This window comes from Marinobacter sp. AL4B, from assembly GCF_019916045.1.
GTDB lineage: Bacteria > Pseudomonadota > Gammaproteobacteria > Pseudomonadales > Oleiphilaceae > Marinobacter.
Genome location: NZ_JAILWZ010000011.1, coordinates 230,687 through 288,357 on the forward strand (window position 1 = coordinate 230,687; position 57,671 = coordinate 288,357).

Annotated in this window: 48 protein-coding genes (2 of these 48 running past the window's edge); 14 read left to right on the forward strand and 34 right to left on the reverse strand. The window is 52.3% G+C overall.

Translation table 11 applies throughout. The annotated features are described in order from the left end of the window. A protein-coding gene (nfuA, locus tag K5L82_RS05265; RefSeq protein WP_223133440.1) for a Fe-S biogenesis protein NfuA crosses the window boundary here: on the reverse strand, positions 1-307 show its 5' portion. The gene continues 281 nt to the left of window position 1, outside the view; only the first 307 of its 588 coding nucleotides appear in the window; it begins with the start codon at positions 305-307; the stop codon falls past the left edge of the window. A gap of 241 nt (positions 308-548) precedes the next feature. Here nfuA and metH point away from each other — a divergent pair, with 241 nt between their 5' ends. The 4 genes from metH (at position 549) to K5L82_RS05285 (ending at position 6,998) form a co-directional block, all read left to right on the forward strand. After that, positions 549-4,247, forward strand: coding sequence for a methionine synthase (metH, locus tag K5L82_RS05270; protein ID WP_223133441.1), 3,699 nt, complete (start codon positions 549-551; stop codon positions 4,245-4,247). Positions 4,248-4,261: 14 nt separating this feature from the next. After that, positions 4,262-4,498: a DUF2970 domain-containing protein gene (locus K5L82_RS05275; RefSeq protein WP_223133442.1), complete on the forward strand. Its 237-nt coding sequence runs from the start codon at positions 4,262-4,264 to the stop codon at positions 4,496-4,498. 348 nt (positions 4,499-4,846) lie between these two features. Further along, positions 4,847-6,499, forward strand: a complete 1,653-nt coding sequence (locus tag K5L82_RS05280; RefSeq protein WP_223133443.1) for a nitrite/sulfite reductase — start codon at positions 4,847-4,849, stop codon at positions 6,497-6,499. Continuing rightward, complete coding sequence (locus K5L82_RS05285) at positions 6,492-6,998, forward strand: DUF934 domain-containing protein (protein WP_223133444.1); 507 nt, start codon at positions 6,492-6,494, stop codon at positions 6,996-6,998. The genes K5L82_RS05280 and K5L82_RS05285 overlap by 8 nt, the downstream gene beginning before the upstream one ends. Positions 6,999-7,053: 55 nt before the next feature. On the opposite strand, the gene sohB is transcribed toward K5L82_RS05285, so the two are convergent. Next, positions 7,054-8,106, reverse strand: a complete 1,053-nt coding sequence (gene sohB, locus K5L82_RS05290; RefSeq protein ID WP_223133445.1) for a protease SohB — start codon at positions 8,104-8,106, stop codon at positions 7,054-7,056. A 231-nt stretch (positions 8,107-8,337) separates the two neighbouring features. Here sohB and K5L82_RS05295 point away from each other — a divergent pair, with 231 nt between their 5' ends. Further along, positions 8,338-8,652 carry an SCP2 sterol-binding domain-containing protein gene (locus K5L82_RS05295; protein WP_133005615.1) on the forward strand — a complete coding sequence of 105 codons (315 nt, stop codon included), beginning with the start codon at positions 8,338-8,340 and terminating at the stop codon, positions 8,650-8,652. 76 nt (positions 8,653-8,728) lie between these two features. Here K5L82_RS05295 and K5L82_RS05300 read toward each other — a convergent pair whose 3' ends face one another. The 4 genes from K5L82_RS05300 to K5L82_RS05315 form a co-directional block, all read right to left on the reverse strand. Beyond that, positions 8,729-10,435, reverse strand: coding sequence for a chemotaxis protein (locus K5L82_RS05300; protein WP_223133446.1), 1,707 nt, complete (start codon positions 10,433-10,435; stop codon positions 8,729-8,731). 154 nt (positions 10,436-10,589) lie between these two features. Continuing rightward, on the reverse strand, positions 10,590-11,300 hold the full coding sequence (gene dnaQ / locus K5L82_RS05305) for a DNA polymerase III subunit epsilon (RefSeq protein ID WP_223133447.1): 711 nt from the start codon (positions 11,298-11,300) through the stop codon (positions 10,590-10,592). A 39-nt stretch (positions 11,301-11,339) separates the two neighbouring features. Further along, a complete protein-coding gene (rnhA, locus tag K5L82_RS05310; protein WP_133005618.1) occupies positions 11,340-11,783 on the reverse strand; it encodes a ribonuclease HI in 444 nt (147 codons plus the stop codon). After that, a complete protein-coding gene (locus tag K5L82_RS05315; protein ID WP_223133448.1) occupies positions 11,783-12,583 on the reverse strand; it encodes a class I SAM-dependent methyltransferase in 801 nt (266 codons plus the stop codon). The genes rnhA and K5L82_RS05315 overlap by 1 nt, the downstream gene beginning before the upstream one ends. Before the next feature lie 102 nt (positions 12,584-12,685). Between K5L82_RS05315 and gloB the strand changes: the two genes are divergently transcribed. The 7 genes from gloB to K5L82_RS05350 all read left to right on the forward strand — a co-directional run bounded on the left by gloB (position 12,686) and on the right by K5L82_RS05350 (position 21,801). Continuing rightward, positions 12,686-13,480, forward strand: coding sequence for a hydroxyacylglutathione hydrolase (gene gloB / locus K5L82_RS05320; RefSeq protein ID WP_223133996.1), 795 nt, complete (start codon positions 12,686-12,688; stop codon positions 13,478-13,480). A gap of 175 nt (positions 13,481-13,655) precedes the next feature. Then, positions 13,656-15,350 carry a LysM peptidoglycan-binding domain-containing protein gene (locus K5L82_RS05325; protein WP_223133449.1) on the forward strand — a complete coding sequence of 565 codons (1,695 nt, stop codon included), beginning with the start codon at positions 13,656-13,658 and terminating at the stop codon, positions 15,348-15,350. Between the two features lie 12 nt (positions 15,351-15,362). Then, on the forward strand, positions 15,363-17,192 hold the full coding sequence (locus tag K5L82_RS05330) for an extracellular solute-binding protein (protein ID WP_223133450.1): 1,830 nt from the start codon (positions 15,363-15,365) through the stop codon (positions 17,190-17,192). 45 nt (positions 17,193-17,237) lie between these two features. Then, positions 17,238-18,323 (forward strand): microcin C ABC transporter permease YejB, encoded by a 1,086-nt coding sequence (locus tag K5L82_RS05335; protein ID WP_223133451.1) that lies wholly within the window; start codon positions 17,238-17,240, stop codon positions 18,321-18,323. A 2-nt stretch (positions 18,324-18,325) separates the two neighbouring features. Then, positions 18,326-19,348 (forward strand): ABC transporter permease, encoded by a 1,023-nt coding sequence (locus K5L82_RS05340; RefSeq protein ID WP_223133452.1) that lies wholly within the window; start codon positions 18,326-18,328, stop codon positions 19,346-19,348. A gap of 1 nt (position 19,349) precedes the next feature. Then, the gene (locus tag K5L82_RS05345; protein ID WP_223133453.1) at positions 19,350-20,948 is read left to right on the forward strand and encodes an ABC transporter ATP-binding protein; all 1,599 of its coding nucleotides are present in this window, start codon (positions 19,350-19,352) and stop codon (positions 20,946-20,948) included. 67 nt (positions 20,949-21,015) lie between these two features. After that, the gene (locus tag K5L82_RS05350) at positions 21,016-21,801 is read left to right on the forward strand and encodes an enoyl-ACP reductase (protein ID WP_133005625.1); all 786 of its coding nucleotides are present in this window, start codon (positions 21,016-21,018) and stop codon (positions 21,799-21,801) included. A gap of 54 nt (positions 21,802-21,855) precedes the next feature. Here the strand turns inward: K5L82_RS05350 and K5L82_RS05355 are convergent, their stop codons facing one another. Together K5L82_RS05355 and K5L82_RS05360 are read right to left on the reverse strand one after the other, a co-directional pair. Further along, positions 21,856-22,269 (reverse strand): PilZ domain-containing protein, encoded by a 414-nt coding sequence (locus K5L82_RS05355; RefSeq protein WP_228259052.1) that lies wholly within the window; start codon positions 22,267-22,269, stop codon positions 21,856-21,858. Next, entirely contained in the window at positions 22,269-24,107 is a 1,839-nt protein-coding gene (locus K5L82_RS05360) for a DUF1631 family protein (protein WP_223133454.1), read from the reverse strand. The genes K5L82_RS05355 and K5L82_RS05360 overlap by 1 nt, the downstream gene beginning before the upstream one ends. Before the next feature lie 178 nt (positions 24,108-24,285). Between K5L82_RS05360 and K5L82_RS05365 the strand changes: the two genes are divergently transcribed. After that, positions 24,286-25,359: a 3-deoxy-7-phosphoheptulonate synthase gene (locus K5L82_RS05365; protein ID WP_223133455.1), complete on the forward strand. Its 1,074-nt coding sequence runs from the start codon at positions 24,286-24,288 to the stop codon at positions 25,357-25,359. A 62-nt stretch (positions 25,360-25,421) separates the two neighbouring features. On the opposite strand, the gene cobA is transcribed toward K5L82_RS05365, so the two are convergent. The 20 genes from cobA to leuC form a co-directional block, all read right to left on the reverse strand. After that, positions 25,422-26,270 (reverse strand): uroporphyrinogen-III C-methyltransferase, encoded by an 849-nt coding sequence (cobA, locus tag K5L82_RS05370; RefSeq protein WP_223133456.1) that lies wholly within the window; start codon positions 26,268-26,270, stop codon positions 25,422-25,424. After that, positions 26,267-27,541 carry a serine--tRNA ligase gene (gene serS / locus K5L82_RS05375; protein WP_133005630.1) on the reverse strand — a complete coding sequence of 425 codons (1,275 nt, stop codon included), beginning with the start codon at positions 27,539-27,541 and terminating at the stop codon, positions 26,267-26,269. The genes cobA and serS overlap by 4 nt, the downstream gene beginning before the upstream one ends. Before the next feature lie 113 nt (positions 27,542-27,654). Beyond that, complete coding sequence (locus tag K5L82_RS05380) at positions 27,655-28,989, reverse strand: replication-associated recombination protein A (protein ID WP_223133457.1); 1,335 nt, start codon at positions 28,987-28,989, stop codon at positions 27,655-27,657. Further along, on the reverse strand, positions 28,989-29,603 hold the full coding sequence (lolA, locus tag K5L82_RS05385) for an outer membrane lipoprotein chaperone LolA (RefSeq protein ID WP_228259089.1): 615 nt from the start codon (positions 29,601-29,603) through the stop codon (positions 28,989-28,991). Before lolA ends, K5L82_RS05380 begins: the two co-directional genes overlap by 1 nt. A gap of 43 nt (positions 29,604-29,646) precedes the next feature. Next, the gene (locus tag K5L82_RS05390) at positions 29,647-32,229 is read right to left on the reverse strand and encodes a DNA translocase FtsK (protein WP_223133458.1); all 2,583 of its coding nucleotides are present in this window, start codon (positions 32,227-32,229) and stop codon (positions 29,647-29,649) included. 23 nt (positions 32,230-32,252) lie between these two features. Next, the gene (locus K5L82_RS05395) at positions 32,253-33,476 is read right to left on the reverse strand and encodes an O-succinylhomoserine sulfhydrylase (RefSeq protein ID WP_133005634.1); all 1,224 of its coding nucleotides are present in this window, start codon (positions 33,474-33,476) and stop codon (positions 32,253-32,255) included. A gap of 27 nt (positions 33,477-33,503) precedes the next feature. Next, on the reverse strand, positions 33,504-35,057 hold the full coding sequence (gene purF / locus K5L82_RS05400; RefSeq protein WP_133005635.1) for an amidophosphoribosyltransferase: 1,554 nt from the start codon (positions 35,055-35,057) through the stop codon (positions 33,504-33,506). Between the two features lie 34 nt (positions 35,058-35,091). Further along, positions 35,092-35,661 carry a CvpA family protein gene (locus K5L82_RS05405; protein WP_223133459.1) on the reverse strand — a complete coding sequence of 190 codons (570 nt, stop codon included), beginning with the start codon at positions 35,659-35,661 and terminating at the stop codon, positions 35,092-35,094. 93 nt (positions 35,662-35,754) lie between these two features. Beyond that, a complete protein-coding gene (locus tag K5L82_RS05410) occupies positions 35,755-36,429 on the reverse strand; it encodes an SPOR domain-containing protein (protein ID WP_223133460.1) in 675 nt (224 codons plus the stop codon). Positions 36,430-36,519: 90 nt separating this feature from the next. Continuing rightward, a complete protein-coding gene (locus K5L82_RS05415) occupies positions 36,520-37,824 on the reverse strand; it encodes a bifunctional folylpolyglutamate synthase/dihydrofolate synthase (RefSeq protein WP_223133997.1) in 1,305 nt (434 codons plus the stop codon). Further along, positions 37,808-38,734, reverse strand: coding sequence for an acetyl-CoA carboxylase, carboxyltransferase subunit beta (gene accD, locus K5L82_RS05420; RefSeq protein ID WP_133005638.1), 927 nt, complete (start codon positions 38,732-38,734; stop codon positions 37,808-37,810). The genes K5L82_RS05415 and accD overlap by 17 nt, the downstream gene beginning before the upstream one ends. 38 nt (positions 38,735-38,772) lie before the next feature. Further along, the gene (gene trpA / locus K5L82_RS05425) at positions 38,773-39,582 is read right to left on the reverse strand and encodes a tryptophan synthase subunit alpha (RefSeq protein ID WP_223133461.1); all 810 of its coding nucleotides are present in this window, start codon (positions 39,580-39,582) and stop codon (positions 38,773-38,775) included. A 17-nt stretch (positions 39,583-39,599) separates the two neighbouring features. Beyond that, positions 39,600-40,808: a tryptophan synthase subunit beta gene (gene trpB / locus K5L82_RS05430; RefSeq protein WP_262492582.1), complete on the reverse strand. Its 1,209-nt coding sequence runs from the start codon at positions 40,806-40,808 to the stop codon at positions 39,600-39,602. Beyond that, positions 40,801-41,430 (reverse strand): phosphoribosylanthranilate isomerase, encoded by a 630-nt coding sequence (locus K5L82_RS05435; RefSeq protein WP_133005641.1) that lies wholly within the window; start codon positions 41,428-41,430, stop codon positions 40,801-40,803. Before K5L82_RS05435 ends, trpB begins: the two co-directional genes overlap by 8 nt. Beyond that, the gene (gene truA, locus K5L82_RS05440) at positions 41,427-42,335 is read right to left on the reverse strand and encodes a tRNA pseudouridine(38-40) synthase TruA (protein WP_133005642.1); all 909 of its coding nucleotides are present in this window, start codon (positions 42,333-42,335) and stop codon (positions 41,427-41,429) included. The genes K5L82_RS05435 and truA overlap by 4 nt, the downstream gene beginning before the upstream one ends. 86 nt (positions 42,336-42,421) lie before the next feature. Further along, positions 42,422-45,559: a FimV/HubP family polar landmark protein gene (locus K5L82_RS05445; RefSeq protein WP_223133462.1), complete on the reverse strand. Its 3,138-nt coding sequence runs from the start codon at positions 45,557-45,559 to the stop codon at positions 42,422-42,424. Positions 45,560-45,841: 282 nt separating this feature from the next. After that, a complete protein-coding gene (gene asd / locus K5L82_RS05450; protein ID WP_223133463.1) occupies positions 45,842-46,957 on the reverse strand; it encodes an aspartate-semialdehyde dehydrogenase in 1,116 nt (371 codons plus the stop codon). A gap of 121 nt (positions 46,958-47,078) precedes the next feature. Then, positions 47,079-48,152, reverse strand: coding sequence for a 3-isopropylmalate dehydrogenase (gene leuB, locus K5L82_RS05455; RefSeq protein ID WP_223133464.1), 1,074 nt, complete (start codon positions 48,150-48,152; stop codon positions 47,079-47,081). A 16-nt stretch (positions 48,153-48,168) separates the two neighbouring features. Continuing rightward, entirely contained in the window at positions 48,169-48,816 is a 648-nt protein-coding gene (gene leuD, locus K5L82_RS05460; RefSeq protein ID WP_223133465.1) for a 3-isopropylmalate dehydratase small subunit, read from the reverse strand. 17 nt (positions 48,817-48,833) lie between these two features. Beyond that, the gene (leuC, locus tag K5L82_RS05465) at positions 48,834-50,252 is read right to left on the reverse strand and encodes a 3-isopropylmalate dehydratase large subunit (protein WP_133005647.1); all 1,419 of its coding nucleotides are present in this window, start codon (positions 50,250-50,252) and stop codon (positions 48,834-48,836) included. A 280-nt stretch (positions 50,253-50,532) separates the two neighbouring features. Between leuC and K5L82_RS05470 the strand changes: the two genes are divergently transcribed. After that, on the forward strand, positions 50,533-51,426 hold the full coding sequence (locus K5L82_RS05470) for a LysR family transcriptional regulator (RefSeq protein ID WP_223133466.1): 894 nt from the start codon (positions 50,533-50,535) through the stop codon (positions 51,424-51,426). Positions 51,427-51,435: 9 nt separating this feature from the next. Here K5L82_RS05470 and K5L82_RS05475 read toward each other — a convergent pair whose 3' ends face one another. From K5L82_RS05475 to K5L82_RS05500, 6 genes are all read right to left on the reverse strand, one after another. Beyond that, positions 51,436-52,578 carry an MFS transporter gene (locus tag K5L82_RS05475; protein ID WP_223133998.1) on the reverse strand — a complete coding sequence of 381 codons (1,143 nt, stop codon included), beginning with the start codon at positions 52,576-52,578 and terminating at the stop codon, positions 51,436-51,438. Between the two features lie 18 nt (positions 52,579-52,596). Further along, complete coding sequence (gene aroC / locus K5L82_RS05480; protein ID WP_133005650.1) at positions 52,597-53,691, reverse strand: chorismate synthase; 1,095 nt, start codon at positions 53,689-53,691, stop codon at positions 52,597-52,599. 36 nt (positions 53,692-53,727) lie between these two features. Then, complete coding sequence (gene prmB, locus K5L82_RS05485; RefSeq protein ID WP_223133467.1) at positions 53,728-54,633, reverse strand: 50S ribosomal protein L3 N(5)-glutamine methyltransferase; 906 nt, start codon at positions 54,631-54,633, stop codon at positions 53,728-53,730. 77 nt (positions 54,634-54,710) lie between these two features. Continuing rightward, positions 54,711-55,931 carry a patatin-like phospholipase family protein gene (locus K5L82_RS05490; protein ID WP_133005652.1) on the reverse strand — a complete coding sequence of 407 codons (1,221 nt, stop codon included), beginning with the start codon at positions 55,929-55,931 and terminating at the stop codon, positions 54,711-54,713. 2 nt (positions 55,932-55,933) lie between these two features. Beyond that, the gene (locus tag K5L82_RS05495; protein WP_223133468.1) at positions 55,934-56,848 is read right to left on the reverse strand and encodes a DUF4892 domain-containing protein; all 915 of its coding nucleotides are present in this window, start codon (positions 56,846-56,848) and stop codon (positions 55,934-55,936) included. Further along, positions 56,841-57,671, reverse strand: the 3' portion of a protein-coding gene (locus K5L82_RS05500; RefSeq protein ID WP_223133469.1) for an alpha/beta fold hydrolase. 90 nt of this gene lie beyond the right edge of the window; only the last 831 of its 921 coding nucleotides appear in the window; the start codon falls outside the window, past its right edge — the gene reads right to left on this strand; its stop codon occupies positions 56,841-56,843. Before K5L82_RS05500 ends, K5L82_RS05495 begins: the two co-directional genes overlap by 8 nt.

The following is a 57,671-nucleotide window of genomic DNA, read 5'->3' on the forward strand; positions in this document are numbered from 1 at the left end:
GCGGAACTTTCGCGTTCGGTGCTTTGATGGTCAGCTGGCCACCCATCTGGTCTTTGGAATAATCCACGAACGCGTCTTCCAGAAACGGCACGGAGTTATGATCCAGATACAACATGAACTTTTCCAGATCTTTCGCTTCATCCGTCGGCACCACTTCGTTCGGCGGACAATAAGCCAGACACGTTTCCGCATTTCGTGTACCCGGCTGGGTTACGAAAATCCGAACCCCCATGCCTTCAACATCCTGCTTCTCTATCAAGCTTGCGAGATAATCTCGTGCGGAATCAGTCACAGTTACCACGGCCATGCTTCCTACCTGTTTTCAAATGTAGCTTCCATTTTAAGAGACTTGGATGAAAGTTGAAAGACCAAGTAAAACGGTCAGGCATTCTGAAGGTAACTAATTTCCCGTATTGCCGACTTTGGCGGTCCTAATTTCCAGTCACTTGATAATGATCATATGTACTAAGACCTTCTGTTGCATTTTTGCTATGATCCCGCGGCACTCCGCTTATTAGACGCTATTCATAACACCGGAAGATTTACCTATGACCGATCGCAGCAGCCGCCTGGAACAGATCCATCTCGCCCTTAAAGAACGTATTCTGGTTCTCGATGGCGCCATGGGTACTATGATCCAGAACCAGAAACTGGACGAAGCGGACTTTCGAGGCGATCGGTTCAAAGACTTTGCCCACGATGTACAAGGTAACAACGACTTACTGAACCTGACCCAGCCCGCACTGCTCCGTAATATCCACGCGGAATATCTGGATGCGGGCGCAGACATCATTGAGACAAACACGTTCAACTCGACGCAATTATCTCAAGCGGATTATGGCATGGAGTCGCTGGCTCGTGAGCTGAATGTCGAATCGGCAAAAATTGCGCGCCAGATCGCCGACGAATACACGAAGAAGACTCCGAACAAACCTCGATTTGTCGCCGGTGCGGTAGGCCCAACGTCCCGCACAGCATCTTTGTCGCCAGACGTGAACAATCCCGGCTTCCGTAACGTCGACTTCCAGACCCTGGTTGATAATTATTACGAAGCGGTGTCCGGTCTGGTTGAAGGCGGTTCCGACATTATTCTGATCGAAACAATCTTCGACACACTGAACGCTAAGGCCGCCATTTACGCCACCCAACAGTTCTTCGAAGACAGCGGCATCGAACTACCGATCATGATCTCCGGAACAATTACCGATGCCTCTGGCCGAACCCTGTCCGGCCAGACCACCGAGGCATTTTATAACTCGATTGCGCACGCCAAACCGATTTCCGTCGGTCTTAACTGTGCTCTGGGTGCAGACGCATTGCGACCTTATGTCGAAGAGTTGGCCAACAAGGCCGAAACTTATGTGTCAGCCCACCCGAACGCAGGTCTGCCGAACGAGTTTGGCGAATACGACCAAACGCCGGAAGAGATGGCTGACATCATTGAAGGCTTCGCACGTGACGGCTTCCTTAACATCATAGGTGGTTGCTGTGGTTCCAGCCCCGAACACATCGAAGCTATTGTAAACGCGGTCGCTAAATACCCGGCCCGCAGAATACCTGATCGACCGAAATCCCTTCGCCTGTCCGGTCTGGAGCCGTTCACCGGTGACGAGAACACCCTGTTCATCAACGTGGGTGAACGCACCAACGTAACCGGCTCGAAGCGCTTCCTGCGCCTGATCAAAGAAGAGCAGTACGAAGAGGCTTTGAGCGTTGCCCGTGATCAAGTTGAAAATGGTGCTCAGATCATCGACATCAACATGGATGAAGGCATGTTGGATTCGAAGGATGTGATGGTCACTTTCCTGAATCTGGTTGCATCGGAGCCCGACATCTCTCGCGTACCCATTATGATCGACTCCTCTAAATGGGAGGTGATTGAAGCGGGTTTGCGCTGCATTCAGGGCAAGGCGGTGGTCAACTCCATCAGCCTTAAAGAAGGTGAAGAGAACTTTATCAAGCAAGCACGTGCTTGCATGCGTTATGGCGCTGCGGTCGTCGTCATGGCCTTTGACGAGGATGGGCAAGCCGATACCTTCGAGCGTAAAACTGAGATCTGTAAGCGCTCCTACGACACCTTGGTCGGCATTGGCTTCAAGCCGGGCGACATCATCTTCGACCCCAACATCTTTGCGATCGCGACCGGCATCGAAGAACACAATAACTACGCGGTGGACTTCATCAATGCCTCCCGTTGGATTCGGGAACACCTACCCCACGCTTCCATTTCCGGAGGCGTAAGTAACGTTTCGTTCTCTTTCCGCGGTAACGATGCGGTGCGTGAAGCCATCCACTCTGTGTTCCTGTACCACGCGATCAAGGCTGGCCTGAACATGGGCATCGTGAACCCCGGCCAGCTGGTCATTTACGATGAAATCGAGCCAGACCTGAAGGAGCTGGTTGAGGACGTCGTTCTTAACCGTCGCGATGATTCCACTGACCGCCTACTGGAGGCCGCCGAGAAATTCAAAGGCAAAGGCGGCAAGGCTCAGGAAGAAGACCTTTCTTGGCGGGAACTGCCTGTCCAGAAGCGCCTCGAACACGCGCTAGTCAAAGGCATTACGAGCCACATTCTCGAGGACACGGAAGCCTGCCGACTTGAAGCCGATCGCCCAATTCATGTCATCGAAGGTCCGCTTATGGACGGCATGAACGTGGTGGGCGACCTGTTTGGCGACGGAAAAATGTTTCTTCCGCAAGTGGTTAAAAGCGCGCGGGTAATGAAGCAAGCCGTCGCTCACCTGATTCCCTTTATCGAAGCGGAGAAGGACGAAAACCAAAAGGCCAAAGGCAAGATCCTTATGGCGACGGTGAAAGGCGATGTTCACGATATTGGTAAGAATATCGTCGGCGTCGTTTTGCAGTGCAACAATTACGAAGTCATCGACATGGGCGTAATGGTGCCCTGCGAAAAGATTCTGGAAACCGCTAAGAAAGAAAACGTCGATATTATCGGTTTGAGCGGGTTGATTACGCCGTCTCTCGACGAGATGGTCCACGTCGCTCGCGAAATGCAGCGTTTGGATTTCCATTTGCCGTTGATGATTGGTGGTGCTACCACGTCGAAAGCCCACACTGCGGTGAAGATTGAGCCGCACTATAAAAACGACATTGCTTTGTACGTTTCTGACGCCTCTCGCTGCGTGAATGTCGCCTCTCAACTGCTCAGCAAGACCGCCAAGCCCGGCCTTGTCGAAGCGGCCCGCAAGGAATACGAGGAAGTCCGTGAGCGTCGCAAAAACCGTGGTGACCGCACCAAACTTGTCACATTGAAAGAAGCACGCGATCGCGCACCAGAAATCGACTTCGAGAACTATGAGCCTCCCCGCCCGAAGTTCACTGGAGTTCGCGTTTTTGACAATTACGATTTGGCCGAGCTGGTGGACTATATCGATTGGACACCTTTCTTTATTGCATGGGACATCTCCGGAAAATACCCCGCAATTTTCGATGACCCGAAGCGTGGTGAAGCCGCCCAAACACTGTTTGACGATGCCCAGGTAATCCTCAAACAGATGATTGAACAGAAACGAGTAACTGCACGGGCCGTGGTTGGCTTCTGGCCCGCAAGTCGTCGCGGAGACGACGTTGTTCTGTATACCGATGAATCGCGTACAGAAGAACTAACCACACTGCATCACTTGCGCCAGCAAGATGACAAGGCACCCGGAAAACCGATGATGGCGCTTTCAGACTTTGTTGCACCGGAAGAATCCCACAAAGAGGATTATGTCGGAGGCTTTGCGGTAACGACCGGTATCGGCGCTAATGATTTCTCACTGGAATTCAAAGACAAGAACGACGACTACAACGCGATTATGGTGCAAGCACTGGCCGACCGCTTGGCCGAAGCCTTTGCCGAACGGATGCACGAACGTGTTCGTAAAGAGTTCTGGGGCTACGCCAACGAAGAACAAATGGTAAACGAAGACCTGATAAAAGAACGCTATCGTGGTATCCGCCCTGCCCCTGGATATCCCGCCTGCCCGGACCACACCGAGAAAGCGACACTGTTTAAGTTGCTGGAAGCGACTGAAAATATTGAACTGGAGTTGACCGAACACTTCGCCATGTTCCCAACCGCTGCAGTCTCGGGCTGGTACTTTGCTCACCCCGAGTCGAAGTATTTCCCGGTTGGCAAAATTGGCGTTGATCAGCTTGAAGACTATGCTGAACGTAAAGGTCTTTCAAAAGCGGAAGCGGAACGCTGGCTGATGCCCAGCTTAGCGTACGATCCTGCGGAATAGTTCAGGAATCTCTCATGACCAATGCAGCTAACAATAACAATAACGAAATCGAAAAACCCCGGGGACCCGGGGTTTTAAAAATAACACAGAGCATTCTAGCCGGAGCGTTTGGGGTTCAATCAAGCAAAAACCGGCAAGAAGACTTTTCCAGCCATAGTCCTGCGCCTTACATCATTGCAGGCCTGATCTTTACCGGGCTTTTTGTGGGCGGTCTGATCTTGGTTGTCAATCTAGTGTTGTCGGGCCAATAACGACTTACTGGCCCGACACCCACAGCACTGCAAACCCCACCACCAAAACAACCAAGGCTATTGCGGCCACGGAATCTACAACGCTGTCGGAACTTGCTGACTGCTTCATGCGGACCTCTCTCATATAACGTCATTGTTTTTTATCAGTTTGATGATGAAATTAAAGCAGATAACTGACATTCGTCCAGTTCATCCGTCGTCCTTATCGCCTGAATCGATAAAGATATTTTAAAATAATCGTTTTGAGAATAAAAACCCACTGGTATCCTTCACATCAGGAATAAGGCGCAATGGACAATTGACGCCATAACTATTAGCTTCTGATGTTAGCAGGCAGGACGTTCCACTATGTACGTTTACGATGAACACGACCGACAAATTGCCGCAGAGCGCGTCGCCCAATTCCGCGACCAGACAGAACGCGCCTTGGCGGGTGAACTTTCCGAAGAGGAGTTTCTGCCTCTTCGCTTGCAGAACGGTCTTTATGTTCAGCGCGTTGCACCGATGCTGCGAATTTGTGTGCCTTATGGCATGCTCCGTTCAGAGCAATTACGCCGTCTAGCCCGTATTACTCGCGACTACGACAAAGGCTATGCTCATGTCACAACGCGCACCAACATTCAGTTAAATTGGCCGCGCATTGAGGACGTTCCCGACATTCTTTCCGAGCTGGCCGAAGTTGAAATGCACGCGAACCAGACCAGCGGCAACTGCATTCGCAACACCACAACGGATCAATTCTCAGGCGTACAAAAAGACGAACTTATTGATCCGCGTCCTTACTGCGAGATCATTCGTCAGTGGTCCACATTCCATCCAGAATTCGCGTTCCTGCCCCGTAAGTTCAAAATCGCGGTCAATGCCTCCGAGCACACCGATCGAGCGGCGATCCAGGTTCACGATATTGGCCTGCAGATGGTTCGTAACGATCAGGGCGAGTTGGGTTTCAGGGTCCATGTGGGCGGTGGCCTGGGACGCACGCCTATGGTTGGTCCCACCATTCGTGAATTCTTGCCAGAGCTGGACCTTCTCACTTACCTGGAAGCTGCTGTACGTGTGTATAACCGATACGGCCGTCGCGATAACAAGTTTAAAGCGCGCATCAAGATTCTGGTCAAAGCGTTGAGCCCGGCAACTTTCGCTGAAAAGGTAGAAGCGGAGTGGGAACAAATAAAAGACTCCCCTACGCGTCTGACCCATGAAGAAATTAATCGGGTTAAAGCATACTTCACGGAACCGGCATACAACGCCCTGAAAGATGCGACAAACCTTTTGGGCCAACAACGTTTTGAGAACAAAGAATTTGATCGCTGGCTAACATACAACGTAGCCGAACATAAGAAACCCGGCTACGCCATCGTGACACTCACTCTGAAGAAAACCGGCACACCGCCTGGCGATGTAACGGACCGTCAACTTGAGCAGATCGCCGATCTGGCCGACGAGTATAGCTTCGGTGAGGCGCGCGCTACCCATGAGCAGAACATGGTGTTGGCCGATGTGCGCCAAGATCGCCTATTCGAGCTTTGGGAAGCCATTACCAGCATGGGCTTTGCCACCGCCAACCTGAACATGTTGACCGACATGATTTGCTGTCCTGGTGGCGACTACTGCGCACTTGCAAATGCAAAATCGCTTCCGGTTGCTGATGCGATTCAGCGTCAGTTCGATGATTTGGATTATCTCTACGATCTAGGCCCCATCGACTTGAACATCTCTGGCTGCATGAATGCGTGTGGCCATCACCACGTGGGCCATATCGGCATTTTGGGTGTCGATAAAAAAGGCGCCGAGTTCTACCAGGTTAGTTTGGGCGGGTCGTCCCAGCATGATGCTAATATCGGCAAGATTCTGGGGCCGTCATTTGCCCGGGAAGACATGCCTGCCGTGGTTTCCAAGATCATTGATGTGTACGTCGAGAACCGAACTGAAGAAGAGGCTTTCCTGGACACGTATCGCCGGGTTGGTTTGAGTCCATTTAAGGAGCGGGTTTATGCCTGATGTAATTGCCGCTGACGGCACGATTCGTAACGACAATTGGGTAGTAGTTGCTCGCCCGGCCGAGGGAGACTCTCTCGATATACCGGAAGGTCAGCCCGCTCTGATCCCCGCGGATCTTTGGTTAGCAGGTTATGAGCATTTCACGGGTCGCACTGACATCGGCGTCTGGTTCGACAGCCATGACGAACCTGAACTCCTCGAAGGTAAGGTAAACGAGTTGCCATTGATTGCCGTGAACTTTCCTCGCTTTGTGGATGGTCGCGGTTACAGCATTGGCCGCTTGCTTCGCGAGAGGTTTGGTTACACGGGTGAACTGCGAGCTATCGGTGATGTGTTATTGGATCAACTTCAGTTCATGAAACGCTGCGGATTTGACTCGTACGTGCTTCGAGCTGACAAAGATATTACCAAAGCCGCCCGTTGCCTGAATTTCTTCTCTGAGACATATCAGGCCGCCGTGGATAACGATGTACCATTGTTCCGCCGCCGCGCGTCTTAATCGATAAAGGTTCAGATGCCCACTATTTGTCGGGCATCTGAACTCGTACTACCTGCTATTGAATCTTCTGATTTCTGAACGCACTCAATACCTTCCACACCGAACGCTCCAGCGCTGTACTGGTCGCAATGCCGATTTTTTCCGCCAGCGTCCGTTTTTGCTGGAACGAGACTGACACCACTTCTCCGCGATCGCAGGCCTCGATAAGATATTCGTCAGAGGTTTTGATGTCATCAATCAATTTTACATCCAAAGCGCGCTTTCCAAACCAGATGTCACCATTTGCGACGGCTTTGATATCAAGATCCGGTCTGCGCTCACTAACATATTCTTTAAACAGGCCGTGGGTGTCTTCGAGATCTTCCAGAAATTTCTGCCGGCCTTTTTCAGTGTTTTCACCAAACATCGTAAGCGTACGCTTGTGCTCACCGGCCGTCAGCACTTCAAAATCAACGCTGTTTCTCTCAAGCAAGCGATGAAAGTTGGGTAACTGAGCAACAACACCGATTGAACCGATAACAGCAAACGGCGAGGCGAGAATTTTATCGGCCACACACGCCATCATGTAACCGCCGCTAGCTGCAACTTTATCCACGCAAGCAGTCAGTGGGACACCTTTGTTGCGAATACGGTCCAGTTGAGCCGACGCCAAGCCGTAGGCATGCACAAGGCCGCCGCCGCTCTCGAGGCGAACTACAACTTCGTCTCTTTCGGGATTCACAACGCTCAAAACCGCACTTACCGAGCGCCGCAGAGTGTCGGTATCACTGGCTTTGATGTCACCGTCGAAGTCGATAACGTAAATACGGGACTTCGGCTGGGGATCTTCTTCGGATTTGGATTTTGCCGCTTTCTTCTTCGCTTTTTCTTCTTTTTTCTTTTGTTTGTTCCAAGCTTTGTATTCGTCATCAGACATTAATTTTGCCTGAATCGATTCCTTTAGATGCCGGTACTTATTATTCAAGTTTCGGACCTTCAGTTCACCGTCGTCATCGTCCGAGTCACTATGTTTACTTGCGGACACAATGACCGCGACCAAAATAATCGCCGCCACGACAAAGGTTGCGACCTTTGCAAGGAACAATCCGTACTCAATAATGAATTCCAAAATGCTGTCTCCAGTGCGCTTTATGCAAACCACAGAGTGTACTCTGTCGCACCTTCACTGATAAGCCCGAATCAAATTAAAACAAGCGTTCGATCAAGCTTGACATGCTACGGCCGTAACCATAAAGTCGAATACTGAGGTCGGCGATACCCAGCTATCACAGAGTCCGTTTCGCTCGGGTTGTTGATCCGCCAATTAACGATAAGACTATCACCAAAAAGGGTATAACTAATGTCTGTAGAACAGATTTTTGAGAAGATGGAAAAGAACTTCAACGCAGACGCAGCACAGGGCTTGGACCTGGTGTTCCAGTTTGATATCGAAGACGACAAACCGTACAACCTGGAAATCAAAGACGGCTCTTGCAAGTTGAACGAAGGCACTCACGAAGATCCTTCTGTTACCCTGATCATGAACTCCGAAACTCTGCAAGGCATCGTTTCTGGCGAAACTGACGGTATGCAAGCATTCATGGCTGGTCAGCTGCGCGCCGAAGGCGACATGATGCTGGCTACCAAGCTGGGCGAACTGTTCGACATGGGCTAAGCCCCTCTCGAAAGTTCCATAAAAAAACCTGCGCACTTCGCAGGTTTTTTTATGCCTAGCATTCAACTAACCCGTGTTATAAACCAACGTCGGCCATCGATGTCTCAGCCAGATTGAGCAGGCCGACATTACTCTCTTCTCGTCGACCTATGCTCTCAATGTAATATTCCAAAGAGGTAAGCGCATCGGCCAACGCCTCCAACACTGAGCTCGATGGTACTTCCTTTGCATCAAGAAGCTGGTTTTGAATGGAGTCAGCAACTCGTGCGATAACGTTGGCAGCCGCGGGATCACTCACCAGCATGAGCCCACCCCATATGCTCCGCAGCGTGCTGGGGAGATTGGCCAAATGCAGCTTGTCGTAATCGGACTCAATGAACGCAGTGATTGCCCGCTTTGCCAGGGTTAACGCACCACGAGCCTCTTCTGTTACTACCCAGATGGCTTCTTGTAAATAAACCGACTCTTCAGTTCGACTATTCGCACCAGCCAGCGCATCTGTTTCAGAAGTGATGCCGCGGGTTACTATCTGCATAACCGCGTCTTCTACCCCTAAAACCGAATCCGCCAATTGATACAACTCTTCTTCGGCTGGCAAACGGTTTTCTGCCTCCCACTCGCGAAGCTTTTGAGCTTCACCGCGGGAAATACTCGCTAAACGATTGAGGTCAAGCATAACCAGCGTGTTTGCAAGCCGTTCAAGCGCATCCGCAATAGAGGAAAGCTCTGCAAGGTCCGGTTCGATGCCACGCTCAATAATATCGAGTTTGTCTTTGAGCTGATTGAGCTCATCCAACAAAGCATCAGACAAAGATTTCAAAACGTCGGTTCCCGGTCCATACAGCCGGCGGGAATGGGCATCCATCATGGAATCCGGGAAATCAGAAGGCAGTAAATTATAGCTTTGCAACACTTTGGAAATTTCAGGATTCGCGGACCCGCTGCGGTAAAGAAGATACAGCAAATCTTTGACGATGGAATCCGGGGCGTCTTTGGCGGTTGCAACTTTTCCCACGTACACAATTTCCCGCGTATAACGCTCCAACCGCATCAACAAGCGCTTACGTGCCTTGCTGAACCCCATCGCCCGATCAAGCATCGCATCCGCTGTAATCGAAAGAAGGCACCACATCTGACCCATTGGCGCACCTTGGCAAAGCCGGGCAAAGCCACGGGCAGCGCGAGCTATCAGCTTTTTGCTGACATCTTCATTCTGGCCCCGAAGTATGCCTAACAAGGCAACTTGAAACGTTAGCCGCATACGACGAGCCAACACTTCATAGCCTGCGTCATCTTCAACGATAGACCGCAGTGCCACATCACAGCAAAAATCCGGGCGCTCACGTACATCTACGTCAAAGAAACACGACTCCGGATAAGGCTTTTCCTTTCGGGCCTCACGCAACTCGTTAATGACAGGAAGCAACAACTCGGGATGATCAACACGTTGCTGGTGGTAATACTCAACGTACCGGCGCAAAGTAAACAGTGCGCTATTGAGAGTTGTAAGTAAGATATTTTTGTCGTCGTTGGCACCCACAGGGACGTCATTCGCCAGATTCACCGCCTCCTGACAAATCAATGTTCCACCGCGTAGCTCGACGAGCAAAAAAATACCGCGCAACTGATTCAGATAATCAACACAGTTTTGCAGGTCTTCCCCACTTTCCCGGTTCTCCTGAAAGCGTTCTAGGCTCGATTCCGCTTGTTTGATGGTCTGTTCAATTTCACCTTTAACCAGATCAAACGACTGCGATTTCGTCGCAAGAGACGATTGGACCATAAACGCTTCCTGTTACATTGCGGAGACTACCGCTTCCTGTGCATGAACATTATCAATTCGCATAAAACTCGCGAACTTATCATTACTTATAACACAAAATTTGAGCAGCTCAAGAAAGCTGAAATGTAACAATTAGTACAGTTAGATACAGATCTCACTCTGGAGCAATAAGTTTGCCCCAGAGTGTCTGCCCTGCCTTTTTTTCGATCCGCCCCATCATCTCATTGTGCGCGTCAACTTCATCGTTAGTGGCCTCGATAACAGATAAGCGCCCTCGTTCCGATGACAACCTTCGAATACCCGTGACGCCCCCCTCTTCACCTGAGCCTGCATCGAGGGAAAGAGCAGTTTGGCCACCGGTCATCAATAGATAAACGTCTGCCAGTATTTCTGCATCCAACAAAGCGCCGTGAAGTTCTCGGTTCGAGTTATCGACACCGTAACGCTTACACAAAGCATCGAGGTTATTCTTCTGGCCGGGGTGTTTCTTTCGGGCAATCGCCAGTGTGTCGACAATGCCGCAGTGCTCGGCCGTTTTTCGTACTGGTTTTAGCCGTGCAAACTCGGAATCCATAAAGCCAACGTCAAACGCCGCGTTATGAATGACCAACTCTGCGCCCTCGATAAACGCGAAGAATTCGGAGGCGACCTCTGAAAATTTTGGCTTATCCTTCAAGAATTCGTTAGTTATACCGTGAACGGTAATGGCTTCTGCCTCAACCTCGCGCTCGGGGTTAATGTAAACGTGGTAGTTGCGCCCCGTTAATTTGCGCTCAATGACCTCAACACAACCGATTTCGATAATCCGGTGTCCTGCGTTGGGATCAATACCTGTGGTTTCTGTATCCAGTACAATTTGTCTCATCCATTACCTTCCGGAAAAAATCGTTTCACTGTTAATACTTTAGCGGGTCAAGACCGCTTCAACACCCAAGTTCGCAAGTTCATCCGCCAGCTCGTTGCCAGGATCGCCTGCATGGCCTTTAACCCAATGCCAGTTTACGTTGTGACGGCCCGATTCCGCGTCCAGCTCTTTCCATAAATCTGAATTCTTGACCGGTTTTTTTGCCGAGGTTTTCCAGCCGTTTCGCTTCCATCCTGCCATCCATTCGGTGATGCCTTTACGGACATACTGCGAGTCCGTATACAACTCGACATCGCAGGCACGATTCAACGCTTTCAAGCCCTGAATGGCGGCCATCAGTTCCATGCGGTTATTGGTTGTGTCACGCTCGCCGCCGTGCATTTTCTTTTCGGACCCGCCATAACGTAAAACAACGCCCCAACCACCCGGTCCGGGATTACCTTTACACGCGCCATCGGTGTACATCACTACTTTGCCAGCCATTAGAACTCCGGTGAATGGTTACTGGGATCACGATTTCCGGGCACGCGGTTCACGCAATCCCTTGATGCGCCGACCGCACCAGGGAGCGTTATGAGTGCGTTCTTCCGCCAATGTACGCCACGCTGGACAGGCGCCGGTATCCGTTTGCGCGCAAGGATACAGTAATAGGCACCGACGGGAACAATATTAGCCTTGCCGGACGGCGCTCGCATGACAGGTGCGCCATTTCGCGTCTGAATTGGAAGCTGGCAAAAATAGGTATTGGAGGACTCTATCGTAAATCCAAGTAGGCAGAGCCAATCTTCCATGCGCGAACGCATCATGAATCGACCACCCCAAGGCCCCTGGTGATGCCTCGAAATCAGCCTACGCGCTCCCCAAACCCCCAGTGGATTAAATCCCACTAAAGCCATCACACCTTCCCCTCGCAAGACTCTTGCGGCCTCCCTAATCACCTGATGGGGATTCTGAGAGAAATCTGCGGCATGATGCAAAATGGCTAAATCGATCGATTCAGCCGGGAATGACAGTTCGTCCGAATCGCAAACCGCGACACCGTCCGGCATATTCGGACTCCACGCTGGCGTAGTAATAATACGCTGCACGAAATCCGTACCGGTAGCCAACGGCAACCGGTGACTTAAACCAATTTGTAACTGTCGGGCTCCGGTCAAGTTGGCGAGTTCTCTGTCGAGCACGCATCGCTGGCTGGCCAGCAAAGCACGCCCGAGCGGGCTCTGGAACCAGACTTCAAAGCTTCCATGTCGTGCTGCGAAATCAACTGGCCTAGCGTCTTTCAACGTTTATTCCTCTGCTTCTTCGGCCGTGAAACCGGACACCTTGGGATAGGCGCTCTGTTGCTTTATCATAACAGTCACATCCCTCAAGCACATGTGGTCATGATGTTTAGTATTTACCCTATTCCGGCGTTTTCAGACAACTACATCTGGTGTCTTGCAGACACATCAACAGGCAAGGCCCTTGTGGTTGACCCGGGGCAGGCCAGACCGGTCAAGGATTATTTAAGTCAGGCCGGCCTGACACTCGACACTATCTTGGTCACTCATCATCACCCGGACCACGTCGGCGGCATTGCCGAACTTCAAACAAGCCAACCAAGTGTGCGAATTGTTGGGCCGAAAGGCTCACCCTTTACCAAGGTGACGGAAACGGTAAAGCACGGCGATCACATTGAATGGCAGGCTATACGCTTTTCGGTATTGGCAACCCCGGGCCACACCTTGGATCACATCGTCTATTTCACCGAAACTCAGATTAATAACGCCCCCGCGCTGTTCAGTGGCGATACTCTATTTATTGGCGGCTGTGGACGTTTGTTTGAGGGCACACCTGAACAAATGCACCGCTCGTTAAGCTCTCTCCTGACTCTCCCTGACACCACAGCAATCTATTGCGCCCACGAATACACCCTTGCCAACATTCGCTTTTCGCGTCACTGGTTGCCGGAGGATGCCGCGTTGATCGAATTCGAACAAGAATGTAACGAATTGCGCCAGTCAGGCAAACCGACTGTGCCCTCCAGCCTCAAAAAAGAAAAAGCACTCAATCTTTTTTTACGCTGGGATGACCCTTCGGTTATCAAAGCCGCCGAAGCTTATGGTGCTGAGCACGGGTTGTCGGTAACCAACCCGACAGAAGTATTTGCGGCCGTTAGGCATGGCAAAGATCACTTCTGACTCGTGCGACGCTGAGGCGAGATAGCAACACCTCTCAAAGCGGTAACATCACTTGCCTTGACCGCCTCAAAACCTGTCCCATAAAATCTCGCTCGAACTGTGTTTCAAGCATCGCATTAATCTATACGCCGGACTTTGTTACTGACGTTTGGCGCAACCTCCCGGAATCCTATTTATGCCGGTTAATCGCTTTCCACTGGTCTTACTAACCTGCTCCTTAGCCGCTGGCTGCAGCAGCACCCAGTTATTCGAAAGTTGGCGTAGCAACCCACTTGAATCTGAGCGCGTTGTGGTCGCTCAAGGCGACGATGAGCTGATCGCGGCGATCGGCTCCAATCAAGATCTGGCGGCGAATGCGCCCTTGGACGATGCCATTTCATCGGATCTGAAAGCCAAAGCGAAAGAGGCCCGCAAAAAACTCGACGAGCCAAAATCGTCCAGTTCTGATGAACTTAAACAAAATGATATGTGGAGCCGAATGCGCGCTGGATTTGCGATGGATCATTCGGTCGATAACGCCCGGATGCAGGCCCAGCTTGATTGGTACGCTCGCAACCCTCGCTACATTCAACGGGTGACTGAAAGAGGTGCCCGGTACCTGCACCACATTCTTAATGAAGCGGAATCTCGCGGTTTACCCACAGAACTCGCCCTGTTACCCGTAATCGAAAGTGCTTTTGATCCGTTTGCTTATTCTCACGGACGCGCTGCAGGGCTCTGGCAATTTATCCCTTCTACCGGAAAATACTTCGGTCTGACCCAAAGCTGGTGGCATGACGATCGCCGGGATGTGCTGACATCCACCGATGCTGCGCTCACCTATCTCGAACGTTTGGCGAAGCGTTTCGACGGCGACTTCACACTGGCTCTGGCTGCCTATAACTCTGGTGGCGGCACGGTTTCCAGCGCAATGCGCCGGAACCGCAAGGCGGGCCAATCAACGGATTATTGGTCCCTAAGACTACCAAAAGAAACCCAGCATTACGTACCGAAACTATTAGCCTTGGCTAAGGTGATCGACAATCCCGAGGTCTACGGTATTCAGCTGCCGGAACTGAACAACGAACCTTATTTTGAAGTGGTCAATACCGGCTCGCAGCTCGATCTTGCGCAGGCAGCCAAGCTTGCCGGTGTCGATATCGACGAAATTTACCTGTTGAACCCGTCTTACAACCGCTGGGCAACTAATCCAGACGGCCCTCACCGTTTGCTCGTACCAACACAAAACGCCGAAAAATTCCGCACTGCTTTAGCTAATTTCCCGAAAAAACAAAGAGTTTCATGGCAAAACTATAAAGTATCGAGAGGTGATAATCTCGGCAGCATCGCTAAGCGTTTTTCCACGACCACCTCCGTTATACGACAGGTAAATAAATTAAACGGCGATATGATTCGCATCGGCCAACAGCTTCTGATCCCTTCTTCCACCAAGAGTTCGGAAACTTATGCCTTAAGCCAGTCTCAGCGACTCGAGCGTAAACAGGAACGAAAACGGTCCGGCAACAAAGTGCGCTATACGGTTCGCAGTGGTGATACTTTCTGGGACATTGCCCGGGAACACCGAGTCAGCGTCCGAGAAGTCGCGGCATGGAACGGAATGGCACCAGGTGACCCGCTCCACCCCGGTCGGAAACTGGTTATCTGGAGTAAGGTTAAGCAGCCCAAAACCGTTGCCAGCAGTGCCAGAAGTAAAGCCATGGTTCGAAAAGTTGGGTATCGCGTGCGCAAAGGTGATTCTTTGTCTACGATCGCCTCGCGCTTCTCGGTGAATGTGCGTGACATCGCATCATGGAACGATCTTAATACCAACCGTTATCTGCAACCTGGCCAAAGTCTGGTACTCTACGTTGACATAAGAAACAGCCCATAACGTGCGAGAACTATGACAAAAATACGTAAAGCACCGAGTCTGACAGGACTGGTTACGTCGCTGGCCTTAGTGGTCACTTCTTTTGTTTCATACGCAGACAGTCAGCCCCCGGAGATGCTTTCCCCGGTGCACGGGATTGCCATGCACGGGGAAGTGAAATACCCCTCGGATTTCGATCATTTTGACTATGTGAATCCGGCAGCCCCAAAAGGCGGTCATCTCAAACTGAGCGCCGTCGCAAACGGTTTCGACAGTTTTAATCCGTTTGTTGTTCGGGGTGTTGCCGCAGCCGGCATCAGTACCTACGTCTACGATACTCTGATGGTGGCCTCCGATGACGAACCCTTCTCCGCGTATGGGTTGATCGCAGAGAGTCTGGAAGTACCCGCGGATCGAAGCTATGTGATTTTCAACCTGCGGGAAGAAGCCCGTTTCCAGGACGGAGAACCGATTACCGCTGAAGACGTGGCGTTTTCCTTCCGGATCCTGACCACGGAAGGCCATCCCTTTTACCGTAATTACTACTCCGATATCCAAAGTGTCTCAGTAGAAGACGATCATCGCGTTCGTTTCGATTTCGGTGAGACAGAGAACCGCGAGCTGCCCTTGATTATCGGCCAAATGCCGATTCTACCGGAACACTACTGGCAAGATCGGGAGTTTGAAGGCAATGGTCTAAACGTGCCGGTGGGCAGTGGACCTTATCGCATTGCGTCCTTCGACGCCGGCCGGGCCCTGACTTTCGAACGTGTCCCCGATTACTGGGCAGTTGAGCTTCCTGTTCGTAAAGGGCGCTTTAATTTCAACAAAATCACCTACGAATACTACAGTGACGATACGGTTGCACTGGAATCCTTCAAAGCCGGCAATTTCGATTTCCGACAAGAAACCTCAGCGAAAAACTGGGCAACGGCCTACACCGGCAAGCCGTTCGACAACGGCTCGATAACCAAAGCTGCAATAGAACACCACCGTCCAACCGGTATGCAGGGGTTTATCTTCAACACCCGTAACGCGGTTTTCAAAGACCCTAAAGTTCGCGAAGCCCTGGCGTACGGATTCGATTACGAATGGGCAAACCAAAACCTGTTTTATGGTCAGTACAGCCGAACAGATAGCTTTTTCGAGAATAGTGAACTCGCCGCTAATGGCCTGCCGTCCGGGCGCACACTGGAAATCCTTGAGCCCTTCCGTTCGAAACTCAGTCCGGACGTTTTCAACAAAGTATATACCCCACCTGACACAGGTAAATCCCGCAGTATGCGTGACAACCTGAAGCAAGCGCTGAAACTGCTGAGCGAAGCTGGCTACGGCATTCAAGGCGGGAAAATGGTTCACAAAGAAACCGGCAAGCCTCTGACGTTCGAAATCCTGCTGGCGCAAAAGAGCTTCGAGCGTGTGGTACTGCCCTTCACCCAGAACCTGAAAAAACTGGGTATAGATGTGACTGTACGCCTAGTCGATACCAGCCAGTACATTCGCCGCGTCCGTAGTTTTGACTTCGATATGATCACTCAGGTGTTACCTCAATCCGATTCGCCGGGTAACGAACAGAGGGATTACTGGCATTCCGTTAACGTTGCTGTGGAAGGATCCCGCAATACCATTGGCGTGAACGACCCAGTAGTCGATGAATTGATTGATAGGGTGATTCAAGCACCGGACCGAGACGAGCTAGTGCATCGGGTTCGCGCGCTGGATCATGTACTTCTGCATGGCCATTACGTGATTCCTCACTGGCACCTGAGCAAAGACAGAGTCGCCTATTGGAACCATCTTGACCGGCCCGGCGTTACCCCTAAAAGTGGCATCGATCTTAACAACTGGTGGGTCGGCCGCTAAGCGGCCCCCATGAACCAAGCCGTCATGAAAGGATTCCATCCCTAGATGGGCACATACATACTTCGTCGATTGGCGCTGATTATTCCGACCCTGATCGGAATAATGCTGCTCAACTTCATCATCGTGCAGGCTGCGCCCGGAGGGCCCATTGAGCAACTGATTGCTGAAATGGAAGGGCTGGGTGGCAGTACGCTGGCCAGAGCCGGTGGCGGCGACATGGGCGGAGAAGTATCCACTGCTTCGGGCGAAAGCCGAGGAGCCCGTGGCCTGCCTCCCGAGCTCCTCTCTGAAATGGAAGCCCGATACGGCTTCGACAAACCGGCACACGAACGCTTTCTGGGAATGCTTAAAGATTACGCCACTTTTGACTTCGGTGATTCCTTCTTTCGCGACCGCTCCGTCGTCGAACTGATCATCGATAAAATGCCAGTTTCGATCTCTCTAGGCCTCTGGTCCACACTGGTAATTTATCTGATATCCATTCCTCTGGGCATTCGTAAAGCCGTTAAAGACGGCTCCCGGTTCGATGTCTGGAGCAGTTCAGCCATCGTTGTCGGTTATGCTATTCCGGGGTTTCTGTTTGCGATTCTGTTGATTGTCCTGTTTGCCGGCGGTAGCTATTTCGACTGGTTCCCTCTACGGGGTCTGACCTCGCCCGACTTTGACACCATGACGTGGTACCAGAAAGTCGCCGACTATTTCTGGCACTTAGCGCTACCGGTTACAGCCAACGTCATCGGTGGTTTTGCCACCCTGACCTTACTGACCAAAAACTCGTTTCTTGATGAAATCGGCAAACAGTACGTGGTCACCGCCCGTGCAAAGGGGCTGGACGAAAAACAAGTTCTTTACGGCCATGTGTTTCGCAACGCCATGTTAATTGTTATCGCCAGCTTGCCCGGCGTGCTTGTCTCTTTGTTCTTCACGGGCTCACTACTGATCGAGGTTATTTTCTCTCTCGATGGCCTAGGCTTGCTCGGTTTTGAAGCCGCGCTGAACCGGGATTACCCGGTTATCTTCGGCACCCTGTACATCTTCACGCTGATGGGCCTTCTGCTAAAACTCATCAGCGACATCACCTATGTACTGGTAGACCCGCGTATCGACTTTGAAAGCCGGGAGGGCGCGTAACCGTGACAAAACTCTCCCCTATCCAGCAGCGCCGGATACGCAATTTTCGCAATAACCGCCGTGGGTATTGGTCTCTTTGGCTGTTTTTGCTGATATTCGGACTCAGCCTCTGCGCCGAACTTATTGCTAACGACAAGCCCTTAGTAGTGTCTTACAACGGCGATTGGTATTTCCCGGTCACCCAGACCATTCCGGAGGAAACGTTCGGCGGGTTTCTGCCAACCGAAACCGACTACCGTGACAGCTTTATTGCGGGCGAGATCAATGCCAATGGCTGGATGCTCTGGCCGCCAATCCGTTTTAGCTACAACACCATCAATTACGAACTGGATGTGCCATCCCCAGCTCCCCCCAGCGCCATCAACTGGCTGGGCACAGATGATCAAGGCCGGGATGTGGCCGCCAGAGTTATTTATGGGTTTAGAATTTCTGTGGTGTTCGGACTGACGTTGACGCTGGTTAGCTGCCTTATCGGAGTTGCGGTTGGAGCTATTCAGGGCTATTACGGCGGCAAGATCGACCTGCTGGGCCAACGTTTTCTGGAAATCTGGTCCGGGCTGCCCATGCTTTACTTGTTGATCATCCTTTCAGCCATTGTTCAGCCGAATTTCTGGTGGCTTCTGGGCATTATGCTGCTGTTCAGCTGGATGGGGCTTGTGGACGTGGTTCGGGCTGAATTTCTAAGGGCGCGGAATTTTGAATATGTCAGAGCGGCAAGAGCGTTGGGGCTGGAGAATCGGCACATCATGTTCCGCCATGTACTGCCGAATGCCATGGTGGCCACCCTAACCTTTTTGCCGTTTATCCTCGCGGGTGCCATTACCAGCCTGACCTCACTCGATTTCCTGGGTTTCGGCCTGCCCTCGGGCTCGCCCTCCCTCGGTGAACTGATTGCCCAAGGCAAAGCCAATCTACACGCGCCTTGGCTAGGCATCTCGGCCTTTGTCTCCTTGTCACTCATGCTGACCCTACTGGTTTTTACCGGAGAAGCCGTTCGTGATGCCTTTGACCCAAGAAAGAATTGATATGAGCGACTTGTTAAACATCTCGGATCTATCCATTCAGTTTGATAACGGCCCTCTCGCCGTGCATAACCTTTCGCTATCGATTGGCCCAGGCGAGACGTTGGCGGTCGTCGGTGAAAGCGGTTCAGGCAAATCGATTTCGGCACTTTCGGTGCTCCGTCTGCTGGACGAACGGCACGCGAGCTACCCTTCTGGCAGGATTCTGTTTCAAGATACGAATGTTCTTGAGGCTTCCGAAAAGGTCATGAAAACCATTCGGGGTCGGAAAATCAGTATGATTTTTCAGGAACCGATGACCTCTCTCAATCCGCTGCACACCGTTGAGAAACAGATTTCAGAAACTCTTCAGATTCATCTCGGCATGCGAGGGCCACAAGCTCATGCACGCTGTGTCGAATTGCTTGAGCTGGTAGGCATCCCTAACCCGGAACAGCGCTTGGCAAGCTACCCACACCAGTTGTCCGGAGGCCAAAAACAACGGGTGATGATTGCCATGGCCCTGGCAAACGAACCGAAATTGCTGATCGCTGATGAACCCACTACCGCTTTAGATGTAACGGTTCAGAAGCAGGTCTTGGAACTTCTGAAATCGCTTCAGAAAAAGCTCGGCATGGCGATGCTGCTGATTACCCATGATCTTAGCCTTGTCAGACGGTATGCCGACCGAGTATTGGTGATGGAAAAAGGCAATAAGGTTGAAGAAGCGGAAACCAAACGTTTATTCACCTCGCCAGAGCATGTTTATACCCGTACATTGATTGATGCGGAGCCTCCCAGACATCCAGTGGTTCGTCAGGCAAAGCCGAATCCTTTACTCGATGTCGAGGCGCTAAACGTTTCCTTCACGCTTAAAAAAAGTTTGCTGGGCAAAGTCACCGATAGCTTCCACGCGGTGAAAGACGTGAGTCTGCAGCTAGGCCGCGGAGAAACCCTGGGCATTGTTGGGGAAAGCGGCAGTGGCAAAACCACCATCGGCCATGCCCTACTCAAACTAACGGGCAGCACGGGTTCCATTCGGCTCGACGGCACCGATTTATCGCCTTTGTCGCAGAAACAGTTTCGGCCTTGGCGTCGACGCATACAGATTGTGTTTCAGGATCCTTTTGGCAGCTTGAGCCCTCGGATGTCAGTGGCCGAAATCATTAAAGAAGGGCTCCAGATTCATGACAAAGACAATACCGAACGACACGATGCCAAGGTTATTCAGGCGTTGAAGGATGTCGGGCTCGACCTCGACGCACGCCATCGGTACCCCCACGAATTTTCAGGCGGACAGCGCCAACGCATTGCTATAGCCCGGGCGCTGGTTTTGCAGCCGGATGTTATTATTCTGGACGAACCGACATCGGCGCTCGATCGCACAGTCCAAAAGCAAGTAATTGAGCTTCTGCAAGAACTTCAGGCTCAGTATGGGCTAAGCTATATTTTTATAAGCCACGACTTGAGTGTCGTCCGTGCACTTAGCCATAAACTGCTGGTGCTGCAACACGGTGAGATTGTCGAATACGGCGATGCGGAGGCTATCTTTCGCTCGCCCCAAGAAACCTATACCAAGGAGCTGCTTAACGCGGCGTTTTTCTACAGCACTACGACCAATTGACATTACCCCCTTCGACTCGTGTCGGGGATAATGCGCCAAAATCAAGGAACATAGGGAGTTGATACCCATGGGTATTCTCAGTGGTAAAAAAGCACTGATTGTTGGTGTGGCCAGTAAACATTCCATTGCTTATGGCATCGCCGAAGCTTTCGCTCGCGAAGGTGCAGAACTGGCTTTCACGTATCAGAACGAGAAACTTCAGTCTCGCGTCGAGAAGTTTGCCGACCAGTGGGGAAGCAACATCACCATCCCCTGCGACGTAGCCAGCGATGAAGAAATCGAGAACGTATTCACTGAGCTGGGCAAGCACTGGGAAAACATCGACATCATCATTCACGCCGTTGGCTTCGCGCCCGGTCATGAGCTGGATGGCAATTACGTGGATGTAACCACCCGAGATGGTTTCCGCATCGCCCACGACATCAGCTCTTACAGCTTTGTCGCCCTGGCGAAGGGTGCCCGTAAAATGATGCACGAAGGTAGCAGCCTGCTGACCCTGAGCTACCTGGGCGCAGAGAAAGTGCTGCAGAACTACAACGTGATGGGTCTAGCCAAAGCCTCTCTGGAGGCCAACGTTCGGTACATGGCCGCTAGCTTGGGCAAAGAAGGCATTCGTGTGAACGGTATCTCTGCAGGCCCGATCAAGACTCTGGCCGCTTCTGGCATCAAGAGTTTCCGCCGCATGCTGGCAGAGAACGCGAGACGCGCGCCCCTTCGCCGTAACGTGACCACCGAAGAAGTGGGCAACGCCGCTGCGTTCATGAGTTCGAACCTGGCATCCGGTATCACAGGTGAGATTCTTTACGTTGACGGTGGTTTCAACATCACCGGTATGGGCGAACTTGAAGACTAACGGCTCGTCCGCAGCTCATTCTTTCTGAATAAAGCCGGCGTATGCCGGCTTTATTCATTCTGATCTCGAGAAAGCATCCGCAACGGCTTCAAGCCAGCGTAAATAATCCGTCTCATCCGAATCAACCACCCGCACACCATTCAAATAGTGAGCGCCTTCCGCTTTCTGCCAGACCACTTCAACCGTAAGCTTTAAGGATTCGTGCCGGCCCGACAGCTGGACTTCTGCGGTAAGCAATGAGCCTATGCGCAGCACCTCACTGGTCACCAAACTCATCCCGCTTGCGGAGAGATCCCGAACTTCGCAGGTTCGCACAGAACCCTCAAACGACGCCCCACCCAGCACACTCGGCTCTGCGGATTCGACATGCAACCGGACAGTAGCCCGAGCTGACAACCGGTAATCTTCGCGTTTTTCGGCGCCATCCGGAACCGCAACTTCCTGTCCAAAGTGGTAGTCTTTGTCCATCACAAACCCCCTTCATTCCGGCTACCTCGAATTCTGCCAACGACACGACTGAGCGTATCGTCAAAAGCCGCGCCGCCCCCGAGAATTTTAATGGTGCCACCGACGATGCCTGATACCAATTCATCCTTCATGAACTGATGCCGGTTAAGCCCCAAACGGTCGACGAAAACGAACTTACCCGTCGCCGCTATTTTAACGGCCAGCTTCAGGCGTAGCGGAGTGCCGCTCTCCTGCTCATGCTCAAGAACAATCCAACCTTCGAGCCCAAGCTGATCGATTTCGCGAGCGGCTTTCGTTTCAGCTTCATGCAATCGCCTTTCGGACTCCAACTTTTCATCAGCCACTCTCTGCTGTTCGGCCTCAGCGCGCAGCCGTTCAAGCATGGCGTCATCGGCGGCTTGTTGCTCGGCGGCCACGCGCTGCGCCTCTTCTTTTTCACGGCGCAATGTATCAGCTCGCGCGCGAACGTCCCGAGCTGCTGCCTCTCGTTGCTTTTGTTGCTTCTCACAAACCTTCACCAACAGCAACAAGGTTTCGGCCAACACCTCTCCAAACGGTTTCAGATCGGGTAACAACCGCAGCGTTTGCGCATTGAGCTCGCGCTTAAACTCAGACCAATCTTGCAACCCGAGTTTAACACCCGAGTCATTTGTCCAAACGATCTCTTGGCTGCCCGGCAATAACGTAAAGAAAAAACACCGTTGCTCATCGACACCCTCACCTTTAACGAACCAATGTTCTAGATACGGCTGAGCATCACTGGCGGCCAAGGCTTTCCGGTCAAGCCATTCGAGCTTAAAGCTGAAGTCGTCGTTCGCCCGTAAAGCCGGTTCCAGATCTATGGTCCCGCCTTTGATACGGTCAACAATCACCGCATTAATCGCATCAATTTTTGCCACGGGTATGTCTCGCCCCATCGCACGGCGCCATACATCATGGACGAGATCTCCAAGCTGTTCACCCACTCGATACAGCTTACTCCGATCACGATCAGACAACGCGGGGTCGACCGCCCATACCAGCCATTCAAGAATCTTATTCGCGTGACGATACAGCTCGTTTTCTTCGCCGCCGGACAACACACTTTGTTTAAGAACCGAAAGCCAATCGTGACGAACAAATGCTGAAATAACAGCTGGCATCTGACGCCCTTTCAGCGCTCGCCCAACCAGCGCCTTCGACAGTTGCTCCGCGTGGCGTTGGCGCGACAGTCCCTGCTCTGTTTCATACAACCGCTGACGAAGTTTATCGGCCTGACCACGCCGTTTCAGACTGTCGTTGAGCCACTGGTTGCAATAGATTTCTACGGGTTCAATGGACTGCTGCTCAAAGCTTGCGGCAAAGGCGACAACCAAGCTATCGAGCAGTTCCAGTAAAACTCGAGACGAGCGACCGCCGGTGTCGCTCCATCCACGCCATTCCTGAAGATGGTCGAGCCAATCCAACACCACCAATGGAAAACCTTCGCCACCCTCTTCACCGAGACGCCACGCAAACCAAAATCGAAGTCGCGCAATGCGACTGACCAACGATGCATGAAGCCCACTGGTATTCAGAAACACATCCATGATGCGATCAGCCAAATACGCAGCATTCACCTGTCGAACGCTCCAAACGATCTGCACTGATCGCAAAACATGGGTGACACGCTCGTCCCGCTGCTCCGACCAGCAAGACTGAAGCAACGGTCGCCAATCAGGTAGGACCTCCGACGATGCATTACCGGAAGGATATGGCAGGTCCGGAACACGAATACCGATGAGAACCTGATTGATTCGGGCAGCAACCTTTTTGCGGGAAATGGGTTCTGCTTGTGGCTGCTTTGCCTTAGTGGACATCCGGTGCCTGTTGTCTGGAATCGTTGAAATGGACCTTCAAATAACGCAGTATAACCAACTCGCCGGGGTTTGCTGCAACCGTGTACCGGCGCCGTTCGTGTTTATCTTCAATCACCGGGCAAAGCAACACGGCCTTGTTTCGGTGACGTAACGATTTGAGTCGGGGAACTACAACAAGATGTCGGGCAAGAAACTGGAAAATCTGAACGTGGCCAGCCAGGAACAACTAATTACTCCTGAAGCCTTAAAAGCAAAACTGCCATTATCGGATAAGGCTGCAGATACCGTTGCATCAGGCCGTCAGGCTATTTACGACATCATGGATGGCAAGGATAAACGGTTATTTATCGTTGTTGGGCCCTGTTCCATACACGATCCCGAAGCGGCAAGGGAATACGCCAGCCGTCTTAAAAAACTGGCGGATGAAGTTAGCGACACGCTTCTTATTGTGATGCGCGTATATTTTGAAAAGCCCCGCACCACCGTCGGCTGGAAAGGCCTTATCAACGACCCGCACTTGAATGACACATTCGATATTGAGCAAGGCCTGCATATCGGCCGCCGCTTGCTACTCGACATCAACGAAATGGGCCTGCCAGCCGCCACTGAAGCGCTTGACCCGATCTCTCCCCAGTATCTGCAAGACACCATTGCCTGGTCGGCGATTGGCGCACGTACCACTGAGTCTCAAACACACCGTGAAATGAGCAGCGGACTGTCCATGGCCATCGGCTTCAAAAACGGCACCGACGGCAATCTGGATGTGGCGGTGAATGCTATGAATTCGGTTTCACACCCTCACAGCTTTTTAGGCATTGACCAGCAGGGTCGAGGCGCCATCATTCGCACAAAGGGAAATAACTACGGGCACGTGGTATTGCGTGGTGGCGGTGGCAAGCCAAACTACGACTCAGTGAATGTTGCCTTGTGCGAGCGAGCGTTGGACAAAGCAAAACTTCGCCAATCCATTATGGTGGATTGCAGTCACGCGAACTCGAACAAAGACCCTGGCATCCAGCCATTGGTCATGCAAGACGTTACTCGCCAGATTATTGAAGGCAACGAGTCTATTCAAAGCTTGATGGTGGAAAGCAACATCAACTGGGGCAATCAGTCTATTCCCGAGAAGCTCGAAGACCTGAAATACGGCGTATCCATCACGGACGCGTGTATTGATTGGGAAACAACAGAAAAGGCGGTTCGTGAAATGCGCGAAAAGCTGAAAGATGTATTGCCTAAACGCGGTAAGTAAAACGAATAAGGCCCGGCGTTTAAATTGCTCCGGGCCTTATTGTTCAGCGATCATTCGAGTTCTCAGTTAACCGACTCACACCCCAGCCAGTCCAACTTCCCTCTTAAACTAACCACGTGACCGATGATCACGATGGTTGGAGCCTGCACCCCACTGCTTTTAACTACCTCGACAATGGTGTCTAAAGTACCCGTCACCACCACTTGCTCTGGTGTTGTACCCTTGGATACCAATGCAACTGGCACACTGGAATCCATACCGTGAGCGATCAATTCACGGCAAATAATCGGCAGCCCAACCAATCCCATATAAAACACAAGTGTTTGGTTATTCTGGACAAAATCCGACCATGGCAAGTTGCAGGTATCATTTTTTAGATGACCGGTAATAAAACGTACCGATTGAGCGTGATCCCGATGCGTAAGCGGTATACCCGAATAGGCAGCGCAGCCTGATGCCGCGGTGATGCCCGGAACCACTTGAAAACGAATACCGGCCGCTGCCAAGGTTTCAATTTCCTCACCGCCACGGCCGAATATAAAAGGGTCCCCCCCTTTTAACCGTACAACCCGGTAACCCTCTCTCGCCAAATCGACCAAACGTTGATTGATCTGATCCTGCGGAAGCGTGTGGTTGGCTCGCTGCTTACCAACGTGAATCTTTTCAGTTTGTTCTGGAATGAGCGCCATGATCTCCGGTGAAACCAAGCTGTCGTGGAGTACCACTTCAGCCGCCTGAATCAGTCGCCAGGCCTTAAGGGTTAACAACTCAGGATCACCCGGGCCGGCCCCGACAAGAGCAACCTCACCGGCGGAATTATTCGGGTTATCCGTAACCGGATTCGGTTTGAAACGGACTGGGCCCGCTCCAACCTTCACACCTTTCCCTGGAACCTCGGTTTGTCGGCTCATTGGATGCGCTCAACCCCTCCCATATAGGGTTTCAAAACCTCAGGCACAACAATGCTTCCGTCAGCCTGCTGATAGTTTTCCATAACCGCAATCATGGCCCGGCCAACCGCCAAGCCTGATCCGTTCAGTGTATGCACCGGCTCTGGCTTGCCGGTTTCCGGGTTACGCCAGCGAGCCTGCATCCGGCGCGCCTGGAAATCTCGTGTATTAGAGCAAGAGGAAATTTCACGGTACTTGCCTTGGCCCGGAAGCCATACCTCAAGGTCATAGGTCTTAACGGCAGAGAAGCCCATATCACCACCGCACAGGGTGACCATGCGATACGGCAATTCCAACAACTGCAAAACCTTTTCCGCGTGACCGGTCAGTTGCTCCAAAGCCGCACTGGACTCGTCTGGGCGAACCACCTGTACCAGCTCGACTTTGTCGAACTGATGCTGGCGAATCATGCCACGCACGTCTCGACCGTAGGATCCTGCCTCACTTCGAAAGCAAGGCGTATGAGCCACCATACGTAGAGGCAATTCTGAATCTTCCAGAATGCTATCAGCCACCAGGTTGGTGACCGGCACTTCCGCAGTCGGTATCAAGTACAAAGGATTATCGCCTTCCATGCGGAACAGGTCTTCTTCGAACTTTGGCAACTGGCCGGTGCCGAAAAGTGCGTTTCCGTTCACCAAGTACGGGACGTAAGTTTCGGTGTAACCGTGCTCGCTGGTGTGCAGATCGAGCATAAACTGAGCTAAAGCCCTATGCAGCCTGGCCAATGAGCCACGCATAACCGCAAAACGGGAATGGGCGAGATGCGTCGCTTTTTCAAAATCGAGCCCGTTAATGGCTTCACCCAAGGCAACGTGATCTTTCGGTTCAAAATCAAACTCTTTAGGCGTACCCCAAACGCGGGTCTCTACGTTGTCGTCTTCGCTTTTTCCACGAGGCACGTCTTCGTCTGGCACGTTCGGAATACCGGCGAAAAACGCATTCAACGCTTCTTGCACGGAACGTAGCTCATCTTCCGCTTCGCCGCGCTGTTGTTTCAAATTCTCGACCTCATCCAGCAGCGGCTTGATATCTTCACCAGCTGCCTTGGCTTTACCAATCGACTTGGAACGTTTGTTCTGCTCGCTCTGCAGGGTCTCGGTACGAACCTGAATGGCTCGGCGGCGCTCTTCCAGCTGCTCGAAAGTCGCTACATCGAGCTCAAAGTTTTTAATGGCCAGCCGGCGGGCGATCTCTTCAGTCTGTGAACGGACACGTTTGGGATCGAGCATGGTGTTCCTGAATTATCCAGTTAACGAATGGGTGAATAGACGGACATTATACCCGCCGAGAGTTTGCTGGCCACCATTGACCTGAGCAGCGGAGCAAATTCAGACGGAGCGCTTCAATAGCGTTTGGTGGTACTTTGCTTGTCGAGCGCATCCAGACGCTGACGCTTCTCCGCAAGCTTGATTTCTAAACCTCGCATGACCGGCTCGTAGTACCGGCGCTGATGAATGCCTTCCGGAAAATAGTTTTCGCCGGCTGCATAAGCATCGGGTTCATCATGAGCATAACGGTATTCTTCGCCATGCCCCATGCTTTTAAGCAGTTTGGTGGGTGCGTTACGCAGGTGAACGGGAACCTCGTAGTCGGGATCGCTCTTAATATCGGCCATGCATTGATTGAACGCGGCATAAACGGCGTTACTTTTAGGCGCCATGGCCAAATAAGTAGCGGCTTGAGCCAGAGCCAGCTCCCCTTCCGGCGAACCTAAGCGTTCCTGCGCGTCCCAAGCCTGTAAAGCAATTTGCAGTGCCCTCGGGTCTGCGTTGCCTATGTCTTCACTAGCAATACGGGCAAGCCTTCGAGCAATGTAGAGCGGATCACAGCCGCCATCGAGCATTCGGCACAGCCAGTAGAGTGAACCGTCTGAGCTGGACCCCCGTATCGACTTGTGCAGCGCCGAAATCTGGTCGTAAAAAACATCACCGCCCTTATCGAAGCGGCGCAGGCTCGTTTGCAGCACTTGCTCAAGCGTGGACGAGAGTATCGAGTTGTTACCTTGCTCATCCGGCTCGGCCAAATCAGCAGCGACTTCGAGGATATTTAACGCCCGACGGGCATCTCCCCCTGACGCTGACGCCATGGTCTCCAGCACAGCTGGCCCAACCTTTAACGATCCTGCAAACCCTTCCTCGCTCGAAAGTGCACGTTGAAGCAGAGTCAGAACATCCTCGGATTCAAGGTTTTTAAGAACGTAAACACGGGTACGGGACAACAGAGCGCTGTTGAGTTCGAAAGAAGGGTTTTCTGTGGTCGCCCCAACAAAGATGAAGGTGCCATCTTCGATGTGAGGCAGGAACGCATCCTGCTGGCTTTTGTTGAAACGGTGGACCTCATCCACGAAAAGCAGCGTGTCACGGCCTTGCGCTTGTTTGCGATGTTTTGCGCGATCGACCACTTCGCGTATTTCTTTTACACCGCTGAGGACCGCCGACAAGGTTTCAAACGTTAACTCGCCCACATTCGCAAGCAATTGAGCAAAGGTTGTTTTACCGACTCCGGGTGGCCCCCACAGGATCATCGAGTGCAGTTGACCTTGCTCTACAGCCTTGCGAAGCGGCTTACCGTCACCGACCAGATGGGCTTGTCCGACATAATCCGCGAGGGATGTCGGCCGCATTCTGGCGGCCAGAGGGCGAAACCCAGCCGCAGACTGAAACAGGCTATCCTGCATTAAGCACCGTCCCGAATAACGTCAACCTCCTCGGGATATTCCAACGTGAAGGCTTTTTGATCAACATTCTTGTTCAGCTCAATAGAGTCAAAGCTGAGGATACTGATTTGAGCCAGCGAATCTTCCATTCTCATTTCTTGCAATTCGCCATCGAAAAAGCTCAGGCGTAATGAAATAAATAAAGAGTCGGCACCTTTTGGTACCAGCGTAAACTCTTGAGTCAGTTCTCCGATTCGGCTCTGGCTGACCTCATAGGTTTCGTCCAGATTATCGACCTCACCACTCAGTAACAGTGCCGGCGTGCTTTGAACACGGTCATCCAGCTTGTGGATGGTGACTTGCTCGAGATCCGGATCGTAGACCTCAACGGTTTCTCCATCGCTTACAATAAATTGCGACAAAGGAGCAGCCGTTTCCCAATAGAACAAGCCGGGCCTCTTCGCTTTCAAAGTGCCACGGGTTTCCTGAACGCGGCCACCGTTTTCGCCGACGACAATTTGGATAAAGTCAGCTTGATAGGTTTCGTAGCTGCGCAGGATTGAAGCAAGCTCCTCAGCAGCTCCTGCTGAAGACTCCTCGGCATGACTGAAACCGGCCGTAAAAATGAGCAACATGCTCGCCATCAGGGAATATATAAATCGACTCATAATAACGCTCCTAGTCTCTTGGGGCCGGCGGTGCCAGAACTTCTCTGGCACCATTATGGCCCGCCGCACTGACCACACCCGCTGCTTCCATTGCATCCACCAAGTTGGCGGCGCGGTTGTAACCAATTTTGAATTTACGCTGAACCGAGGATATTGAAACCCTTCGGTTTTCGGTGACAAACGCAACTGCTTCATCAAACAGCGCGTCGCCTTCATCGCCACCACCACCTTCACTCAAGGTAGGCACACCGGGCAAATGCTCTCCTTCCGCACCACTGAGCACGTCGTCGACGTATTCAGGCTCGCCTCGAGCCTTCCACGCGCTAACCACTCGATGCACTTCATCGTCGTCCACAAACGCCCCATGGACACGAACAGGCAATCCAGAACCGGGGGGCAAATACAACATATCACCGTGCCCCAGCAGCTGTTCGGCCCCACCCTGATCCAATACGGTTCTCGAGTCGATTTTTGATGAAACCTGAAACGAGATCCGCGTTGGAATATTGGCCTTGATCAAGCCGGTAATAACGTCAACCGACGGCCGTTGAGTCGCCAAGATCAGATGGATACCAGCGGCACGGGCTTTTTGGGCAATTCGGGCAATCAGTTCTTCAACTTTCTTGCCAACAATCATCATCATGTCGGCAAATTCGTCGATCACCACTACGATGAACGGCAAGGTTTCCAACTCCGGGCGCTCCTGCTCATCATTCGCAAGATGATCATCAGGTTTCCAAAGCGGGTCCAGGAGGGGCTCGCCCTCCGCCCGGGCATCTTTCACCTTTTTGTTGTAGCCCGCCAAATTACGCACGCCTAAGCTCGCCATCAGGCGATATCGGCGTTCCATTTCAGCCACACACCAACGCAGGGCATTGGCCGCTTCTTTCATATCTGTGACCACGGGCGCCAACAAATGCGGAATGCCATCGTAGATACTCAACTCGAGCATCTTCGGGTCAACCATAATGAAGCGAACGTCTTCCGGACCGGCTTTGAGCAGCATGCTCAGCAACATCGCGTTTACGCCAACCGACTTACCGGAACCGGTTGTACCAGCAACCAACAAATGCGGCATTTTCGCCAAATTGGCGACCATCGGATTGCCACCGATGTCGTTACCCAACGCCAACGTGATCGGCGATGAGGATTCGGTAAACACGCGAGCGCCGAGCACTTCGCTCAAGCGAACCATTTCCCGGGTTTCGTTCGGTATTTCAATACCGACCACCGACTTACCCGGAATGACTTCTACCACCCGCACACTCAACACGGCTAACGAGCGCGCAAGGTCTTTGGCGAGGTTAGAGATCTTACTCACTTTAACCCCCGCCGCGGGTTTGATTTCAAACCGGGTGATAACCGGCCCTGGATTGACCTCAACCACCTCTACGGTCACACCAAAGTCGGCCAGCTTCTCTTCCAGCAAGCGCGACATGTGCTCTAACGACTCTTCCGAATAACCACTTACCTGATGCTCTTCGGGCGGATCAAGTAAGGTAATGGGTGGAATCGGGCTTTCAATATCCTCAAGCAACGAGCCTTGTTTGTTGGCACCCTTTTTCTTCTCCGAGGCGCTCTGATCGTCTTTTTTGAAGGGCGCAATTTTCAGTGCTCGGCTTAGCGGCTTCTCGGATTTTTTGGGCGTCGGTTTTGGCGCGATAGGTTCAACATCCCGAGAACTAAAGCTCTCCACTTCGGATGGCTCGGAATCGGTTGTCGGACGACCCTCCAATTCCGGCTCCTTGCGTACCTTTTGCAAGTGGGTATCCGCAGTCGACTTGTCTGCTCGATCTTTCTTCGCAAATACCCGGCGCCACCAAGGCATCTTCGGGATGGAATTTGACTTGGCATCAGCCACGTGGGCCTTGGCTTGGCTTTGCACCACAGGCGGCACTGGTTCATCGCTTGACTGGGATTTTTCTGAATGCCCCGACTTAGCCGTTTGCTGTTTGAAGTACGCTCTCACCGCCAACGCAGCTTTGAGCGTCAAGCCCCCCACTCGATCCATCAAGCGAAACCACGAAAGCCCGATCGTCACCGTGAGCGCGAACAAGAAAATAGCAATCAGCAGCAGGGTCGTTGCTGGCAAGTTGAAAAATCGTACCATCGCCTCGGAAACGGCTTTGCCCAAGACACCACCGGAGGACATGCCCAAGCCAAACAAAGAATAGAGAGACAGTAAACTCGTAGCAGAGAGGAGGATCAAAATGAAACCGCCAAAACGGACCATGAACAGCGGCCAGTGTAGATCCAGCGGTTGGTGTCGCAAACGAATAAGCATAAAGGCGTAGCCGGCTACCATAACCGGGAAAAGCCAGGAGACATGCCCAAAAAAGTCCATTAACAAGCTGGCCAACCAGGCCCCAGTGCGGCCGGCGTAGTTTTCTACGTTGGTTTCATGACCGATACTGGCCCAGCCGGGGTCTGAATGGCTAAAGGTAAAAAGCGCCATTGCCAGGTAGATACACAGCACGATGAGGCCCAGCACAGCCCCCTCACGGGCACCTTGGGCCATCAAGAGGCGAAAGCGCTTTTGCTTGTCTGTGAGTTCCGTTGGTACAGATTTCTTCGCTTTAGCGGATTCCGCCATGAATACTCAAACCGTATGTAAGTTTAGTCTTCCAGCGCCTGAAAACCCCTTTCGAGATCGGTTTTCAGGTCATCAATGGCTTCAATGCCAACTGACAGCCGGATCAGATTTTCAGTAATACCTGCTTTTGCTTTATCTTCAGGTGACAAACGCCCGTGCGTTGTTGTTGCCGGGTGGGTGATTGTGGTTTTCACATCCCCCAAGTTGGCAGTAATTGAAATCATTCGCGTACCATCGATAAAACGCCACGCCTGCTCTCTGCTACCCTTGAGCGTAAACGACACCATGCCACCAAAACCGCTTTGCTGCTGTTTAGCCAATGCATGTTGAGGATGACTCTCGAGCCCCGCATAGAATACTTTCTCCACAGAGGGCTGTGATTCCAACCACTTAGCCAACTCTAACGCATTGTCGCAGTGAGCTCGCATACGAATCGGTAAGGTTTCGAGCCCTTTCTGGAATACCCACGCATTGAACGGGCTCATGGTAGGGCCGGCAGAACGGATGAAGCCATAAACTTCATCCAGATATTTGGCCGGTCCAACCACCACACCGCCCACACAGCGCCCTTGACCATCAAGATACTTAGTTGCGGAGTGGATAACCAAATCCGCACCTAGCTCCAAAGGTCGTTGGAGAATTGGCGTACAGAAACAGTTGTCAACCACCAGCAACGCATCGTTATTGTGAGCCAAATTTGCCAATGCCCTTACGTCCGCTATTTCACACAACGGGTTGGAAGGCGTTTCAATAAACAGCATCCGCGTTTCGGGGCGAATGACCGCCTGCCATTCTTCAACATCCGTAAGCCCGACAAATGTTGTTTCCACGCCAAACCGCGCCATGTATTTCTGAAACAGTACATTGGTGGTTCCGAAAACACCTCGGGAGCAGACCACATGATCACCGGTTTTCAACAGCGACATGCACGTACTGAGAATCGCAGCCATACCAGAAGCGGTGGCGACAGCCTTTTCGCCACCTTCCAGCGCGGCAATACGCCCTTCAAACGCCTGAACGGTTGGGTTAGTGAAGCGTGAGTAGATATTGCCTGCCTCTTCACCGCCAAACCGAGCTGCGGCCTGAGCCGCACTGCCATAGACAAAGCTCGACGTTGGGAAAATCGCGTCGCTGTGTTCCAGTTGTCCTGTACGAATCTGCCCTGCCCTGACCGACAGCGTATCAACGGACATCCCTTCCAGATCGGATTCGGGAATCCAGAGGTGTTCTTCACGCGTGTGGCTCATGGCATTCTCCTGGTTACTGGGCAGTGCTCAGTCTTCGTCGTTATGCAGGTCAATGTTGTCGTTATCTGAGTCAGAATCAGAGTCCGAATCGGAATCAACGTCCGACACACTTTCATTAGCGGTACTGATATCTTTACGTCGATCTTCAAGACGCGTCAGATATTCTTTGTCGATGTCACCGGTGATGTAATTACCACTGAAGACAGAGCACTCCCAACCATCGATAGCTTCATTCACATCGCTAACGCACGTGACCAGATCATCCAATTCCTGATAAACCAGCCAATCGGTACCGATCAATTCACCAACCTCTTCAACCGTACGGTCATGTGCAATCAATTCGGAAGCTGACGGCATGTCGATGCCGTAGACGTTCGGATACCGGACCGGGGGCGCAGCGGATGCAAAATAAACGTTACGGGCCCCCGCATCTCGAGCCATCTGAACAATCTCTTTACAAGTGGTACCACGAACAATGGAATCATCTACCAACATGACATTCTTGCCACGAAATTCCAGATCGATAGGATTAAGTTTCTGACGTACCGACTTTTTCCGCATTTTCTGACCCGGCATGATAAAGGTCCGGCCGATATAGCGGTTCTTGATAAAGCCCTCACGGTATTTCACGCCAAGCTGATACGCCATTTGCATGGCAGACGTGCGACTGGTATCCGGAATCGGGATCACGACATCAATATCGTGGTTCGGGCGCTCGCGCAGCACTTTATCTGCGAGCACTTCACCCATGCGCAGACGTGCTTTGTAGACAGAAACACCGTCCATGATGGAATCAGGGCGGGCGAAATACACGTGTTCGAAAATACAGGGGTAAAGTTTCGGTGATTCCGCACACTGCTCGGAGTAAAGCGTGCCATCTGTTTCGATATAAACCGCTTCACCGGGCTCAATATCCCGAACCAGCGTAAAGCCGGCAGCATTGAGAGCCACGCTCTCGGAGGCAATCATGTATTCTTTTTGGCCATTGTCAGCTTCACGAACGCCGTAACACGCTGGACGAATACCGTTAGGATCACGGAAACCAACAATGCCGTATCCGGTAATCATGGCAATAACACCATACGCACCACGACAACGCTGATGAACAGCGCGGACGGCAGCAAAAATTTCGTCCTTGGTCGGGTTCAGCTTTCCAAGTTTCTGCAACTCATGAGCAAACACGTTCAACAACACTTCCGAATCGGAATTGGTGTTGATGTGGCGCAGGTCTGTGCGGAATAAATCACTGCTCAACTCGTCAGCGTTCGTCAGATTGCCGTTATGGGCAAGCGTGATGCCGTAGGGGCTATTGACGTAGAACGGCTGAGCTTCGGCAGAACTGGCGCTGCCTGCTGTTGGGTACCGAACATGCCCTATGCCCACATTCCCCACCAAACGTCGCATATGGCGCGTGTGGAATACATCTCTAACCAAACCATTATCTTTACGCAAAAAGAAACGGTCATCTTGGAAGGTAACAATACCCGCCGCATCCTGGCCACGGTGCTGTAGAACGGTCAACGCGTCATAAAGCATCTGATTGACGTTAGAAGTACTGACAATACCGACAATGCCACACATGGCTGGACGATTCTCCGAGTGTTAGAACTGAATGTTAGCGAGAGGCAGACGTGGGTTCCACGCCTTGCGGTTCACTGGGTGCCTGGGAATTATCTGAACTGCCATCTGCCGGCCCCAGAAAGCGGGCAAATTCATCACCAAAAGTACGTCGAGACCAATCTTCAACCACCGCCAAACGATCAATCATGACGGAGGATTGCCACCAGGTGTCCTGGGCCAATGGGGTATAGCGTGTGAAGGCGATGCCCACAATGACAACCACCACGCCACGGAGCAAACCAAACCCCATACCCAACACCCGATCGGTAGCCGAAAGACCGGTGGCGCGAATTAAATGGCCAATAAGATTGTTAACAATGGCACCTACGATCAGCGTGCCGAAAAACAGGATGGCGAATGCAGCGACCAAGCGAACCAACGGTGTTTCGACGGATGACTCAAGTAGTGCCTGCATTTGCGGATGGAAAGTGCGGGCGATGATAAATGCACCGACCCAAGTCACCAACGACAGAGCTTCGCGAACGAACCCCCGCTTCAGACTGATGAGCGTGGAAACAGAAATGAGGGCAATGATGACCCAGTCAATCCAGATCAGCGATTCCATGAACAACCCGGTGGAGAAAACGAAGGAGGAATTCTAACAGGAAACGCGAGCGCGCCAAACTCTCGTCTTAAGATAATTCTCTTTCTGGCGAAATTATTTCCCGCCTTTGGTCACCAGACTTTTCAGACCGAACTTTTTGTCCAGTCTGGCCTTGGCTTGGTCCGCATCCTTCCGGTTCACAAAGGGGCCGCTGAAGACACGGGTTAATGTCTTGTCGCCGCTGGCAAACTGTTGCAAATGGGCACCCAAACCCATTTCAATAACATTGTCTCGCAACCGGCGAGCATTGCCCTCATTCCCGAAGCTGCCCAATTGAACAACCCAAGCCCCCTCTAGGGTACGGGTAAACTCGGCTTTTTCTTCGACTGGCTTCGCGGGCTCTTTTTCAGCATTCGAAGTCTGTTGCTTTTCAGTTGCCGCTTGGGATTTCGCAATTTCAGGTTGCTTAACCGGCGCGCTCTGCAGCGACTCGCGCTGTTCTGGCTCTGCTTTCGCCTGCGTGCTCTCGTCTTCAATAATTCGGAATCCCGGCGCTTGCACCGTATCACCGGATGAGGTTGTTACCGTGTCTGAGGACACGTCATAACCAACGGCATCACCTGTCGGCTCCTCAGGCATATCTACCTCGGGGAATGGCGGCTCTTCAGGGATAGTAATCGACGTGGATTTGCGCTGAGAATGGGGCTCGTCAAAAATCATTGGCACAAAGATAACTGCCAGGGAGATCAGAACCAAAGCACCAATGATTCGCTGTTTTAATCCGTCCACCTGAAAGAACTCCCTATGCCAACCTATTTGAGTTCGATAGTAACTGTGTCAAAAACAGAACTGAAGCCATATCCGGCCAATGAACAAAGTTTAAGGCGCGCTACCTAAGAGCAATGCTCTTGCTTCAGCGACGGTAAAGAAGGATCCAAAAGCTACGACACAGTCTTCGGGCCGTGCAGCTCTGCCCTTGGCACCCTCCAAAGCTTCAGCAATGGTGACACTGACATCTGCACCGGCTACCTCGCCAACACGGGCTTCAAGCTCTTTAACAGACAAGCCTCGGGGCACATCCAAGCCCGCCAGACACCAGTGGTCAACAACTGGGTTCATAGCTAATACAACGCCCTCAATATCTTTATCGCCAAGCGCCGCGTAAACCGCAACTATTCGACCACCACGTTGCTGCTTCAATTCGTAAAGCTTAGCGGCCAGCCAACGAGCAGCGTGGGGATTGTGGCCGACATCAGCGATAACCAAAGGCTCACTGCCAAGCCGTTCGAAGCGTCCCGGCAAAGTAACCGCCTTAGCGGCTTCCTCCAACCGCTCAAGACTTGCATCCGGCAAGAGCTGAACCGCCATGACTGTCGCCGCCGCCACACTTTCAATTGGCAATGGCCCTGCCGGCAAGGCGATACGGCCCTCTGGCACCACCAGATCGATGACTTCAGGTTCGTCTGCACGAGGTTCAAGGCGGTAATCACGTCCTGTCAGCCGAAAATCAACTTTCTGAGCAGCAGCCTGCTGCAACACCGAACTGGGCGGAACCGGATCCGCGCACACCGCCGGGATCCCCGGGCGCAAAATACCCGCTTTTTCAAATCCGATCACTTCCCGGTTATCACCCAGAAACCCAATATGATCAATATCGATGGAGGTAATAATCGCGTAATCGGCGTCCAGAACGTTCACTGCATCCAGCCGACCACCCAAACCGACTTCCAGCACCCAATCCTTAACACCGGCTTGATCAAGGGCCACAAACGCAGCCAAAGTTCCAAATTCGAAATAAGTCAACGAGACGCGCCCCCTCGCCTCTTCAACCGTTTCGAACGCAGACACCAAAGCCTCATCGGACACATTCGTTCCGTTGATCCGGACACGCTCGTTGTAATTCTGAAGATGGGGGGAGGTGTAAGCACCCGTGGAGCGACCCGCTGCTAATAGCTGACGCTCCAAAGTGGCTACCGTTGAGCCTTTACCATTGGTGCCGGCAACGGTAATGATTCGAGCACTAGGCTTTTTCGGGAACAGGCGGCGAAGAACCACCAGAACGCGATCAAGCCCCATATCGATTTCTGTGGGATGAATGGCTTCCAACCACTGAAGCCATTCCTTAACCGACGCACCCTCGCCAGGGCTCTTTACCGCAGTGCCGGAGTTATTCAACAGATTCATCTGCACCCGGCTTTTCTGTTATTTCAAATTCGATAGGAGCCTCGGTACCCGGCTTTTCCTGCCCCGTAAATTTCGCCAACACGTGTGCTATGCGCTCTCGCATCTGATGACGGTGCAGAATCATATCGATAGCACCGTGCTCCAACAAAAACTCACTGCGTTGGAACCCTTCCGGTAGCTTCTCACGCACGGTCTGCTCGATAACCCTTGGGCCGGCGAAACCAATCAACGCATAGGGCTCCGCAATGTTGAGATCACCCAACATGGCCAAACTGGCAGACACCCCACCAAACACCGGATCTGTCATCACCGATATGTAGGGAATCCCCTCTTCTTTCATACGCTCGAGAACCGCGGCCGTTTTCGCCATCTGCATCAATGACAAAATGGCTTCCTGCATACGAGCACCGCCACTGGCCGAGAAGCAAACCAACGGAATTCGGCGCTCCAGCGCAACATTCGCAGCTTGGACGAACTTTTCGCCTACAACTTGCCCCATCGAGCCGCCAAGGAAGTTAAATTCGAAGGCACAAGCAACCAGAGGCACCCCCAAGGTACTGCCGCTCATGGCAACCAAGGCATCTTTCTCGCCAGTCGCTTTTTGGGCGGCCGCCAAGCGATCTTTATAGCGTTTGGTGTCTTTAAACTTCAGGCGATCGTTCGGTTCGAGATCGGCTGCAATCTCCTCGCGCCCATCTTTATCTAAAAAGATCTCGAGGCGGCGCCGAGCGGACACACGAAGATGATGATTGCACTTTGGGCAAACATCCAGGTTCTTTTCCAGCTCTGGCTTATAGAGAAATGCGCCACATTTCGGGCATTTCTTCCAGAGCCCTTCAGGGACACCGGTACGTTGTCTCGATTCCGAGCGAATCTTGCTCGGCATTATCTTGTCCAGCCAGTTACTCATGCTTAAGTCCTGTCCTTTTGTGCCTGGATGCCTAGTTATCAGACAAGGCTATCCAGCGCTTCGCGCATCGGGTACAACAGATCGTGTAACGCTTGGTTCAATGCGTCAGAATCTGATTGATTTCGGGCTATTGTATCCACCAGTACGCTTCCCACAATTACACCATCGGATACTTTGCCAATTGCGCCTGCGGTTTCCGCATCGCGAATACCAAAACCAACACCTACAGGAAGTGCCGTTAACTCGTGGATATGAGCCACTTTTTCGGCGACTTCATCAACATTAATAGTTGCCGAGCCCGTCACGCCCTTGATAGAAACATAGTACACATAGCCAGACGAGTGCTTACTAATTGCTTTTATTCGATCATCCGTCGTAGTTGGGGCCAGCAAGAAGATCGAGTCCATATTGCGCTCGGCAAACAGCGGCGCAACGTCACTGGCCTCTTCCGGCGGCAAATCAACGGTCAAAACCCCATCAATGCCTGCGTTAGCCGCTGCATCAGCAAAGACTTCATATCCCATCGCTTCCATCGGATTCAGATAGCCCATTAACACCACCGGGGTATCGGCATCGGTTTTACGAAACTCTTCAACCATACCAATCACCTGACGCAACGAGGTGTTGTGCTTCAGAGCTCGCTCACACGCCAACTGAATAACGGGGCCATCGGCCATCGGGTCCGAAAATGGAACCCCAAGCTCAACAATATCCGCGCCCGCTTTTACCAGCGTGTGCATCAGGCTGACCGTTTGCTCAGGATGAGGATCACCCGCAGTAATATAGGGGATCAGCGCTTTACGCCCCTGCTCTTTCAAGGATTTCAATACACCTTCAATACGACTCATGCCTGCTCCTGATACCTTCAGATCTCGATGCCATCCAACTGGGCGATGGTATGAATATCTTTGTCGCCGCGGCCCGATACGTTAATAACCACAACCTTATCTTTATCCATGGTCGCAGCCAGCTTCAACGCGTACGCCACCGCATGGGATGACTCCAGCGCCGGCATGATGCCTTCCACTTGGGTCAGTGTACGAAAACCCGCCAACGCCTCTTCATCAGTCACTGACACATAATGGGCTCGACCGATATCTTTCAACCACGAATGCTCTGGGCCCACGCCTGGGTAATCGAGGCCGGCACTGACAGAATGCGTTCCGGCGATCTGGCCGTTCTCATCTTCCATCAAGTATGTACGGTTACCGTGCAACACGCCCGGACGACCAGCGCACAGAGGCGCAGCGTGGTCACCGGTCTCAATACCTAAACCGCCGGCCTCAACACCGTAAAGCGCCACCGACTCGTCGGTCAGGAACGGGTAGAACATACCGATGGCATTCGAGCCACCACCTACACATGCAACCAACGCGTCAGGAAGCTTGCCCATTTTTTCCATGGACTGCTCGCGCAATTCGCGACCGATCACGGATTGGAAGTCACGCACTAACAGCGGGTATGGATGCGGGCCAGCAACGGTACCTATGATATAGAAAGTCTCGTCTACGTTGGCGACCCAATCCCGCATCGCCTCATTCATGGCGTCTTTGAGTGTTTTGGTGCCGCTTTCGACTGCGTGGACCGTAGCGCCCAGCAACTTCATGCGATAGACGTTCAGTGATTGGCGCTGAACATCTTCAGAGCCCATAAATACGTGACACTCAAGACCCAACCGAGCACAAACCGTCGCGGTAGCTACACCATGCTGACCGGCGCCAGTTTCAGCGATAATACGTTTTTTGCCCAGGAAGCTGGCGAGCAGTGCCTGGCCAATAGTGTTGTTTACCTTATGGGCACCGGTATGATTCAGATCTTCGCGCTTCAACCAGATTTGTGCACCACCGGTTTCGCGAGTCAGACGCTCCGCGAAATAGAGCGGACTTGGCCGGCCGACATAATCCGCCAAATCTTTATCAAACTTCGCCTGAAATTCCGGGTCATCTTTCAACTGGAGATATTCTTTCTCCAGCGTCATCAATGAGTCCATCAGGGTTTCGGAAACAAACCGGCCACCGAAGGCACCAAAGTGACCTCTGGAATCCGGGAGTGCCTTCAACATTTCATCAGTCAGTTTTACGGACACTTTGCACCTCTTTGCAGAAAACAGATAATTTGGTGGCGTCTTTAATACCCTTGTTCAGCTCAACCCCGCCGCTGACGTCAACCGCCCACGGGCGAACCTCTTCGATGGCGCGGGCTACGTTAGCAGATGACAAGCCGCCGGCCAATATCAAGGGGATAGGACGTTCTTGTGGTATCAGTTGCCAATTAAAGGATTGGCCTGTTCCGCCGTATCGATCGGGATCCCAGGCATCAACCAACAACCCTACCGCTTTGTTATACGTAGAATAAGCGTCCGAGATCTGTTCTGAGCTCTGAACCCTGATTGCCTTAATCCATCGACGCCCAAACGAATCACAAAATTCGGGCGCTTCATCGCCGTGGAACTGCAGCAAGTCCAGTGGGACCGCATCCAATACAGATTTAACAAACTCTGGTGTTGGATTCACAAATAATCCCGTTGCGGTCACAAACGCCGGAATTGCCGCCGCTAGTTCTTTTGCTTTCTCAACAGACACGGCACGAGGGCTTCGATCGTAAAACACAAGACCAATTGCATCCGCGCCGCTTGCAACAGCTGCTTTTACATCTTCTACTCTGGTTAGGCCACAAATCTTTATGCGCGTTGTCATGAGTCTGTAATCGGTTTTTTGGGATGAATATGGGTTGGAACGATTGGCAAGTTATCTTCTCTACAGAACCACGGTGCCACGAACGCTGGGCCACACAAAATGTCTGGGATGCCAAAGTGCTCAGGATACCCTACATCGACCAGATAAAGCCCGTACGGAGGAGCAGTTACGCCGGCAATCTTCCTGTCCTTTGCGGCTAGAACCTCGCCAACCCACTCCACTGATTGCTCCCCGGTGCCTACCGCCATCAATGCACCAGCAATATTACGCACCATGTGATGCAGGAACGCATTCGCCTGCACATCGATCACAACATAATCACCAAATCGGGTTACTGATATGCGCTCCATAAAACGAACCGGAGTTCGAGACTGGCACCCCGCGGCACGAAATGACGAGAAATCATGCTCACCAGTGAGCACCTGGGCAGCGTCGTGCATTTTTCGTGCATCCAATGGTCGAAAATTCCAGCTCACCTGCCCACGCTGAATACCCGGTCGAACTGGATTGTTGAAAATGACATAGCGATAACGCCGATAGATTGCCGAGAAGCGAGCATGAAAATCCTCAACACCGTTCCCTGCCCAATGCACCGCTATGTCGTTAGGCAACGCCGTATTAATTCCCATGACCCAGGATCGCAACGTGCGTACCGCTTTGGTATCAAAATGCACGATCTGCGAACTGGCATGAACACCAGCGTCTGTGCGACCCGCGCACACTAGCTCAACCGGATGATCAGCGACCTTACTTACCGCTTTCGTTAATTCCGCCTGAACCGACCGCACCCCACTTTTTTGCTGCTGCCAACCGTGAAATGCTTGGCCATCGTATTCAAAAGCAATCACAACTCGACCGTCACCAATCGCGTTATTTGTCGTTAAAGGGGTCGGCTGAAGAAACAATGGAGCATCCAGTTTTACGGGTTCAGAAATACAAAGCGCCGGCACAAAGGCCGGCGCTGTTGCCGTTATACGATGATTATAACGGATCAGGAGAGATTTTTAAGAAGCTCTTTCGCTTCGGCCTTCTGCTCTTCGTTACCCTCCAAGGCAACTTCTTCGAGAATATCCCTGGCACCATCGCCGTCACCCATCTCGACGTAGGCTCGCGCCAGATCGAGTTTAGTCGCAGCTTCGTCAGTACCAGCGAGAAAATCGAAATCATCATCGTCGCCGAGGTCAGCATCACCGATATCTAGTCCAGACAACCCTTGACTTGCGTCATCCTCTGCATCGACTTCCGGAACCAATGACGGAATGTCTTCTGACGAGTCGGCGGCTGCCTCTTCACCTTGGTCCAGTTCATCGAGTGCATCTTCAAGGCTGAGCTCTTCGTCCAATGAATCTGTTCCCTCTGTCGTTGGGTCGGCGGAATCACGTTCAGCGAACTCGCCCATCAAGGCCAAGTCATCATCAGAGACGTCCAACTCGAGATCATCCAGAGCTGATTCGCTTAAATCTAAAGGCTCGGACTCGCTATTTTCTTCGACCTTGTCCAGCTCTGCATCCAGCTCGTCGAGGAAAGACTCGTCAAGACCGTCGTCACCCGAGACCTCATTTAAGGACACCGGCTCACTTTCCTGATCAGCCTGACCCTCAGTATCGACCGACTGAGCTTCCAACTCATCTAGCTCACCATCAAGATCCAGACTTTCAGTCAAATCCAATTCGGGATCAATCGCATCTTCAGTCTCACCCGAACCGAATACAGCTTCATCTTCTTCACTCAACTCGAAGTCTAGACTGAACTCATCTTCACCAAGAACATCATCTGGCTTATCGACCTGTGAGTCCGACTCAACATCCATTTCAAATGAGGAGAAATCGGACTCGTCGGACGTTGAATCCGCTGACTCTTCGGCGTTATCAAGTACTGCAATACCTGTGAGGTCGTACTCAATTGGATCGTCTGGCGAGCCCGCGCTGCCTTTTTCGCCTTCAAGCTCTTCAGCTAAATCAAACTCGTCTAAGCGATCGTCTAGCCCCTGGAATTCATCGTCCAAAGGTGTTGCAGACACTTCAGGCTCATTCTCATTATCGTAGGCTTCTGACGCAAAGCCCGCCAAGGAATCAGAGCGAAGCTCATTTTCAAGATCGTCGATGCTCGGCATTGCTTCCGCTTCTTGCAGCTGCTGCTGCAGAACCACAGCTCGAGCCAGAGCTTCGTCGTCACCAAGGGCTTCTACTTCACCGAATTGCTTTTCAAAAGACTGATAATCTTGCCCCTCGGCATAGGTTTCCAGCAACTTCAGGCGCAAATCTGTGCGGCTAGGTTCGCGCGAAATAGCCGTTTCCAGAACCTCGGCTGCCTTATCCAGCTGACCGTAAGCCATATAGCTATTGGCCTCTGCCAACACTTCATCACCCTCAGGGGTTGCCGCCGCTTGGCTTGGTTCATCTGCGGGCGTTAGGTCAAACCCTTCTGAATCGCCATCATCTTCCGAGTTTAGTTGATCGTAAAACGCTTTCTCGCGATTTGCGTTACGACGAGCAACCAACAACAGCAGAAGCAGCAACAGGATCAGGCCTCCACCCAAAGCAATCTGGTACATCGGGTTCCCGACGACCGCATCCATAAACTGACCCAACAAACCTTTTTTCGATTGCTCTGCTGGTTGACTTTGTTCGGGCTGTTGAACTGTAGATTCGGTATTGCCCGTGCTTGCAACGGGTCCTGCTGATTCTTCCAGTTCATCCGCCGCAACTGCTTCCGGCGCGGTGCTTTCATCCTGCTGGACGCCCGTTTCTGACTCCGGCGCACCCGCTTCCGCGGTGTCCATCGCTGTCTCAACCGATTCTTCTGGAACACCTTCCTCTGAAGTCAGCGAATTATCCTCGCCCACCTCTTCCGCTTCGGCACTCTCATCCGGAGCGTTTGAAGCCTGACCGGAAACTGCTTCAGGGGATTCTCCCTTCGCAGCAGAATCTTCATCGGCGCCGCCTCCAACGGACTGACTACCGTCTGCGTTACCTGAAGCAGCGGACGGCTCTTCAGAGACTACGCCTTCCAAGTCAGCAAGCTGGGAGCTCTTCAACTCCAAAAGACGTTGAAGCGTTTCGACCTGAGCTTGCATATCTTCAAGCTTGGAATTCAGCTCTTCGTTCTCACGACGTGTGGCTTCAAGCTCTTCCATAGCGACTGCGGACCCTGCATCCACACCACCCTCGCTGGCGCCATCGCCACCGGCCGAACCGCCCTGCTCTTCGGTACGAGCCTCGGCTTCATCTACGGCAATAAGGCGAAGCTCTGCCCCAGCTTCCACTTCTTGAGGTTTAACGCTCGGCTGCGGAGTCGTTTCAGCAGTTTGGGTAGCATCTACAGGTCGTGGAGCCTTAAGCTCTTGGTTCTGCCTTGCAACCACCCGAGATGCTTCGGTCTGGCTACGACGCTCAATTTCCGAGAGACTCGGTGCACGCAGCACTTGCCCCCGTTTCAATCGATTTATATTTCCGCCAATAAATGCTTTCGGGTTTTTATCCTGGATAGCCAGCATAACCTGTTGCATTGACACCGAGTTGTTTGGACGCATGCGCTGAGCAATGGTCCAAAGCGTGTCAGACGGCCCGGTAGGACCAAAGCTATCGGCGTTGGCACTAGATGTAGGGGCACTTTGAACGGCGGCTTGCCGGCGCGCAGACTCGGCACTGCGACTGGACTGGGAAACCGTGCTGCGCTGCGGAGCCGATGTGGGCGCTGTTACTTGTTCACGTATGCCTGACTCTTCCGCGTAGACCGGAGGATCAACGAGTACGGCGTACTCACGCATCAAGCGGCCATTTGGCCAAGTGAGCTCAAGAAGGAAATTCAGATAAGGTTCGCGGAAAGGTTCCCGTGATGACACATTGATCACGAGATTACCGTCTGCCTCTGTAATCACTTCAAATTTCAGTTTGCTCAGAAACTGATGACGCTCAAGTCCGACTCGTTGGTAAGCAGCTTCAGGAGCCACGTTAACGAAGACATCACCGGGATCGACTCCACGACTTTGTCGCAACGAAATTTCAGCATCCAGCGGCTGATTCAACCAGGACTGCATCTCAATTTCACCCAGCCCCAGGGCCTGAGCCATACCCGAGCCGAGCCCTCCCGCCAACGCCAGGGCAACCGCAAGCTTGCGTACCTTCATGCTTTTTCCTTTCCAGTCTCCGTTATTCTTTGACTGCTGAATCTCAACAGAATCGGACGAGGTTGGATGACTTTCGTCTTTTTATAGTTTGGGAGTATTGTTGATAAAACCTCTTTTATCAATCAATCAGCTGCTTTCCTTGCACCATTTGTTCACCACTCCCATGGAACTCATTAGTGTCCCTGAAAATAACAGGGGCGGGCACTGAAATCAGCACCCGCCCCGAACCGGCTTATGAAAAACCGGACACAGTTGGCATTAATGACCAACCTGTAACAATTTTTAACGTTCCTGAAGGATTCTCAGCATCCTGCGAAGCGGTTCTGCAGCACCCCACAACAACTGGTCACCTACAGTGAACGCGGAGATGTATTCCGGCCCCATGGCCAATTTACGAATACGTCCAATTGGCACACTCAGTGTACCCGTCACCTTCGTCGGGGTCAGTTCCTGCATGGTCGCGTCGCGATCATTCGGAATTACCTTCACCCAATCGTTACCTTTTGCCAGAATGTTTTCGATCTCTGAAACCGGCAAATCCTTCTTCAGCTTGATGGTCAGCGCCTGACTGTGAGAGCGCATTGCGCCAATACGTACGCAGATGCCATCAATGGGAATCGGGTTACCGCTGCGGCCAAGAATCTTGTTGGTTTCAACGCCCGCTTTCCACTCTTCCTTGCTCATGCCGTTATCGAGTTGCTTATCGATAAACGGAATCAGACTTCCCGCCAGCGGAACACCGAAGTGTTCGGTTGGAAACTCACCTGAACGCATGGTGTCGGTGACCTTGCGGTCGATTTCGAGAATCGCAGACGACGTATCTTCCAGCTCAGCCTTGACGCTGTCATTCAACGCGCCCATCTGATTCAGCAGCTCACGCATGTTTTGTGCGCCGGAACCCGAAGCTGCCTGATAAGTCATGGGAGACACCCACTCAATCAGATCCTGTTCGAGCAGTCCGCCCAGCGCCAGCATCATCAGGCTTACGGTACAGTTACCACCAACGTAATCCTTCACACCCTTCTCGAGTGCTTCATCGATAACGTTGCGATTAACAGGGTCCAGAACGATGACAGAGTGATCGGCCATCCGCAGCGTAGAGGCTGCATCAATCCAAAACCCCTGCCAGCCCGCTTCACGTAGCTTCTCGTAAACCGCCGAGGTGTAATCACCACCCTGACACGTTACAACCACGTCCATCGTTTTCAGAATGTCGATGTCAAACGCATCCTGCAATGCTGGCACTCCGTCTTTGCCTACATCCGGAGCCGGCTTACCCGATTGGGATGTTGTAAAGAACACCGGATCGATGTCAGCAAAATCATTTTCTTCGCGCATGCGCTGCATGAGGACAGACCCCACCATGCCACGCCAACCTACAAGTCCAACTCGCTTCATGTGCGACCTTTGAACCTCACATTATGCCCGCCCCTACCGTTATCGCTGGCAGGGACCGGATGAATGATCCCGCAACGGCTGCATCGCGCCGTTGTCGGGCCTCGGTTTCCGAACCAAAATCTTAAAGCGCGCTAAGTACAGCTTCACCCATTTCACGGGTCGAAACTTTCTTGCCGCCGTCTGACATAATATCTGCAGTACGCAAACCTTGGTCCAACACCTTGCTGACCGCAATCTCAATGGCTTCTGCAGCTTCGTCTTCGTTCAGACTGTACCGCAACATCATTGCTGCACTGATAATGGTGGCCAGCGGATTCGCAATGCCCTGCCCGGCGATATCCGGAGCTGAACCATGGCAAGGCTCATACATACCTTGCTTCTCGGAGTTCAGCGAAGCGGACGGCAACATGCCGATTGAGCCGGTCAGCATTGCTGCTTCGTCAGAAAGAATATCACCAAACATGTTGCCAGTCACAATCACGTCGAACTGCTTAGGCGCTTTCACCAACTGCATCGCAGCGTTATCGACGTACATATGAGACAGCTCAACGTCCGGATATTCGCTCTTCAGCTCTTCCATAATTTCACGCCACAACACGGTCACTTCCAACACGTTTGCTTTATCCACGGAGCACAGTTTCTTGCTGCGCTGCTGAGCAGCTTCAAAAGCGACACGGCCAATACGGCGAATTTCAGACTCAGTGTATTGATAGGTGTTGTAACCCTGACGCTCGCCACTCTCCAGCTGACGAACACCGCGGGGCTGACCAAAATAGATACCACCGGTCAGCTCACGAACGATCAGGATATCCAGACCAGACACCACTTCCGGCTTAAGTGAAGATGCAGACGCCAATTGCGGGTAAAGAATCGCCGGACGCAAGTTCGCAAACAACTCCAAATTGGAGCGCAAGCCCAACAACCCTTTTTCCGGGCGATTTGCCATCGGCAGACCATCCCACTTGGGACCACCGACCGCTCCTAGCAAAATGGCTTCCGCCTTACGTGCCTTATCCAACGTATCGGCTGGCAGAGGCGTATCTTCCGCGTCGATCGCCGCGCCACCAACTAAAGCGGTATCGAAAGACAATCCTAAAGAGAACCTTTCGTTTACTTTGTGCAGCACTTTTTCAGCTTCTGCAACAATCTCAGGACCAATGCCATCACCTGGCAACAACAAAACACTACGGGACATATCAGAATCCTTTTAATCAGTTTCCAGCGTTAAACAACCAAGGAGCCGTTTGGCGACGTGCGTCTTCATAGACCTTAATAGCATCAGCGTCTTCCAGCGTAACGCCGATGTCGTCTAAGCCGTTCAGCAAACAATGGCGACGGAAGTTATCGACATCAAAACTGAAGGACTCGCCATCAGGTGTAGTGACCGTTTGCGCCTCGAGATTTACAGTCAACTGATAGCCTTCGTTTACTTCCACGCTTTCAAAAAGCTTATCAATAACTTTTTCTTCAAGAACAATAGGTAACAAGCCATTCTTAAAGCAGTTATTGTAGAAAATATCTGCAAAGCTCGGCGCAATAATGACACGAAAACCGAAATCATCCAGCGCCCACGGCGCATGTTCACGGCTTGAACCACAACCAAAGTTGGTACGCGCCAGCAGCACGCTAGCATTCTTGTAGCGTTCCTGATTCAACACAAAATCAGGATTCAACGGCCGGCCGGCACAATCCTGATCCGGCTTACCTTCATCCAAATAACGCAGCTCATCAAACAAATTCGGGCCAAAGCCTGTACGCTTGATGGACTTCAAAAACTGCTTGGGAATAATCATGTCCGTATCCACATTGGAACGGTCCATGGGGGCAACAATGCCCTGATGTTGCGTAAATGCTCGCATGGTGTCTCTCCTGTGGATCAGTTCATCAACTCACGGACATCAACAAAATGGCCCGATACTGCTGCCGCAGCCGCCATCGCCGGGCTCACCAAGTGGGTACGCCCGCCGAAGCCCTGACGGCCTTCGAAGTTACGGTTTGACGTAGACGCACAATGCTCGCCCTGCCCCAACTTGTCAGCGTTCATCGCCAAGCACATAGAGCAACCCGGATCCCGCCATTCAAGACCCGCTTCGATAAAGATCTTATCCAAACCTTCCTTCTCGGCCTGCTCTTTCACCAAACCGGAGCCGGGAACCACCATCGCCTGCTTCAAGCCAGCCGCAACCTTGCGGCCCTTAACAACGGCAGCGGCCTCGCGCAGATCTTCAATGCGACTGTTAGTGCAAGAGCCAATAAACACGCGATCCAACTTAATGTCGGTAATCTTCTGATTCGGTTCCAAGCCCATGTACTTCAGGGCACGAACGATCCCTTCCCGCTTAATGAGATCTTCTTCTTTGGCCGGGTCGGGTACATTCGCACCGACATCAGCCACCATCTCTGGTGATGTACCCCAGCTCACTTGAGGCTGAATTTTTGTGCCATCGATTTCAACAACCTTGTCGAACTCCGCATCGTCATCACTGTGCAGGGTGCGCCAGTATTCAACAGCCTTGTCCCAGGTTTCACCCTTGGGCGCAAACGGGCGATCTTTAACATATTCGATCGTGGTGTCGTCTACCCCAACCATGCCGACACGGGCACCGCCTTCGATGGCCATGTTACAGATGGTCATCCGGCCTTCCATGCTCAAACCACGAATAGCCTCACCACCGAACTCGATGGCATAACCCGTGCCTCCGGCAGTGCCGATCTTACCGATAATCGCCAACACTACGTCTTTACCGGTAACACCTGCACCCAACTTGCCAGTCACTTTTACCAGCATGTTTTTCATCTTCTTCTGAACCAAGCACTGAGTGGCCAGTACGTGTTCAACCTCGGAGGTACCGATACCGTGCGCCAAGCAACCAAAAGCGCCGTGTGTAGAGGTATGGGAGTCACCACACACGATACTCATACCTGGCAAAGTCGCGCCTTGCTCTGGCCCGATAACGTGGACAATACCTTGTCGAATGTCTTTGATCTTGAATTCGAGAATACCGAACTCATCGCAGTTCTTACCCAAGGTTTCTACCTGTGTGCGAGACACAGGGTCAACAATGCCATCAATTCCTTTGTCACGGTCGGTCGTAGGAACGTTGTGATCCGGCGTTGCTAGGTTCGCATCGATGCGCCACGGCTTACGATTAGCCAACCGGAGGCCTTCAAACGCCTGCGGCGAAGTGACTTCGTGCAGCAACTGGCGATCGATATAGATCAATGCTGAACCGTCATCGCGCTGTTTGACTAAATGGTCATCCCACAACTTGTCGTATAAGGTCTTGCCCGCCATGATTCTCTCTCACTCTCTGGGGGTTTTTGTTTCATTCTGACGTGAAGCCATCATACTACCTCACCACCAATAACCCCAATTCATGTTTTTCATTCATTGCATTCCAGATGGTTATCGACGATAGTTTTGGCTATAAATCGGCACAAAACTCGAGCTATGGCGATAGCTGCTCCTTCTAACCACCCGCGCCTCAACTTTAAACAGGGCATCGCCCATCGAGAATGCACCTACTTAAGTCCTCCCACCCAAGCCTTAAATTACGCGGAGAAAATTGACAACGATGGACGCAAACTCCCTAAAAGCATTCCTGACAATCGTAGACCAAGGCTCTTTCTCCGAGGCTGCAGAAACACTGCACCTGACACAGCCGGCAGTCAGTAAACGCTTAGCCACCTTAGAACACCAACTCGGCACCAAGCTGATCGAACGAGGCCACCGGGAAATGCGCCTCACCGACACAGGCGCTAGACTGCTGCCCCATGCCAGACAAATACTCGACGACATCCACAATGCCAAAGCCGCCCTAACCTCCGATGACGGGAACATCACCGGCGAATTGAACATCATCGCCAGCCACCATATCGGTCTCCACCACCTGCCAAACTGGTTGCGCCGCTTCGCGCGCGAATACCCTGACGTATCCGTAAACCTACAATTTATGGAATCTGACGCCGCCTACAGCCAAATGGTCAAACGCAACGCAGAGCTTGCCTTCGTAACCCTTAGCGACAGCATGGAAAGCCAATTCAAAGTATACCAACAATGGCCCGACCCCATGGCATTCGTCACCGGACCCGACCACGAGCTGGCCGTAAGTAACACCGCGACCCTAAGAGATTTAGCGAAGTATCCGGCGCTACTGCCAGACACCACAACTGCGACCTACCGAGCCGTCAGCCGGCTGTTTTTGGAAGCCAACTTGCCCCTGAAACAACAAATCCCTACAAATTATCTGGAAACCATCAAAATGATGACAAGTGTCGGTCTGGGATGGAGTGTTCTGCCGGTGAGCATGGCAGACAAAACGCTGCACCAACTAAATACCGGAATCACTGTAAGCCGCGTGCTTGGCGCAGTCGGACTTTTGGGAAGGCACCTGAGCCAAGCCGCCAGAGCCATGCTTGAAGTTGTGCAACTGGAGGAATCCACGCGGAAGACAGACGCACAAAAATGAGCAGGCTGCCTATGCTTGATCTGGCGGCGGTTTCAGACCCCACCAGGTTACAATGACCGCAACAACCATAGCGGCTGCCCCACCCCAAAAGGCCGCAGCGGTACTATAGCCATCCACCAGAAAGCCAGACATCCACGCCCCCAATGCACCACCCCCACCAAACGTTAAACCGCTATACAGTGCCTGCCCTTGGCCATGGTGATGCTTACCGAAGAAACCCTGAACATACTGTACCGATACCGCGTGCAACACTCCGTAAGACGCTGCATGCAGCAATTGCGCAAAAATCAAAACCGGAATCACGGCAGTCAGCTCGGCGATAAGAACCCATCGAAGCATGGTCAGAACCAATGCCCCAAGCACGACCTGACGTACAGACAACCGTTTGGTTAAGCGATGCAGAAACAAGAACAGTACGATTTCTGCAACTACTCCCAGTGACCACAGCATCCCGATAGATAGCTTGCCGTATCCATGCTGCTCAAGATGAATACTGAAGAAGGTGTAATAGGCACCGTGAGAAACCTGCAACAGAAAGTTCATCGCAAAGAACGCAATCACTGCTGGGTGGGTGACAATCGCTTTCAAGCTGCCCTTCGGCGCACGTTCCTTAGGCTCGCCACGATCCGATGGCACTAAAAAAGCCGATACCACGATGCCAGCAAAAACGGGTATTAACAGCCAAGGCAGGTATTCGATCGGCAGCCACTCCAACAGCGCACCAACCAAGCCGACCGCACCAACAAAACCGACCGAACCCCAAAGACGGACTTTGCCATATTTATCTTTCCGCGCGCCCAACACCCGTAAGGTGATGACTTCGTATAGCGGAAGAATGGCATTCCAGAAGAAGGTGAAAACCAGCATGACCAGCAGCAGGCCGTAGAAACCGGGCTCCAAGAACACTCCGGCAAAGAACAAAGAGCCTGTGATGGCGCCAAAGCGAACCAGACGAACACGCTGCCCGGTACGGTCACCAAGCCAGCCCCACAGACTGGGCGCAACAATTTTGGTTAGCTGGATGGTCGCCATGAGTGTGGCGATTTGCAGGTAGGAAAAGCCCTGCCCCTCCAAATACAGGGACCAGTAAGGCAAAAGCCCTCCTAAGAGGGCGAAGAACCAGAAGTAGAGGTTGGACAGCCGCCAGTAGATGGTGTCGCCTCCTTACGATCAGAGCTGACCGATAACCGGAGTGGATACCTCGACATCGCCATTTTGAGCACGATGACGCAGATAATGATCCAACAGGACAATGGCCATCATGGCTTCGGCAATGGGCGTCGCCCGAATACCAACGCAAGGATCGTGACGACCGGTCGTAATCACTTCAACCGGGCTGCCATGAACATCAATACTCCGCCCTGGCAAGCGCAGACTGGAGGTCGGCTTCAGCGCAATACTGGCAACGATCGGCTGCCCTGATGAAATCCCCCCGAGCACACCGCCAGCCTCATTCGACAGGAAGCCTTCAGGCGTCATCTCATCCCGGTGCTCAGTGCCTTTCTGTTCAATGCTTCCAAAACCTGCACCAATTTCAACGCCTTTAACCGCGTTGATACTCATCAACGCATGAGCCAAATCTGCATCCAAGCGATCAAAAACCGGCTCACCCAGCCCCGGAGGGACACCTTCGGCCACAACATTAATCCGCGCGCCTATCGAATCCCCTTCTTTTCGAAGAGCATCCATATAGGCTTCCATTTCTGGCACCTTGTCTGCATCTGGGCAGAAAAACGGGTTTTGGTGAACCTGCTCCCAATCGAGTTTTTCAATTTTAATGGGGCCCAACTGAGACAAATACCCACGGATACGTATACCGAGGCGTTGCTCCAGGAACTTTCGGGCCACGGCGCCGGCTGCAACGCGCATAGCTGTTTCGCGAGCTGAAGAACGGCCACCACCTCGGTAATCCCGATTGCCGTACTTATGGTGATAGGTGTAATCAGCGTGGGCAGGACGGAACTGCTCCGAAATCTTGGAATAATCTTTGGAGCGCTGATCAGTGTTTTCGATAATCAAACCGATTGGCGTGCCGGTGGTTTTGCCTTCAAACACACCCGACAGAATTCGAACCTCATCCGCCTCGCGACGCTGAGTGGTATGGCGGGAAGTACCCGGTTTTCGGCGATCCAGATCAGCCTGCATGTCCGCTTCTGACAGCTCAAGCCCCGGCGGGCACCCGTCAATGATGCAACCTAGGGCGGCGCCGTGGCTTTCACCAAAGGTCGTGACCGTAAACAGCTTTCCAAAAGTATTTCCCGACATATTTCAGCACTTTATTTAAGTTTTATAAAATAAAAATTAAGACTTATTTGCTTGCCATTCGCGAAGATCCCGGGCGGTAATAAGAAATACGCCATCGCCACCGCTTTCAAACTCGAGCCACACCAACGGCAGGTCCGGATAAGCGTCGTCCATCGCTCCCCAGGAGTTCCCCACTTCAACAATCAACAAACCGTTTTCAGTCAGGTGCTCGGCGGCTCCTGCGATAATACGGTGTGCGATATCCAGCCCGTCATTCCCCGCCACCAACCCAAGCTCTGGTTCATGGCGATACTCTTCGGGCATGTCCGCCATATCTTCCGCATCGACATAAGGCGGGTTACTCAAAATGACATCGTAGCGGCCTTCAATGTTTGCGAACACATCCGAATGAACGGCCTGTACGCGCCCCTGCAGGCTGTGTAATTCAATGTTCGATTCCGCTACCACCAGCGCATCTTCGGATATATCAGACAGTGTGACTTCTGCTTCGTCAAATACGGTCGCTGCGCCAATACCGATGCAGCCACTGCCTGTACACAAATCCAGCACACGCAGAACGTCGGTATCACCCAGCCACGGCTGTAAACCGTTATCGAGCAGCTCACCCAAAGGTGATCGCGGAACCAAAACACGTTCATCGACATTGAACGGCATCCCCATAAACCAGCCCTCGCCCAGCAAATAGGCAATCGGCAAGCGCTCGTTAATACGACGATCAATACGATTCAGGATCACATCCCTTTCCGAACGGGTTAACCGTGCGTCCAGAAAGATATTATTGTTTTCCAGAGGCAGGTGAACACTGCGAAGCACCAATTGGACTGCCTCATCCCACACATTGTCAGTTCCATGACCGAAATAAAGCGGCGATGCAGCGAATCGAGAAGACGCATATCGCAATAAATCACGGATGGTGTGCAGATCATCTACGGGGCTAGTCACAAAAACGTTCCTGAACGGGGGGTATTTAGCGCCGCATTATACGCTGATTGGGCGCACAACTGCAGCATTTGCAGCGCTTAAAGTGCCAGAGGACCCGAGCTACTGCGGCTCTCTTCAAATCGATCCAGTGCGGCTGTCATTCGTTCACGCCCCAACCGAATCAATTCCGGAGCTTTATGGTAGTCGTAACTTCGGCTCGCGTTCTTAGGGATATTCACTAGCAGATCAGGCGGGTAACCCGCGATTTTGTACTGAACCAAGGCGCTTTGCATGGTTTCGATGGTCAGGTTCATGACATCAAACTTACCAATGCCAAGTTTGTCCCAATCGATCGTGGGGTGATCCTCTTTCTGCTTAGCCTTACTTTGAATGCGCTCTTCTTCTTTAGCTTTCAGCTCAATCTTTCGGTTCTCTTGAGCAGTTTTCTTCGCAATCTCCCGGCTGATTTTATCTTCCGGTGATTCGTCTCCGCTCGGGTGTCGAGTGGTAAGTGACTTTATCGCATCCCAGTCAAACCAACGGGAGGCTTTGTCTCGCATCGCCCCAACCCATTCTTCAATATCGCTTCCGTCATCACCCTCTGATGAAAACGCCGCATCCGGTATGCGCCGATGCTTGTCGTCTTCACCACTCAGGTTAACGGCCATCACAAGATCTGCATGGGCAGAAATGGTCGGAATAATGGGAAGCGGATTAAGCAATGCTCCATCCACCAATACCCGACCATTGAGCACCAAAGGTGTTACAACGCTCGGGATCGCTATAGAGGCGCGAATCGCCTGGTCCAATGGACCTTCCTGAAACCAGATTTCTTTATGGGCGAGCAGATCGGTTGCAACGGCCGTATAAGACATAGGTAAGTCTTCGATACGGGTGTCACCCAATATGTCTCGCACCACCGAAAAGACTTTCTCGCCCCGAATTGCTCCGATCGAAGTAAACGTCACATCAAGCAGTTTGAGCACATCAAACTGCCCCAGCCCGGTTACCCAGTCTTTATATTCCTGCAGCTTGCCAGCGGCGTACATTCCGCCTACCAGCGCACCCATTGAACAACCGGATATTGCAATGATCTTATAACCGCGTTCATGCAGCACCTCAATCGCGCCGATATGGGCATAACCTCGCGCACCACCACTGCCAAGCGTCAACGCAACCGTTTTTCCGTTCCCCGTCTGTCGGCTGCCAGCGGATGGAGGTGAAACATCCGAGCTTTCAACAATGGCGCTCACCGCGTCTTGTGCCGGCCGGTTACCATCAGAACCGCTATTCGATACCGGATTATCCTTTTCTGCCATAGCTAGGGCCTCTTGATAACGACGGCTTCTATTCGATTACCTGAACGGTCCGGAGCAATCGGCTGAACGGCAGGGCCTACCGGTAAAATTCTTATCTGGGTACGGGAAACCCCAATTTTACTCAGCAACTCCGCAAAGGAATCGCCGGCCTGCTTGGAACGCTCAATAGAGGCCTCGAAGCTTTCATCGTTGGCGAGCTCGGAAAAAGTCACCAAAACCACTTCCGCTTCCGCTTCTTCGCTCCAGGCCAACAACTGCCGCCTATCGCCGGCCGTGAACTCGAATCGGTATGTAACGCCCCCCTGCCAAGGCACAACGACCGGCCCTTGAACGCGACCATTCCCGGCTTCAAACCCTGGTATGACAGCGCCATCCGTAACATTCAGATGCTCGATCCAAACATATTCCCGTAAATTACCGCGAGTGACGGTATACACTGAGGTCAGCCACTGCCGCCCCTGCTCATCCAGGACAGCAACCACGAAGTAGTCTTGCTCGGCATCCCGACCGAGTAATTTGGGCTTCTCAAAAACCTGATTCGCCCAGACGTTGCTTCGGCCGCAGTTAATGCCAGAACATTCGAAAAGCAACTGAGCCCCGCGCGCCTGCAAACGTTTTAAATAGTGATTTCGCGCGTCTTGACGACTGGCATCACGGTTAACTTCGTACAACAACCCTTCCCCGCGCACGGGCAGACGTGCCAGTACTTTGGAGCGAATTTCATTACGCACTTCCCGGATCGGACTAAACAGCACCAAGTGGCCCGAAGAATCAATGGTCGTTGTTAGCTGAAGCCTGGACTGAGAGAAGGCTTCTGGGGCTTCCCGAAAGGAATCGGCAGCAGAGGCCCACGAAAGCCCGAGCAGAACAACAGCGATCAGGCTTCGCAAATAAAGAAATCGCACAGATTCACGCATCAAAAAGGAACCTTTTTATAGCAGAAACGACCGGCGCAGTATCACCATCAAGGTGACAATGATGCCCGCCTGGCACTTCGGCAATGGTTAAATCGGGAATTAATTCAATCCGCTTATCCAATTCTTTTCGGCCGGCTAGCAACCCTTCCTGCGCTCGAATGAACAAAACCGATACCGCCAGCTCTGACAACGATGCCTGCACCTGCTCCTCAGTCATCATAAGGGCGGTTGGATGCCTCAAACGCGCATCCGTCCTCCAAACAAATCCGTCTGAATGCTCTCGCATGTTGCGCGGCACCAACGTGCCTGCCGCTTCCGAGCTTAACGGGCTAAGACCACCTTCCCGAATCTTTGCGGCAGCTTCAATCGAGGAATAGACCGCCGGAGGCGCGGAACCGCTTCGTTTTTTCTGCAACGCTCGACGTAGTTGCGGAACGGTTTCTTTGGCCGGACGGCTTAATGCCCCGATACTGTCTATCATGACCAATCGCCTTACTCGCTCTGGAAAAGCGGCAGCGTAAAGCGCACACACGATGCCGCCTAATGAGTGGCCTATTAGATCCAGCGGTTGCTCACCACCCTTGGAAAAATGAACATCTACCAGCTCACAAAGGTCGGCAACATAGTCCGTCAACCAGTAACCGTATCCAGGCGGACGATGATGGGAATGGCCATGCCCGGCCATATCAATGCCATGAACATCCGCCAACTCCGCTATATCAGGAGCCAAACGGGCAAAGGTCATTGCATTGTCCAGCCAGCCATGCACCATAAGAACTGGAGGGTGAGTTTTTGAAGGGCTTTTAGTCGGCCAGGTAAGACC

Bases quoted from the DNA above. Each gene is read 5' to 3' on its own strand.
- K5L82_RS05405 (WP_223133459.1), bottom strand. From the start codon at position 35,661: ATGGAATCGCTGATCTGGATTGACTGGGTCATCATTGCCCTCATTTCT.
- K5L82_RS05325 (WP_223133449.1), top strand. From the start codon at position 13,656: ATGCCGGTTAATCGCTTTCCACTGGTCTTACTAACCTGCTCCTTAGCC.
- K5L82_RS05275 (WP_223133442.1), top strand. From the start codon at position 4,262: ATGACCAATGCAGCTAACAATAACAATAACGAAATCGAAAAACCCCGG.
- metH (WP_223133441.1), top strand. From the start codon at position 549: ATGACCGATCGCAGCAGCCGCCTGGAACAGATCCATCTCGCCCTTAAA.
- K5L82_RS05445 (WP_223133462.1), bottom strand. From the start codon at position 45,559: ATGAAGGTACGCAAGCTTGCGGTTGCCCTGGCGTTGGCGGGAGGGCTC.
- K5L82_RS05365 (WP_223133455.1), top strand. From the start codon at position 24,286: ATGTCGGGCAAGAAACTGGAAAATCTGAACGTGGCCAGCCAGGAACAA.
- cobA (WP_223133456.1), bottom strand. From the start codon at position 26,270: ATGAGCCGACAAACCGAGGTTCCAGGGAAAGGTGTGAAGGTTGGAGCG.
- K5L82_RS05435 (WP_133005641.1), bottom strand. From the start codon at position 41,430: ATGACAACGCGCATAAAGATTTGTGGCCTAACCAGAGTAGAAGATGTA.
- K5L82_RS05280 (WP_223133443.1), top strand. From the start codon at position 4,847: ATGTACGTTTACGATGAACACGACCGACAAATTGCCGCAGAGCGCGTC.
- K5L82_RS05490 (WP_133005652.1), bottom strand. From the start codon at position 55,931: ATGGCAGAAAAGGATAATCCGGTATCGAATAGCGGTTCTGATGGTAAC.
- lolA (WP_228259089.1), bottom strand. From the start codon at position 29,603: ATGTTGCTCATTTTTACGGCCGGTTTCAGTCATGCCGAGGAGTCTTCA.
- K5L82_RS05345 (WP_223133453.1), top strand. From the start codon at position 19,350: ATGAGCGACTTGTTAAACATCTCGGATCTATCCATTCAGTTTGATAAC.
- K5L82_RS05390 (WP_223133458.1), bottom strand. From the start codon at position 32,229: ATGGCGGAATCCGCTAAAGCGAAGAAATCTGTACCAACGGAACTCACA.
- K5L82_RS05355 (WP_228259052.1), bottom strand. From the start codon at position 22,269: ATGGACAAAGACTACCACTTTGGACAGGAAGTTGCGGTTCCGGATGGC.
- K5L82_RS05470 (WP_223133466.1), top strand. From the start codon at position 50,533: ATGGACGCAAACTCCCTAAAAGCATTCCTGACAATCGTAGACCAAGGC.
- trpA (WP_223133461.1), bottom strand. From the start codon at position 39,582: ATGAGTCGTATTGAAGGTGTATTGAAATCCTTGAAAGAGCAGGGGCGT.
- aroC (WP_133005650.1), bottom strand. From the start codon at position 53,691: ATGTCGGGAAATACTTTTGGAAAGCTGTTTACGGTCACGACCTTTGGT.
- K5L82_RS05360 (WP_223133454.1), bottom strand. From the start codon at position 24,107: ATGTCCACTAAGGCAAAGCAGCCACAAGCAGAACCCATTTCCCGCAAA.
- K5L82_RS05395 (WP_133005634.1), bottom strand. From the start codon at position 33,476: ATGAGCCACACGCGTGAAGAACACCTCTGGATTCCCGAATCCGATCTG.
- K5L82_RS05295 (WP_133005615.1), top strand. From the start codon at position 8,338: ATGTCTGTAGAACAGATTTTTGAGAAGATGGAAAAGAACTTCAACGCA.
- asd (WP_223133463.1), bottom strand. From the start codon at position 46,957: ATGAAGCGAGTTGGACTTGTAGGTTGGCGTGGCATGGTGGGGTCTGTC.
- leuD (WP_223133465.1), bottom strand. From the start codon at position 48,816: ATGCGAGCATTTACGCAACATCAGGGCATTGTTGCCCCCATGGACCGT.
- leuB (WP_223133464.1), bottom strand. From the start codon at position 48,152: ATGTCCCGTAGTGTTTTGTTGTTGCCAGGTGATGGCATTGGTCCTGAG.
- K5L82_RS05335 (WP_223133451.1), top strand. From the start codon at position 17,238: ATGGGCACATACATACTTCGTCGATTGGCGCTGATTATTCCGACCCTG.
- K5L82_RS05380 (WP_223133457.1), bottom strand. From the start codon at position 28,989: ATGCAGGATAGCCTGTTTCAGTCTGCGGCTGGGTTTCGCCCTCTGGCC.
- dnaQ (WP_223133447.1), bottom strand. From the start codon at position 11,300: ATGAGACAAATTGTACTGGATACAGAAACCACAGGTATTGATCCCAAC.
- K5L82_RS05495 (WP_223133468.1), bottom strand. From the start codon at position 56,848: ATGCGTGAATCTGTGCGATTTCTTTATTTGCGAAGCCTGATCGCTGTT.
- K5L82_RS05415 (WP_223133997.1), bottom strand. From the start codon at position 37,824: ATGAATCTGTTGAATAACTCCGGCACTGCGGTAAAGAGCCCTGGCGAG.
- K5L82_RS05330 (WP_223133450.1), top strand. From the start codon at position 15,363: ATGACAAAAATACGTAAAGCACCGAGTCTGACAGGACTGGTTACGTCG.
- accD (WP_133005638.1), bottom strand. From the start codon at position 38,734: ATGAGTAACTGGCTGGACAAGATAATGCCGAGCAAGATTCGCTCGGAA.
- purF (WP_133005635.1), bottom strand. From the start codon at position 35,057: ATGTGTGGCATTGTCGGTATTGTCAGTACTTCTAACGTCAATCAGATG.
- K5L82_RS05285 (WP_223133444.1), top strand. From the start codon at position 6,492: ATGCCTGATGTAATTGCCGCTGACGGCACGATTCGTAACGACAATTGG.
- gloB (WP_223133996.1), top strand. From the start codon at position 12,686: ATGTTTAGTATTTACCCTATTCCGGCGTTTTCAGACAACTACATCTGG.
- K5L82_RS05300 (WP_223133446.1), bottom strand. From the start codon at position 10,435: ATGGTCCAATCGTCTCTTGCGACGAAATCGCAGTCGTTTGATCTGGTT.
- K5L82_RS05350 (WP_133005625.1), top strand. From the start codon at position 21,016: ATGGGTATTCTCAGTGGTAAAAAAGCACTGATTGTTGGTGTGGCCAGT.
- rnhA (WP_133005618.1), bottom strand. From the start codon at position 11,783: ATGGCTGGCAAAGTAGTGATGTACACCGATGGCGCGTGTAAAGGTAAT.
- serS (WP_133005630.1), bottom strand. From the start codon at position 27,541: ATGCTCGATCCCAAACGTGTCCGTTCACAGACTGAAGAGATCGCCCGC.
- leuC (WP_133005647.1), bottom strand. From the start codon at position 50,252: ATGGCGGGCAAGACCTTATACGACAAGTTGTGGGATGACCATTTAGTC.